Origin of the sequence: Pasteurella bettyae CCUG 2042 (assembly GCF_000262245.1) — a bacterium.
In the GTDB taxonomy this organism is placed as follows: Bacteria; Pseudomonadota; Gammaproteobacteria; order Enterobacterales; family Pasteurellaceae; genus Basfia; species Basfia bettyae.
In genome coordinates, this window is record NZ_AJSX01000034.1 from 1 (window position 1) to 57,671 (window position 57,671).

A 57,671-nucleotide genomic window follows, 5' to 3' on the forward strand; every position below is an offset into this window, starting at 1 on the left:
TGCGGTTAAATTTTTGGAAATTTAACCGCACTTTTGCGTTAACGTTTTGCTTTTTTAATAAATTTCATCAAACGTTTACGTTTACGTAGTTGATTTGGAGTAAGTTTATTTCGTTTACCCGCAAAAGGATTACTTCCTTCTTGGAATTGTAAACGAATCGGAGAGCCCACAATTTTCAGACTACGACGATAATAATTCGATAAATAACGTTTATAGCTATCAGGCAATTTATCAATTTTATTACCATGTACCACAATGATTGGTGGATTATAGCCACCAGGATGAGCAAATTTTAATTTAATACGACGACCATTAATCATTGGTGGTTGATGTTCATCTGTTGCCATTTGTAATAAACGAGTCAGCATTGATGTAGTCATTTTTTGTGTTGCACAGTTATATGCTTCTTGTATAGACTCAAATAAATTACCTACACCACTGCCATGCAATGCTGAAATAAAGTGTACACGTGCAAAATCAATAAAATCTAAACGGCGATCTAATTCTGATTTGACTTGATCTTTAGTGTATTGACTTAACCCATCCCATTTATTGACTACAATAACTAAAGAACGCCCTGCATTGAGAATAAAGCCGAGTAGCGATAAATCTTGGTCTGAAATGCCTTCACGGGCATCAATGGTTAGTAATACCACATTCGCATCTTGAATAGCTTGTAAGGTTTTAATCACAGAGAACTTTTCAACAGTTAAATGCACTTTACCACGTTTACGAACCCCCGCTGTATCAATGATCGTATATTGTTGATCATCACGTTCCATCGGAATATAAATGCTATCTCGAGTTGTACCTGGTAAGTCATAAACCACAACACGATCTTCGCCTAAAATTCGGTTGGTCAATGTTGATTTACCTACATTGGGACGACCAACGATGGCAATCTTAATATTTTTATTTTCAGGTTCTTGGTTTTCTTCTGCTAAGGCTTCATCTAATAATTTTGCATCTTCTTCTGAATTGAAATCAAAATCATGATCCCATTCATCTTGTTCTTCTTTTTCGATGTTATTTTCATTTTCTTCAGAGGCTAAGTCTGCCTGCATTTGTTCAGCTAAAGGTGCTAAGATTTCTTCCATTAACTGCGTTACCCCTCGACCTTGAGAGGCAGCAATTTGTGAAATTTCACCCATGCCAAGTTGATAGAATTCAGCAGTATGAGAGTCAGCATCAATGCCATCTGTTTTATTGGCTACAACAAATGTTTTTTTATTTTGACGTTGGCGTAAATATTGAGCAATACCTATATCAGCTGGTGTAAGTCCCGCACGTGCATCGACTAAGAAAAGCACCACATCGGCTTCTTCAATCGCAAGCAATGATTGTTCAGCCATTTTTTCCTCAACACCTTCTTCAGTACCATCAATACCACCAGTATCAATTACGATGAAGTCATAGCCTGAAATATTCGCATGACCATATTTACGGTCTCGTGTTAAACCAGGAAAGTCCGCTACTAAAGCATCACGTGTACGTGTTAAGCGGTTAAATAATGTTGATTTGCCTACATTAGGGCGACCAACAAGGGCAACTACAGGAGTTGTCATAGAAACCTCGAAATCAGTAATATAAAGTGCAATAAATTCATGCACGAAAAATAATCTATCATTATAGCTGATTTTAGCTAGAATGCGAACCAACAAGGGGAGAAATAGAGAAAAGTGCGGTCTGTTTTTATTAAAATTTTAAGAAAAAATAGGATTTATCCGAATTAGGGAAAATTTCAGACATAAAAAAAGCACCTCAGGGTGCTATAACTCTATTTCTAATTGGCGGAACGGACGGGACTCGAACCCGCGACCCCCTGCGTGACAGGCAGGTATTCTAACCAGCTGAACTACCGCTCCGTATTAGAATAAATTGGCGGAATGGACGGGACTCGAACCCGCGACCCCCTGCGTGACAGGCAGGTATTCTAACCAGCTGAACTACCACTCCGCACAGGTGGAGCAAATAATAATAGTGAACGGCAGTTCCGTCAACCTTTTTTTTGAACTTTTAGTTTACTTGTTTAATTCCTAAACGAATTAATGTAGAGACTCTTCTTCTGACGATGGATTTAATATTTTTTCCCACAAACAGTTATCTTTACTTTTTTTATTGATCAGTTTGATATATTCCAAATGTGCAGCTAGTTCTTGCTCACTAGGTTGTAGTGTAGATAATTTATGCTTTGTTTTTTCAAAGGTTTGCTGTATAGCTTGAGTACTGGCCATGATTGGCTCATCCGTTTCATGATCATCAAACAGGCTGGTTTGTCCGCCTGTCATAGCCAGATAAACATCACCAAGGATTTCCGCATCCAGTAATGCCCCATGTAGTACTCGTTTAGTGTTATCAATAGCTAAACGATCGCAAAGTGCATCTAAACTGTTGCGTTTGCCTGGATACATTTGTCGAGCGAGTTGCAGCGTATCAGTCACTGTACAAATATCACTGGTTTTTACATCAATTTGATGTTTACGGAATTCATAGTCCATGAAGCCCACATCAAAGGGAGCGTTGTGAATTAATAATTCAGCACCTTTGATGAAATCAATAAATTCTTGTGCAACTTCTGTAAAATCAGGTTTGTCAGAAAGCATTTCATCAGTAATGCCGTGAACTTTAATTGCTTCAGGATCTACTGGACGATCAGGCTTAATATAGAGATGTAATTTTTTACCCGTATAGCGACGATTAATCATTTCGACGGCACCAATTTCAATAATACAGTGGCCTTCATAATGTGCTCCAAATTGGTTCATCCCTGTGGTTTCGGTATCCAGAACAATCTGGCGATTTAAATCGATTTCAATTTTCATATTTTCAAACTGTCTATTTTTAACGTTTTAGGCTATTATTTTAAAATGAGTTGTTAGATTGTAGCAAATTATGCAGAAACAAATTGAAATATTTACAGATGGATCCTGTTTAGGAAATCCTGGGCCAGGTGGAATTGGCATTTTATTACGTTATCAACAATACGAAAAAACACTTTCAAAAGGCTATTTTAAAACGACGAATAATCGTATGGAATTATTAGCCGTAGTGGAAGCGCTAAATTGTTTGAAAGAACCTTGTACCGTTATGTTACATAGTGATAGCCAATATATGAAAAATGGCATTACTCAATGGATTTTTAATTGGAAAAAAAACAATTGGAAGGCGAGTACAGGTAAGCCAGTGAAAAATCAAGATCTTTGGATTTTACTGGATCAAGCAATTCGGAAACATAAAATTGATTGGCATTGGGTGAAAGGGCATTCTGGTCATAGAGAAAATGAGATTTGTGATGAATTAGCCAAACAAGGCGCTGAAAATCCTACTCTAGAAGATACAGGCTATCAGCCTGACTAATCCATGACAATAGATATAAAAAGTGCGGTTAAATTTTAGAAAATTTACCGCACTTTTTATTATGTATTGCTTGCTTACATCCAAGCATTATTGCGAATAATGCCTACGGCAATGCCTTCAATTTCAAAATTAGGTTGTTCTTTAAGATTGACCACAATTGGTTGATATTCTTCATTTTCTGGATGAAGATAAATCATATCGCCTTTGCGTTCTAAACGTTTTACCGTAACTTCATCTTCAATTCTTGCCACAATAACTTGTCCATTACGGACATCTTTGGTGCTGTGTACTGCTAACAAATCGCCATCTAAAATACCAATATTTTTCATTGATTGACCATAAACTTTTAATAAAAAATCTGCTTGAGGTTTGAACATATCAGCATCAACTTTATAAGATCCCTCTATATGTTGTTCTGCCAGAATTGGTTCACCAGCTGCAACACGACCAATTAGAGGTAAACCTTCATCCTCATCATTAGCAGGTTCTTCGGTATTGATAAGTAAACGGATGCCACGAGAAGTGCCTGATAAAATTTCAATTACACCTTTGCGAGCTAAGGCTTTCAAGTGCTCTTCTGCTGCATTTGGGGAGCGGAAACCTAGTTCTCTAGATATTTCAGCACGAGTTGGAGGCATTCCAGTTGATTCAATATGGTGTTTGAGAAAATCAAAAACTTCTTGTTGTCGAGCTGTTAGTGCTTTAATTGGTTTCATTTAAAAATCCCCTGTTTTTTTGTACAGAATACTGACATTATATACAGACTGTAAAAACTTGCAATATTTTTATTTAAGTAGATGAAAATGAATTTAAGAAAAATGTGACATCTATTCCAAAACTATCATCTGATGATAACCAAATGAAAAAATTATGTTAAAATGAAGAAAGTTGTTTTTGTATATGGAAATTTATTATGGCTAGTTTTTTAAATTTATATAGAGCATTACTGGAAATTCCTTTATCTTTTTTGGTAAAAAATAATCCTATCCCAAGTCACCCTATTGAAGAGTTGAAACTAGATATAACACAGCCAATAGTTTATGTATTACCTTATACTTCCCAAACTGACTTTGTGATTTTTCGTAAAAACTGTTTAAGTGTGGGATTGCCAGATCCGATAGAAACTAATGATATTCATGGTAAACAATTACCTCGTTATGTTTATTTAGATGATGGTCGTCAATTCTTTAAATCTAAAAAAGGCCCTAAAAAAGAAACAGAAAAAGTTTTTTATCATTATTTTGAGCTACATAATGCTTATGCGGATTTAGATGTTCAAGTTATTCCCGTTTCTGTACTATGGGGACGCTCACCAGGTAAGGAAGATAAAGGTAAATTACCTAAATTGCGTTTATTAAATGGTATCCAAAAAACCATTGCAGCAATCTGGTTTGGACGAGATACTTTTGTTCGTTTCTCTCAAGCAGTTTCTATGCGTTATATGGTAACTGAACATGGTGCAGATGTTTCTATTGCACAAAAATTAGCGCGAATTGCAAGAATGCATTTTTCAAAACAGCGTTTATCTGCTACGGGGCCTCGGTTGCCAAATCGTCAAGCGATGTTTAATAAATTGTTGCAGTCTCCAGTTATATTAGAAGCAATTGCCGATGAGGCAAAAAGTAAGAATATGAGCCAAGCGCGGGCTCGTCAAGAAGCAGAAAAAATTCTAAAAGAAATTGCTGCTGATGTGAGTTATGAAAATTTACGAGTGTTAGACCGTTTATTACGTTGGCTATGGAACAAGCTTTATCAAGGTATTTCGGTAGAAAATGCGGATCGTGTACGTCAATTAGCTTTAGAGGGACATGAAATTGTTTATGTTCCTTGTCATCGTAGTCATATTGATTATTTATTATTATCTTATGTGTTATATCACCAAGGTCTAGTGCCACCACATATTGCCGCTGGAATTAACTTAGATTTCTGGCCGGCGGGCCCTATTTTCCGTCGTAGTGGTGCTTTTTTTATCCGTCGTACTTTTAAGGGAAATCGTTTATATTCCACCATTTTTCGTGAATATTTAGGGGAATTATTTCATCGTGGTTATTCCGTAGAATATTTTATTGAAGGGGGGCGTTCTCGTACAGGGCGCTTATTAACGCCAAAAACAGGTATGATGTCAATGACATTACAGGCATTACAGCAACGCCAAACTCGCCCAATTACGGTTGTGCCAGTCTATATAGGTTATGAACATGTTTTAGAGGTTGATACTTATGCTAAAGAATTACGTGGTGCAGCAAAAGAAAAAGAAAATGCTGGTCTTGTCCTACGTGTGATTAAGAAACTACGTAATTTAGGCAAAGGTTATGTAAATTTTGCAGAGCCTATTACGTTAAGTAATTACTTAAATGAACATTATCCTGAATGGAAAAATACAGTAGAAGAAAAACCTGTGTGGTTTAATAAAGCTGTCGATAGTATTTCTACTCAGGTCATGGTGAATATTAATAATGCTGCGGCTATTAATGCAATGAATTTAACAGGGATGGCATTACTATCTTCACGTCAGCGTGCTTTATCACGAGAACAGCTATTAGAACAATTACAAAGTTATCAAGAGTTTTTACAAAATGTGCCTTATTCTTCAGATGTTATTGTGCCATCTGAGTCACCAGAAGATATGCTAAAACATGTATTAAGTCTAGAAAGAATGGGCGTACTAATTGAAAAAGATAACTTTGGTGAATTAGTTCATTTAGAAAGAAATTCTGCGGTATTAATGACTTATTATCGTAATAATATTCAGCATTTATTTGCTTTACCATCACTAGTTGCAAGTATTGTGTTGCATTATGAACAAGTGACTAAAACTGAATTATTACGTGCAGTAAAAGCCATTTATCCATTCTTAAAGAATGAGCTTTTTATTCATATTTTAGAAGAAAGTTTAGATGATGTTGTAGAAAAAATGATAGTAGAATTTCATCGTCAACAAATTATTGATATTGAAAATGATCTACTAAGCATTAATGATAAAGGTATTCGTACTTTACAACTTTGGGCATCTGCGGTAAGAGAAATCCTACAGCGTTATCGTATTACTATTTCAATTTTACAATATCAACCAGATATAGCGCGTGCTGCTTTAGAAAAACAAAGTCAATTTGTTGCACAACGTTTATCTGTATTGCATGGTATTAATGCACCAGAGTTTTTTGATAAAGCGGTGTTTGTTGGTTTTACAACTAGTTTGAAAGAGAAAGGTTATTTTGATGAGGCTGGTCATGCCGTGCTAGAAAAATTAAATGTGCTTTCAGATATATTGAACCATATCATTTCTGCAGAGGTAAATTTAACGATTAGAAGTGCTATCGAAAAATCAGAGGAAATCCCTACTGAAGAATAAATATGAAAGATTCCACATTAATTGAATTATTTTTAAATGAGCTATGGCTTGAGAAAGGCTTGTCTGATAATACGATTCAATCTTATCGTTTAGATCTTAGCGCATTAAGTCAGTGGTTACAAAAACAAAGTAAGAATTTAGAAGATCTGGATTCTATAGATTTGCAATCATTTCTTGGTGAGCGAGTAGATCAGGGATATAAAGCCACAAGTACCGCAAGAATGCTCAGCGCAATGAGGAAATTATTTCAGTATTTATATCGTGAAAAGTACCGCACTGATGATCCAAGTGCGGTACTCAGTTCACCAAAATTACCTAGCCGTTTGCCCAAATATCTCACTGAACAACAAGTGGGAGATTTATTAGAAGCACCTAGTACGGATATTCCATTAGAATTACGTGATAAAGCGATGTTGGAATTATTATATGCTACAGGTTTGCGAGTTACCGAATTAGTGACGTTGAGCACAGATAATATCAACCTTGAACAAGGCGTAGTTAGAGTGATTGGTAAAGGCAATAAAGAACGTATCGTACCTATGGGAGAAGAAGCTTCTTATTGGGTGGGGCAGTTCATTTTATATGGTCGTCCAATGTTGCTAAATGGGCAAAGTTCAGATGTAATTTTTCCAAGTAAACGGGCCGTGCAAATGACTCGTCAAACCTTTTGGCATCGTATTAAACATTATGCTGTATTAGCTGAAATTGATACTAATAGCTTATCGCCTCATGTGTTACGTCATGCTTTTGCTACCCATTTAGTGAATCACGGTGCCGATCTTCGGGTGATACAAATGTTGTTAGGTCATAGTGATTTATCCACCACACAAATTTATACGCATGTTGCAAAAGAACGATTGAAACGATTACATGAGAAATTCCATCCAAGAGGATAACTTCAATAGCAAAAGTGCGGTCAAAATTTTCAAAAAACTGACCGCACTTTTATTTTCAAATACGCAGGAGTTAAAACCTGTTATAATTTCGCAATTTTTATTTAATAGACAAAATAGAGCAATTCAATAATGAAACAACTTTTCGCTACAACCGCTCGCGGTTTCGAAGAATTACTAAAAGTAGAATTAACTTCGCTTGGTGCCAGTGAATGCCAGGTGGTTCAAGGCGGTGTACATTTTACTGCTGATGATGAAACCCAATATCGTACTTTGTTATGGTCACGTCTTAGTTCTCGTATTTTATTACCCATTGTGAAGACGAAAGTTTATAGTGATTTAGATTTGTATTCAGCGGTGGTTGGACAGAATTGGCTCTCATATTTTGACGAAAAAGTACGTTTTCTTGTAGATTTTAATGGTACCAACCGAGAAATTCGTCATACTCAATTTGGTGCAATGCGTGTCAAAGATGGGATCGTGGATTATTTTGAGCGAAATGGTAAAGACCGTCCAAATGTCGATAAAGATTATCCTGATATTCGTGTTCATGCTTATTTAAACCGTGATGATTTAGTGATTTCATTAGATCTTAGCGGTGAAGCATTGCATTTACGTGGTTATCGTGAAGATACGGGGACGGCACCTTTGCGTGAAACCTTAGCAGCGGCTATTGTATTACGTTCGGGATGGAAACCCGGCACGCCTTTAGTGGATCCAATGTGTGGTTCGGGAACATTATTAATCGAAGCCGCACAAATGGAAGCAAAAATTGCGCCTCAATTACATCGTATGCATTGGGGATTTGATTTTTGGAAAGGTCATAACCAAGAAGCTTGGGATAAAGTTAAAACTGAAGCAGTTGAATTAGCAGAAGCAGAATTTAACAAACATCACCCAGATTTTTATGGCTTTGATTTAGATCATCGTGTATTGAAAAAAGCACAAAAGAATGCACAAAATGCAGGTGTCGCCCATTTAATAAACTGGCGCCAAGGTGATGTCGCCTCATTAAAAAATCCATGTCCAGCCCAAACGGGTACCGTAATTTGTAATCCGCCTTATGGTGAGCGTTTAGGGACAATACCAGCATTAATTGCATTATATTCTGTATTTGGTCAACGTTTAAAAGAACAATTTTCAGGTTGGAATATATCTGTTTTCAGTTCTGAACAAGGATTATTAGATTGTTTGCGAATGCGCTCTCATCGTCAATTTAAAGCTAAAAACGGTCCATTAGATTGTATTCAAAAAAATTATCAAATTTCTGACCGCAGAATTAACCAAACAACAGAAAATAGCACAGAACAAACTACAGTAGAATTTAAACCCAATGCAAATGTGGCTACAGATTTTGCTAATCGCTTACAAAAAAATATTAAAAAAATTGAAAAATGGGCAAGTAAAGAAGGCTTAGAAGCTTATCGCCTCTATGATGCAGATTTACCTGAGTATAATTTAGCCGTAGATCGTTATGGCGATCATATTGTGGTACAAGAATATGCTGCACCTAAAAATATTGATGAAAATAAAGCTCGTCAACGTTTACTAGATGCAGTGACAGCAACTTTATCGGTAACTGGTGTTGAAACGAATAAGTTGATCTTGAAAGTTCGTCAAAAACAAAAAGGCACCAATCAATATGAGAAACTGGCTAATAAAGGGGAATATTTCTTTGTGCACGAATATGGTGCGAAGTTATGGGTGAACTTAACAGATTATTTAGATACAGGATTATTCTTAGATCATCGTTTAACTCGTCGTATGCTAGGGCAAATGGCACAAGATAAAGATTTTCTCAATTTATTCGCTTATACAGGCTCAGCAACTGTGCATGCTGCTTTAGGTGGCGCAAAATCGACGACTACCGTAGATATGTCAAATACCTATCTGAACTGGGCTGAACAGAATTTAATACTAAATGATGTAGATGGTAAGCAGCATAAATTGATTCAAGCAGACTGTTTACAATGGCTTGAAAATTGCGATCGTCAGTTTGATTTAATCTTTGTAGATCCACCAACATTCTCAAATTCAAAACGTATGGAAGATAATTGGGATGTACAACGTGATCACATTAAGTTAATGGCTAATTTAAAACGTATTTTACGCCCACATGGCACAATTATTTTCTCAAATAATAAACGTGCCTTTAAAATGGATTTCGATGGTTTAACTCAACTAGGTTTACATGCACAAGAAATTTCATCGAAAACCTTACCCCTAGATTTTGAACGTAATAAACAGATTCATAATTGTTGGATTATTGAGCTAAATCAATAATATTTTATTTATTTTGCTCATAATATAAACAGCTCATATTAAGTGAGCTTAACTTTATTAAGGAGTATTTTATGCAAAAAAACATTTTAGCCGTTTTATTTGCAACAGTAGCTAGTTTCGCATCAGCAGCAGATTTATCAGCGACGTGTAAACAATACTTTAGTGATATTGATGAATATGTGAAAGCGGTGCCAGCAGAGCAATCAAGTATGATGAAACAACAATTAGATGCGAGTAAACAACAAATTTCCGCAATGCCAGCGGATACTCAAGAACAAGCTTGTAAGCAAGGTATTGAATCATTAAAACAAATGAAAACGATGATGCCTAAATAGTTATAATATTGATATAAAGCCTTTCTATACAGAAGGGCTTTTCTTTTTCTACTTATTATCTTGATATCAATGATAAACACTTCCGATTAAGAACATAACCTGATAGAAATTTTCAAAAAACAATCCAAAGACACAATAAAATGTTTCTGATTAATTTCTCGTAGTTATCACTTCGAGGATATAAGATTAGCTATTTTAGGAATGTAATAATTTGAGTATAAAAAAAGCCGCCTAGTGCGACTGTCTTTACAATTTATATAAAGATGGTGCCCGGGGACGGACTTGAACCGTCACGCTTCGGAAAGCGAGGGATTTTAAATCCCTTGTGTCTACCGATTCCACCACCCGGGCGAAGATTTTATTTACTGATAACGGTTATTTAATGGAGGCGTGTACCGGAGTCGAACCGATCTACATGGATTTGCAATCCAGTGCATAACCGCTTTGCTAACACGCCTTAGCGTAAATTGGAGCGGGAAACGAGGCTCGAACTCGCGACCCCAACCTTGGCAAGGTTGTGCTCTACCAACTGAGCTATTCCCGCTTTTCGCTAACACATTCGCTGTCAGTGGCGTGCATTTTACGGGATTCTGGCAGACTGTCAACAGGCAAAAGCAAAAAAACTGAAAAAAAGTTTTCGCTTGCTGAAAAAAAATGCAAATTAATTAAAAAGCAAGCAAAATCATTCCTTAAAAAGAGCAGATAGTAGTAAAAATAAAGTAAAAAATCTGCTTTTAAGTTTCTATTGTTTATGACAGAATTGAAAATATCGTTCTTTTCTTTGAGTGAAAAGTGCGGTCATTTTTTTAATTATTTTTCGGACAATATGTATGACACACAACTATGCAATTGATACGGTTTTAGCTCAAGCTGGGAACCGTTCAGAACCAAGAACAGGGGCTGTTTCAACGCCTATTTATCTTTCAACCGCTTATGGTCACCATGGTATTGGTGAAAGTACAGGATTTGATTATTCACGGACTAAAAATCCAACACGCCAAGTATTAGAAGATACTATCGCACAATTAGAAGGTGGCGATCGTGGTTTTGCTTTTTCTTCTGGTATGGCGGCAATTCAAGTATTAATGAGCTTATTTACTGCGCCTGATGAATGGATTTTATCAAGTGATGTATATGGGGGTACTTATCGTTTATTGGATTTTATGTATAAAAATAATCATTCAGTGAAACCTGTCTATGTTAATACTGCTGATGTTAATTCAATTGAGGCTGCAATTACCAAAAATACTAAAGCGATCTTCATTGAAACACCATCAAATCCATTAATGCAAGAATGTGATGTAGATGCCATTGCGAAAATTGCGAAAAAACATGATTTATTATTAATTGTCGATAATACTTTTTTAACACCAGTATTATTCCGCCCAATGGAACATGGCGCAGATATTGTAATTCATAGCGGTACCAAATATATTGCAGGTCACAATGATGCATTAGTTGGGCTGGTAGTAGCTAAAGGTCAAACACTTTGCGATCGAATTTTCTATATGCAAAATGGTGCGGGGGCGGTGTTATCAGCCTTTGATGCATTCTTAACTGTACGGGGCATGAAAACTTTAGCTTTACGTGTGGAACGTCATCAAGCAAATGCAAAAACAATTGCTGAATTTTTAAAATTGCAACCGCAGGTTAAAGATGTTCTTTATCCAAATAAAGGTGGCATGTTGTCATTCCGTTTACAAAATAAAAATTGGGTTAACTCTTTCTTAAAAGCGATTAAATTAATTACTTTTGCGGAAAGTTTAGGGGGAACAGAAAGCTTTATTACTTATCCAACTACTCAAACTCATATGGATATTCCAGCCGCTGAACGTATTGCTCGTGGCGTAACCAATGATTTATTGCGTTTTTCTGTGGGCTTAGAAAATGTGGATGATATTAAAGCCGATTTGCTTCAAGCATTTGCTCAATTAAAATAATTTTCTAAAAAGTCACCGCACTTTTAGTGGGTAATCTTAGATTTAAGCGATTAAAACTATAGTTTTACTTAGTAAGGTGATATGTTATTATCTCCACACATAAAAAGTACGATGTACTTATATTTAACTTATTAACAAAAAAGGAACGATTATGTCAGAAGTATTACATACAACAGATGCAACATTTGATGCAGATGTTTTAAACTCAGATGTACCAGTATTATTAGATTTATGGGCACCTTGGTGTGGTCCTTGCCGTATGGTTGCTCCTATCTTAGATGAGTTAGCACCAGAATATGCGGGAAAAGTAAAAATCGTTAAAATTAATATTGATGAAAATAACGCAACACCAGCAAAATTTGGTGTGCGTAGTATTCCTACATTATTAATGTTTAAAGATGGACAATTAGTGGGTACTCAAGTGGGTGCATTACCTAAAAATCAATTAGCTGCTTTTATTGAAAGAAATCTTTAGTTGAATAAATAATTCTGAAACCCTGTTTATTAACAGGGTTTTTTATTTTTAATTTTGTTATATTAATTATTATTTATTTTATGAGTCAGCGTTATTATGAATAATCCTCAAACCCCTTCTAGAAAAAAGTCATTTCCTACCACATTAATCATTAGTGTGATTATTGCTATTTTTATGTTTGTTTATGGAATATATAGTTATTTTGATATTTTAGCTTGGGAGAAAACAGGACAATTTCCGCATATTGGGCCATTATCAAACCTTATGTATAGCGCTTTTGGGGCAATAGGTATTGTTATTGGTTATAGTTTTCTTGCATTAATTGTTATTTTCCAAGGATATCGTAGTTATAAAAATATCAAATAAATTTGATATGAGTTAAAGAAATAATTTTTATGTGTTTCATATAATGGAGAAAGATTGACAAATGGAGTGAATATTTCTAGGATATAGCGCTCTATATCATAAATAGGAATTTATCTTATTTCCATTTGAAACGTTTTAGTGTTGATTGAAAAACAAAATGTTTCAGCTGTCCCCTAGGAATCCATACATGAGAAGACATCTTATTGCACTTTTTATTGCACTTTTTATTGCAAACGTTTGCAGTATATCTGCTTATTCAGCAGAAGAAACCCAGCCAACTAAAAACGTTGAATCGACTATTGAACAATTAGATACGATTGTTGTTTCAGATACGCCATTTAGCCAACAAGTGGGTACTCAAAAAATTACCGAAGAACAAATTAAAAATAGACCTCTTAAAAATGGTAATATTACTGAACTTCTTAAAAGCAATCCTAATGTTCAGTTTTCTAGTTCATCTGATACATCAACTTCGGCAGGGGAAATTGCCCCAAATGAAGTTTCAATCAATGGTGAGACTTTTTATAATAATAATTATACGATAGATGGTATTTCAAATAACAACAATATAGATCCTGCAAATAATAATATTGATGCTAATGGTAATGTTAATGGTAATAGCCCAAAAGATTTACCTGCTGGTGGTACTCAAGAGTTTTGGATTGATACCAGTTTATTAAGAAGCGTTGAGGTTTTTGATAGTAATATTTCCGCAAAATATGGGCGTTTTACAGGTGGTGTAATTAATGCTGAATTAAAAGACCCCTCATTCGATCGATCTCATGGTCGAATTTTTTATCGTACAACGAGAGATAGTTGGGCTCATTTATATTTAGAAGATTCTGAATCATATAATCAGGCTAATACGTTAAGTAAACAGCCACAATTTAAAAAAGAACAATACGGTGTTTCAGTCTCTCAACCATTGAGTGACAAAGCTTCTTTGATGTTTTCTTATAATCGAACTGAGTCAAAAATACCTTTTCATCATGATATATTAAATCAATGGGATACTCAAAAACGTATCAACGAAACTTATTTATTGAGAGGTATTTACTTACCAGATAATGGTGATTTATGGAAAGCCACAGTAATGTATTCACCTCATAAATCAATATATGCTAAGAAAGATGTAAAAAATGGCTCATTTACTAATGAGGGTGGTGGCTTTTCGTTTAATCTACAATGGGATAAAAATTTTGATTGGGGAAAAATGAAATCCGTTTTTGCATATAAAAAATCAGGAAATGAAATTAAACATAATGAAAATAATCTCTATGCTTATAGTTATTCTGGTTCATCTTCTGTAAATAATCATGATTGGTGTACGTCTCGTAATTCTCGTTCTGGTAAATGTACTTCATCAAATCTAGGTGGGTTTGGTAAATATAGTACTGAAAAAGAAACATTGACTTATAAACAAGATTATAACATTAATGCTTTTGATATAGGCTCTACAGAACATAAAATCGGATTTGGATGGGAAATTAATGATTCCTCCGCTAAATACAAAAGAGATACTGATAGTTATGCTTATACATATAAAAACGATGTACTGAAGAGTTATATTTGGTACCCTGCTCGTAATGTGAAAGTCAATGATACGAACTATGCAATATATCTTGAAGATAGCATCCAATGGGGAAATTTAAATGCAACATTAGGTCTTCGTCTCGATCACGATGAGTTTTTAGGTAATACTAATTTGGCACCACGTTTTTCAACATCTTATGATGTTTTTGGAGATAACTCTACTCAGATTTTTGGTGGGATTAACCGTTATTATTCTGATACCGTATTATCTTATAAGTTGAAAAATAATATTAATAAACAAATTAACTATGTGGCTTCTACAGATAAATTTACAGTAGTCAATAATCAAAGCTATGATGTATCAGATTTGAAAACTCCTTATACTGATGAGTATGTATTGGGTTTTTCACAAAATTTTTATGATACTATTTTTACATTTAAATGGGTAAATAGACATAGTAAGGAGCAATTTACTAAAGCGAAGTCATATACTACAGATGCTGATGGCGTTAGAACCTATTACATGAGTAATGATGGTCGTTCTAAAAATAATACATTTAGCCTAAATATTGAGCCTAAAGAACCTTATAAATTTAAGCATGCCAATATACTTTGGAATTTAGGTGCTCAAATTAGTGAGACAGATACTAATATGAGTACATATGATGATGTTGAAAGATATAATGATTACGATGCTAAAGCTATTATTAATGGTAAGTTAAAAGATATCTCAGAATTACCTAAAGATGATTATAATGTTCCCTGGTCAGCTTTTTTTGAGCTAGAGACTCAATTCCCCGATCTAAGATTAACATGGAATCAAAGATTTAGTTATACTGCAGGGTATAAAGGATATACAACAGATGATGTATATTGTCCAGGTGGGGATGATGCTTGTGGTGATTATTCTTCAGTGAAAAAAGTATTGGTTTATGATGAATATAAACAAGGTAGCTATTTCATGCTAGACTGGCATTTTGCTTATAAACAGCCTACATTTAAAGAACAGTTTTTAGAAGTGACTTTAGATATTAATAATGTATTAAATCGTAAAGTGGTCGCTTCTTCATATAATAGTTCAACTACCTATAAAATGGGGCGTAACTATTGGTTAGGTATCAGTTATAACTGGTAGCTTCTATATACTTAATTATGAAAGCCTTGTGAGTTTTACAAGGCTTTTTCTTCTTTATATGATCAGCAAAACGTAGATAAAATTTTGGAAAAATAAACCGCACTTTTATGCTATGAATTGGGCTTTATTAGTCAAATAAATTAACTTTCTATGACAGGTTCTACAGTAATGTATCGTTTTATTCTTTTTACATTAGCATTTGCTTTAGCAACAATAAGTTATGCTGAAATTTCTACACCAATTCAAGGTATATTAGATAATGGCTTTCGTTATACTTTATTGCCATTACATGATGAAAAGGGGCACGTTGAAATTCGCTTAAAAGTGGATGCAGGTGCATTAGATGAGACAGATAAACAATCTGGTGTGGCACATATGGTGGAACATTCTGTTTTTCATACTTCAGCGAAATATCCAGATGTGATGAAACATTTTCATGAGTTTAATTGGGTACGTGGTCGTAACTATAATGCAGTGACGACACAAGAAACTACCACATATATGCTTACTCCTCCACCTAAGTTTACCTTAGATAAATCTTTAGATGCATTATCGCAAATGGTATTTCATGCACAATTAACGCAAGAAGACTTAGACAGCGAATATAAGATCATTATGGAAGAATGGCGTCAAGGGCAAGGTGTCGGTAATGCGATGAATCAACAACGTACTGCCGCAATTCGCATTGGTTCACGTTATACACGGGGCCCTGTGATTGGCACGCCTAAATCAATTAAAAATATGTCAGCAACGGAATTACAAGATTATTATCATCGTTGGTATACACCAAATAATATGCAATTATTAATTATTGGTGATATTGATCCAATTAAAGCTCCTGAATTAATTAAACAATTCTTTGGTGATGCTAAGGCAAAAGATATTCCAAAACGTGATTATTATGATCCTACCTTAGAAAATATTACTCGTTTAGTAAAAGTACAAGATCCTCGTAGTGGAGTGAGCCAAGTGGTATATGCGTTCCGTTTTGATGATAGTGATACTAAAGGTGATTCAGAACAAGCTAGATATAATCGTTTATTAGATCGTTTGGCTTTAGAAACCTTAACGCAACGTTTACGTAATCAATCGGATACTTATCCTAAAGGTGTAGAAAATGTGGTAGTGCGCAAGCAAGATATTGGTCGTAATACTAGTGCAGTTGCGATGTTTGCAAGCGTAAATCAACAATCACATTTACTTGGCTTAAAACAAGCTTTAATTGAAATCGAACGTGTTAAAAAATATCCAATTGAGCAAGAAGAGTTGGATAAAAAGAAAATAGCTATTCAACAACAGTTAGATTATGCCAAGAAAAATACGGATGATCGTGATTTTGCAGGTTGGATGCAAGTCATGCAAAATACAGTATTGATGGATAAACCTTATATTAGACAGGTTGAAATTGCAAAATTAACTGAACCAATGTTACATAAAATTACAGTTGATGAGATCAATCAGCGAATTCAGCGTTGGTTGAATGCAAAAGATATTATTGTGCAATATCAACCGCCTCGTGATATGCAACTTGAACTTACTTTAGATCAAGTAAATCAAGCCAGAATAGATGTACAAAAAGTCAAAATCAGCCCACCTGAAAAAGAAAAAGTAGTGGTACCAATGTCGTTAGATAGTGTACAAGGTAAAGGCACTATTATTAAAGAGAAAAATTTTGCAAAACAGAAAGTGAAGTATTGGACATTATCGAATGGTGATAAGGTCGTGTGGCTAAAATTACCATTAGCAAAAGATAAAGTATATTTTCGAGCACATAGTAGTGCTGGCTTCAAAGGCGAAGGTTTAATTGCTTGGCAAAGTCAATTAGCTACGCAGTTAGTATTACAAAATGCACCATTGGATTGGCAAGTTGAACAATTAGAAAGCTGGAAAAAACTCAGTAAAGTGAATCTTTCTGCCACTCAAACTGCAACTAAATTAAAATTTGATGGCTCTGCCGATAAAACTAAATTGGGCGATCTCTTACGTTTGTATTATGCTTATCAACTAGAAACTAAAGTGAAAGAAGGTCTGGATGAAACGAAAGAATCATTAGTGCGTAGTATCAATATTCAAAAAGAGAAAAGCGATGATACTGAGATTGTTAAAAAAATTTCTAAACTACGGTATGGTACAGAAAATACAGAATATATTCCTACTAAAGATGAGTTGAAATGGCTTTCTAATCAGGATTTAAATAAAACTTGGGCAAAAATGGTTTCAGCACCAGTGACATTTTATATTGAAGGGGATCTGTATGAAGCTGAAGTGAAGAGATTGGTAGCCCAATATTTAGCTGATATTCCTCGTGATAAAGTAATTAAATCTACAGATATTATTCCTATCACTGGTAATGATAAAGCCCTATTTGCCATGAATCTTGAGCCGAAAAGTGATATTCGTATATGGTTTTTTAATGATCATCAATGGCAAGGCAAAGATGCGGTTTTAGTTTCAATATTACGCAGTATTGCTGCAAATAAATTGAAATTAGTATTACGTGATAAAGAACTAGGTGTATATAGTTTACGTTTTGAAAGTATATTAAATCCAGAATTAAATCGTATTGAAAGTGAATTGCGTTTTGTGACGAGTCCTGAAAAAGCAGAGCATTTGATACAACTTTCAGAAGCTATTCTGAAAGACCTTCCAAACCGTATCAATGAAAATGATGTAAAAATGGCTAAGTCACAATTTATTTCTGCAGAAAAAAAACGCATTATTGAACCAAATGTTTGGATGAACCGATTAATTTTGAGTGATGAAAATTTAGGTAATCCAAGTTATTTGTCTTCAATGGAAGCTCTAGCAGATGATATTAATTTAGATCATATCAAGGCAATTGCTGCAATATTGTATAATCAGAACAATCAGAAAGTGTTTATTGTGACACCGAAAGCAAATATTAAAACAGTAAATTAAGAGTACGAAATATTGATTAGAATGACTGCACTTTAGTATTCAGCTAATGTATGGTAGATCAGAATAAGAAGAAAAAAGTGCGGTAATTTGACCGCACTTTTTATAAGTAGGCTAGGCAACAATATTGAAATTTTCTTTCATATAAGCTTCAAAATCTGTGCATCCGCCAATAGGCGTTTTGTCAATAAATACTTGAGGAACAGTTTGTACCGGTTTGCCCACTAATTTTGATAAATCATCTTTAGTCAAACCCGCTTCATTGATATCTACATAGTTAAAATCAAAATCGTTTAGTTTATTTTTTGAGATTTCTGCTAATGCTTTAGCACGTACACAGAATGGGCACCCTGCCCGACCATAGATTTCTACGAACATAATTTTATTCCTTACTGTTGATCAAATTAAACTCATTCTAGCCTATAAAATAAATAACAATAAAGTGTTTTTCAGCATTATTGTGATTGGTGTAATATATCAAATAATTATGTTCAAGGAGATATTATGGCAGAGCAATCTTTTATTGAAAAAATGCTTTCACATCGTTCTATTCGCCAATTTAAAAAACAGGCTGTAGATGAAAGTATTATTGAACAGCTAGTGAATGTGGCACGTTTTGCTTCAAGCTCAAATCATTTGCAATGTATTTCAATTATTCGTATCACCGATCCTAAAGTTCGCCATGAATTAAAAGAATGTTCAGGGCAATCTTATGTAGAAACAGCCCCTGAATTTTGGGTATTTTGTGCGGATTTCAATAAGCATAAACAAATCTGTTCTGAAGCGAATCTAGATTATACAGAAGTGATGCTTATTGGTGCGGTAGATGCTGGGATTATGGCACAGAATGTTTTGGCGGCTGCCGAATCATTAGGATTAGGCGGCGTTTATATTGGCTCTATCCGCAATAATATTGAGAAAGCAGGTAAAGAATTAGGTTTGCCTGAATATGTTGTGCCATTATTTGGAATGTGTTTGGGCTATCCTGATCAAGATCCTATGTTAAAACCTCGTTTACCAAAAACATTAATGTTTTTTGAAAATCAGTATCAGCCTTTGGATAAAGTTCAATTAGCCGCGTTTGACAGAGAAGTGGCAGAATACTATCAAGTGCGTAGTCAATTAGATATGGATTGGTCTGGTAATGTGATTAAAGCATTGAGTAAACCAGTGCGTCCACAAGTGTTACCCTATTTGCAAAAACAAGGTTTCGTGAAAAAGTAGGTGGCTATGAAGCTATTAATGTTATGTCGTGAACCACGTCTTTATAGCTGTCAGCGTTTGAAAGAGACCGCTGAACATAGTGGGCATCAAATTGATATTCTTGATCCTAACCGTTTTCTGATGAAAATTCAGGAAAATGAACCGCACTTTTTACTTTATTATCAACCTAATAGTGAAACAGAACCTTATTTATTACCAGAATATGATGCCGTGCTTCCTCGCTTTGGTACACAAAGCACTAAAACAGGATGTGCGTTGTTAGCGCATTTTGCTGCTAAACATATTCCTTGTTTAAATGAAGAAAACGCTTTTGCAATAGCTCGGGATAAATGGAAAAGTTTGCAAGTGTTAATGCAGGCTAAAGTGTCCGTGCCAGCTACGGTATTATCAGGTATTGAATATTCCGCTAACCAAACGATCAAGCAAGTTTCATCGCCAGCTATTCTAAAAACCTTGAATGGTTCGCAAGGTATTGGGGTGATTTTAGCGGATCGTCCTCAAAGTGCGGTAAGTATTTTAGAAACTTTGAAATTATCTAATGTACCTGTGTTGATGCAGGATTTCATTGAAGAAGCGAGTGCTTCAGATATTCGTTGTTTTGTGATTGGTAATAATGTGATAGCAAGTATGCAACGCCATGGGCAACATGGAGAATTTAGAGCTAATTGTCATCGCGGTGGTCTTACACAAAAAATTACCTTATCTGATGAGCAAAAGAATATTGCAGTACGTGCGAGCCAAGCTTTAAGATTAGATGTTGCAGGGGTTGATTTAATTCCTTCAAAACGTGGTTTATTAGTGTTAGAGGTGAATGCAAGCCCTGGGCTAGAAATGATCGAAAAAACCAGTGGAATTGATATTGCAGCACAAATGATAGCTTATTTAGAGAAAAAAGTAAGTTGTCATAAAAATTAAATCATCCATTATTTTTATTTTGTGACTGTTAGGGGTAAGATAAAACAAGTTGTGTAAAAGGAGCTCTGTATGATTATTTATTTACATGGTTTTTCATCTAGTCGTCCAGATGATCATGAAAATGTAATGCAGTTACAAATGATTGATCCTGACGTTCGTTGTGTGAATTACAGCACATTGCATCCTCGTCATGATATGCAATATATTTTAAATGAAGTGCATAAAATGGTTTCAGAAACTAATGATCCTTATCCTATGGTTTGTGGTGTGGGACTCGGTGGTTATTGGGCTGAAAGAGTTGGTTTCTTATGCGGTATTAAACAGGTCATTTTAAATCCTAATTTATTTCCAGAGGAAAATATGGAAGGACGTATTGATCGTCCAGAAGAATATCATGATATAGCAACCAAATGTATTGAAAATTTCAGAGAACGTAATCAAGGAAAATGTTTAGTTTTCTTATCTATCAATGATAAAGTTGTTGATCCTAGACGTTCAGAAATGTTGCTTTCTCCTTATTATGAGGTGACTTGGGATAACTCTGATGCGCATCAATTTAAACATATTGCACCTTATATTCAACGTTTAAAAGTATTTAAAAATACAGCTGTTTAGAAATAGTACAACATAATTTACTATTTTTATTTAATAAAAGAGGAGTCAATGATGTTAAAAAATATTGAAAAAGCTACCGTATTAAAATTGGCAGATCAAATTACCTTTCATGAAGGTCAAGTGAGTAGTAAAACATTGGCACAAAGTAAAGGTGTTGGATTAACCTTATTCAGTATTCCAAAAGGAGAAGGTATTAGTGCTCATAAAGCTCCAGGAGATGCGTTGGTAACAGTTTTGGAGGGAAAAGCCCGTATTACTATTGATAATACTGATTATCTTGTTGCTGCAGGGGAGAGTATTGTTATGCCAGCGAATATCCCTCATGCATTATATGCAGAAGAAAATTTCAAATTCTTTTTAACGGTAGTTTTTCCAGCACAATAATATGGCTATAAAAAAGAGTATTCATTGAAAGGCTGTTTATCATTCTGAGTAGAATCAGCCTTTTTCTTATTTTGATAATTTCTATAGATAGTGTTATGACTGTTCATCGACACCATAAAACACCGTACCAATTTCAATTTTATCTCGCCCATTTTCTACACGCCATTTATTAGCATCTCGAAGAGAATAAACGCAACCACAATATTCCTGTTTATAAAAATGCTCTTCTTTGCGTAATTTATCGGCTCGAGCCGAGCCACCATCTTTACGCCAATTAAAGTCCCAAAATATGACATCTTCATAACGAGCAGCAGCTCGTCGCCCAGCGCTATAGACTTGTTCTTGATTTTTCCAACGAGAAATTCCTAGACTTGTTGCAAAGACGGGAAAACCATTTTCATAAGCGAATAAGGCAGTACGTTCTAAACGCATATCAAAACAAACGGTACAACGTTCTCCTCTTTCTGGTTCATTTCCTAGCCCTTTGGTTCGCGCAAACCATTCTGTGCGATCATAATCTGCATCAATAAACGGAATTCCATTTTTGTCTGCAAAACGTTTATTTTCATCCTTACGAATTAAATATTCTTTATAAGGATGAATATTGGGATTGTAATAGAAAATGGTAAACTCCACATTTGAAGCTTTTACCGCAGCAATAATTTCTCCAGAACAAGGCGCACAACAGGTATGTAATAACAACTTGTTGTGTCCTTCAGGAAGCTCTAATTTAGGACGAATATAAGGAGCATTAGGATCTTTACGCGCCTTAGATTTCTTAGAATTTTTCTGAAAATCTACCGCACTTTTTACGATATCATGAATGGAATTTGTCATTATCTTTAGTGAGTTCTAATCGGCACTATAATAAAGTTTTCCGATTTCAATTTTTTGTCGACCTGTTTCTTCACGCCATTTATTACTATCTCGCAATGAATAAACACAGCCACAATATTCTTGTTGATAAAAGCGTTCACGCTTGCTGATTTCAATCATGCGAGCGGAACCGCCACCTTTACGCCAGTTATAATCCCAATAAATCACATCATCATATTTATCAGCTGCCCGATGACCACAACCGTTAATTTGTTCCATGTCTTTCCAACGAGAAATTCCTAAACAACTGGTAAATACTGGAAAACCATGCTGATGAGCATATTCTGCGGCTTTTTCAAAACGCATATCAAAACACATAGTACAACGAATTCCCCGCTCAGGTTCATTTTCCATACCTTTAGCTCGATCAAACCAATTTTGACGATCATAATCAGCATCAATAAACGGAATATTAAATTTTTGTGCAAAACGAATATTTTCTTCTTTACGAATCAAATATTCTTTCATTGGATGAATATTCGGATTGTAGAAGAAAATTGTAAATTCAATACCCGAGGCTAAAATCGCTTCCATTACTTCACCAGAACAAGGTGCACAACAAGAGTGAAGCAGCAGTTTATTATGACCATTAGGCAGCGTTAATTGTGGGCGAACAAAAGGTGCATTGGGATCCTTATGTTGCTTATGCTTTCGTTTTTTTTGCGGAAAAGCAACCGCACTTTTGCCTTCAGTTGAGAGAACATTAGGCTGAATTTCTGTGGTTTCTGTCATAAATCATCGTATTCAGACATAAGGTCTGAATTAAAATAGCTAAACATAAATTAGGACACAATAAATGCCCTATAAAAGAAAAATAAATTAGTAAGAACGATCTACCGAAAGATAAGCTAATGAAATCATTGCTTGTTTGTAAATACTATCAGGTAAGATCGCAATTGCATCTACTGCTTTTTGAGCTTCCTGTTTTGCTCTATCCATCGCATAATCTAAAGATTTTTGTTCGTGCATAATCGTGAGAACTTCATCTAAAGCTTCACGGCGACCACCCTCTAAAATGATATTGCGAATTAATGCTTTTTGTTCAGGATTGCCATGATGCATCGCATGTAGTAGAGGTAAAGTTGGCTTTCCTTCAGCTAAATCATCACCGATATTTTTACCTAAAGTGGTTGCATTAGCACTATAATCTAGAACATCATCTACTAATTGAAATGCCGTACCTAAATAGCGACCATAGTCTTGTAGCCCTTTCTCAATTTCAGGTGTTGCATTTGCTAAAATAGCAACCGTTTGAGTAGAGACTTCAAATAAACGTGCTGTTTTACTGTAGATTACTTTCATATAGTTTTCTTCAGTAGTATCAGGATCTCTCACATTCATAAGTTGTTGCACTTCGCCTTCGGCAATAACATTAGTCGCAGCAGACATGACTTGCAAAATTCGTAACGAGCCTAATTCTGTCATCATTTGGAATGAGCGAGTATGCATATAGTCACCCACTAATACACTTGCCGCGTTTCCAAATTCTGCATTAGCCGTCGGATTACCTCGACGCATATCTGATTCATCAACCACGTCATCATGTAAAAGTGTCGCGGTGTGTAAGAACTCAATAAAGGCAGCACAAGTAATATGCTTATCATCTTGATAATTAAGTGCTTTCGCCGATAAATTGGCAATCATCGGACGAATGCGTTTACCACCACTATGAATAATGTAGTAACCTAATTGATTAATTAAAGGGACATCTGAGTTTAGCTGTGCTAAAATTTCCTCGTTAACTTTTTGCATATCATTGCTAACGAGCTCTTGGATGGTTTTAATATCCATTAAATTGTTGGTTGTAGTCATTATGCAATTCTTTATTCATGAAATAGGACTAAAAGTGCGGTTGATTTTACCTGATTTTCTGCTATTTCTGAAAGAAAACTATGCAATTTTTCGTAAATAAAGATTTTTTTTACATAATTATGATTTAGCACTTGCTATCAGCAGAGTTTTTCCGTAGAATTTGCGACCTATTTAGATAATTTTTATGCGCAGAAATGCAAGAGACATTATAAGCGCAATATATAGCGGAGTATTTATGTACGCAGTTTTCCAAAGTGGCGGCAAACAACACCGAGTAAGCGAAGGTCAAGTAGTTCGTTTAGAAAAACTTGAAATTGCAGCTGGTGAGAAAGTTGAATTTGACTCAGTGTTAATGGTCGTTAACGGTGAAGATGTTAAAATTGGTGCACCAGTTGTAGCTGGCGCTAAAGTAGTGGCTGAAGTTGTAGCACAAGGTCGTGGCGATAAAGTTAAAATCGTTAAGTTCCGTCGTCGTAAACATAGCCGTAAACAACAAGGTCATCGTCAGTGGTTCACAGAAGTGAAAATCACTGGGATTCAAGCATAATTTCAGAGGAGATCAAGTAGATGGCAACTAAAAAAGCTGGTGGTTCAACTCGTAACGGTCGTGATTCTGAAGCTAAACGCCTTGGTGTTAAACGTTTCGGTGGTGAATCTGTATTAGCAGGTAGTATCATTGTTCGTCAACGTGGTACTAAATTCCACGCTGGTTCAAACGTTGGTATGGGACGTGACCACACTTTATTTGCAACCGCAGATGGTAAAGTGAAATTTGAAGTAAAAGGCGAGAAAAGCCGTAAATATGTAAGTATCGTTACTGAGTAATCGAAAAAGCATAAATTTCAAATTATACGAAATTTTAAATGCCCCGCAGCTTTGTGGGGCATTTTTATTGCATAGATATAGAATATGAAACAACAACCTATCTTAGGCTTTACATTTGCCTTAATTACTGCGATGGCATGGGGATCTTTACCCATTGCATTACAGAATGTTTTATCGGTAATGGGAGCTGAGAGTATCGTATGGTATCGATTTTTAGTCGCATCATTAGCCATGCTTTTACTATTATCATGGAAGAAAAAACTACCTACGCTATCGCAATTTAACGCACGTTATTGGAAATTATCAATTATTGGCATCTTAGGTTTAGCTGGAAATTTCTTTTTATTTAATAGTTCACTGAAATATATTGAGCCTGCTATTGCACAAATCTTTATTCATTTATCTTCATTTATGATGTTGATTTGTGGAGTATTTGTATTTAAAGAAAAATTAGGGTTACATCAAAAAATTGGTTTAGTAATTTTGATTATTGGATTAGGATTGTTTTTCAACGATCGTTTAGCAATTTTTACTAGCTTAAATGATTCTTCATTTGGTATTTTGATCAGCATTAGTGCTGCTGTGGTATGGGTTGCATATGGTATGGCTCAAAAACTGATGTCACGGCAATTTTCAGCTCAACAGATCTTATTAATTATGTATGTTAGCTGTGTGATGGTATTGATGCCGTTTGCACAGTTTTCGCAAATTGAAAGCTTAAGTGGTTTTACTCTAGGTTGTTTTATTTATTGTTGTCTAAATACATTAATTGGCTATGGTGCTTATGCTGAGGCTTTAAATCGTTGGGATATTTCAAAGGTCAGTGTAGTAGTCACTTTAGTTCCTTTATTTACGATCTTATTTTCTCATGTTTTGCATAGGATAAATCCTGAGCGTTTTGTTATGCCACATTTAAATACAATTAGTTATATTGGGGCATTTGTTGTAGTATTAGGGGCAATTATTTCTGCTGTTGGATTTAAATTATTCAAGTATAAAAAGGTATAAAAATGAAATTTATTGATGAAGCTTTGATTCGAATTGAGGCTGGTGATGGCGGTAATGGCTGTGTCAGTTTCCGTCGTGAAAAATACATACCTAAAGGTGGCCCTGATGGTGGCGATGGTGGTGATGGTGGTGATGTTTATTTAATTGCTGATGAAAACCTAAATACCTTGATTGATTACCGTTTTGAAAAACGTTTTGCTGCGGAGCGTGGTGAAAATGGTCGTAGTGCAAACTGTACAGGTCATCGTGGTAAAGATATTACCTTACGAGTGCCAGTAGGGACTCGTGCGATTGATAATGATACAAAAGAGATTATCGGTGATTTAACTAAAAATGGAGCCAAGTTACTTGTGGGAAAAGGTGGTTACCATGGTTTAGGGAACACACGTTTTAAATCCTCAGTAAATCGCGCACCACGTCAAAAAACGATGGGAACACCAGGTGAAAAACGTGATTTACAACTGGAGTTAATGTTATTAGCTGATGTCGGCATGTTAGGCTTACCTAATGCAGGTAAATCCACTTTTATCCGTTCTGTATCAGCAGCTAAACCGAAAGTGGCGGATTATCCATTCACAACCTTAGTTCCGAGTTTAGGTGTTGCTCGTGTAGATGCAAATCGTAGTTTTGTAATTGCTGATATCCCAGGATTAATTGAAGGTGCTTCAGAAGGGGCAGGATTGGGTATTCGATTCTTGAAACATTTAGAACGTTGTCGAGTCTTAATTCATCTTGTGGACATTGCTCCGATTGATGAAAGTGATCCTGCAGATAATGTTGCTATTATAGAATCCGAATTATTCCAATATAGTGAAAAATTAGCTGATAAACCTCGTTGGTTAGTATTCAATAAAATTGATACCATGAGTGATGAAGAAGCAGAAAAACGAGCAAAAGATATTGCCGAACGTTTAGGCTTGGAAGAAGACTATTATCTGATTTCTGCGGCTACAGGTAAAAATGTTTCTGCGTTAACCCGTGATATTATGGACTTCATTGATGCCAATCCTCGAGAAATTGAAGAGGAAGAAAAAGCACCTGAAGAAGTTAAATTCAAATGGGATGACTATCACAATGAACAATTATCTGGACAAGGTTTTGATGATGAAGATGATTGGGATGATGATTGGACAGAAGAAGATGATGAAGGGATTGAATTCATCTATAAACCTTAACTAAATATTTGGTAATATCAAACTGCGGTAAAATTTTAAAAATTTTTACCGCAGTTTTTGTTTTTTATGAAGATTTTTGTTCTATTAATTTGAAAATAATGGATTTATTAAGTTCGGAATATCCAAATCCTTCAAATCTATTATTTTTCTGTTGCATAGTAAAAAACTTACCTGATATCTCACCTTTTGCATTTTTAAAGACAAAATTATTATTTATGACATCCCAAAATGTTTCATTATGATGTGGAGTGCCTGCGAGAGTAGTTACTACACCATCAGTTTCAAGTAAAATTGTTCTAGGATAGCTATCATTATAGCGTGAGAAAATGAAAGTCTTACCAATTAATACAGTTTTAAGTGTATTTTTATCATCTTTGAATTCAGATATTTGTTCTTGATTATAATATTGATAAGCATCATCAATATTATCGAATTTATACATTAATCCTTGATCCAATACCATCGCATTATCACAATATTCTTTGATGGCGGAAGGACTATGAGATACAAGGATAATAGAACGATCTTTACGTTTTTCAAAAAGTTCATATTTACATTTTGCGGCAAAACGAGAATCCCCTACAGCGATAACCTCATCAATTAAATAACAATCAAACTCTACTGAAAGAGAGAGTGCAAAAGCTAAACGAGCTTTCATCCCTGATGAATATTTTTTTACAGGTTCATAGAGATATTCGCCTAGTTCAGAAAATTCTTCAGTAAACGCTTGAACATAATCAATATCCGCATTATAAATACGACAAATAAATCTTAAATTATCCATTCCCGTTAAGCTACCTTGAAATGCTCCACTGAAAGCTAATGGCCAGGAAATGCTCATATGTCGTTCAATGGTTCCTGCGGTAGGTGCTTCAACACCACTCATTAAGCGAATTAAAGTTGATTTACCGGCACCATTGCGACCTAAAATACCAATTTTCTCACCCTTATGAAGATCAAAATTGATATTTTGTAATACTGTTCTCCAACCGTTATTGGTATGATATCTTTTACTGACATTTTTAACACGGATCATTGTGGCTCAATTCCTTCACTAAAGTTTTTAACCATGACTAAGCCAATGAAAAGTAAAACAAGATTTGATACTATAATAAACTTAATACTCTCATATGTTATAACTGTATTGCCAAAATAACCATGTCGAAACATCTCAGTACCATGGATCATAGGGATATATAATGCAAATTCTTGCACTTGTGCAGGGAGATTATGAACAAAGAAAAATGCACCAGATAGTGGCAATAAAATGAAACTCAGTGTATTCCAAATTTTACCAAATGCATCAAAATGATAAGAAAGGGCACAGATTACTAGTCCTAATGCAAAAGCAAAGATAGACATTAGTCCCCAGGCAATTAGCATATAGAATATATCTTCTGGAGGCTCAATCCAGCCGATAAAAACGAGTAATCCTGTAAGTAATATTTGAGCAATGGTTGCTCCAGCAACTTCTAATAAGACACGGGTAAAAATGGTATCTAATACTCTCACATTACGATGATATAACAAGCTAATATTTGAAGAAATTGCACCAATGGCACGGTTAGATGCATTACGCCACATCATTGCCATAGGATAGCCTGTAATCGTAAATGCCATGATATTTAAAGTAGAATATCTATCTGCTCGTAAGAAACCCCACAATAAAACAATACCAAGCGTCATAATTAGTGGTTCAACAAATAACCATAAAAAGCCAATGTTTTGACGGCCATATCGAGTAATAATTTCACGCATTAATAAGGCATGAATGACTCGACATTGTATGACTAAAGATTGTCGAAGAGTGGTTTTATCGCCGTATTGCATTAGTTTTTATGCTCTCTCATACTTGCTAGTAATAGACTAAATACACCGTATAAAATGAGGCCAATAATAAACGTGGCAATAATATTATAGATACGATGTGGTTCGAATGCTAAATCTGGTTTGCTTGGTTGGTTGATTACCTCTAAATATAATTGCTGACGATCCGCTTCTCCGCGGGTATTTTGTAAGGATGCCATAGCCGCAGTTAATTGTTTTTGTGCCAATTCATTTTCAAGTACTAAACGTTGATATTCTGCAGATTGTGTTGCAATAGATATGCCACTACCAGATAAACTTTTCGATTGTTGGTCAATTTCTGCTTTTAAACTGCGTTGACGCATTTTTAAAGCTTGTACTTGCGGATTATCTGGAGTTATTGATTGCAATTGTGCCAGTTGAGTTTCCACACGAATTAATTCATTTTTTAAACTAGAAATCAATGTAAGTTGAACACTTGATTGTGCAGGTAAGTCAAAAATTTGGTGCTTAACACGGTAATTAGTGAGTAAATCAGCAGTAGTTGTGACATTATCTTGTGCTTCTTTTACTGCTTGTTCTGCGAAAGTAATAGTGTCTTTTCTTGCCCGCTCATTTAAACGGTTAATTAATGCTTCAGCTTGTGTTAATAAATTTTGGTTAATTTGTTGACCTTCATCAGAACTAAATGTTCTTACCCTTAAGGTTGCAATTCCAGATACAGAATCTAAATTAATATTCAGATGTTCACGGAAATATTGGTAAAAAGCTTCATCACTATCACCGAAACCAAAGGCATTAAATCGACTTAATAAATCACCTTTCTCTTCATAAAAACTACGAACAGGCAATACTTGTTGTAATTGTTCAAGTGCAGTACGTGAACGCATATATTCTTGAACGGTATAGGTGTCATCTTGTGAACGAATAAAACCAGTATTTTGTAATAAAGCCCCAACACCACTTAAGGAAGTTTGATTATGCGGTGAACGCACAACAAAACTGGATTCTGAAATATAAATATCAGAAGCAAATAGTGCGTAATAAATTAAGGAAAATACACTAGGAATAATGACACAAATCCAAAATAAAGGATTTAGTTTTCTCCATAAAGAAGTTTTTTTGTTCTTATTTTCGATAGAATTTGCCGTAATCGTTTCCATTATTAACCTCTAGAAGCTACGAACGCTATTTGTTGTACTAGTTACAGGAGTAACCAAAGAGAAGATCATTCTCAAGAATTTTTGGAATTCTGCTAATGGAGCATTTGATACATAAACAATATCTTTATCATTAATTGGGAAGCGTTGAGCTAAGAACATTGCTTTTGGATCAAGTAAATTGACCCGATAAACACTCGGCACATCCATACCAATATTATATCCGCGAGATTTCCATGTATCTTGTTGAGTTGTAGTTAGTTGTTCAAATGGGATATAGCGGAAGATAAATACACCGCGAGGATCTGAACGAGTATCAATTAACCCCCCCATTTTACCAATTGCTTCAGCTAAGGTGATTCCCTTTGTTGAAAAACGTAATTGTTGATTATTTCCTACTGCACCAAGAGCGGTAAAACTATAAGGATTATTACGTAAGGATACAACATCTCCTGAGCGTAAGGTAATGTTTTGACTTGGATCAGAAATCAGTGTTTCATATGCAAGTGTTCTAACTTGATTATCGCGAGTTAGTTGAATGGTAATATCATCAATATTTTCTTGAGTCCCTCCCACCGCAGCAACTGCATCAAGAACTCTTTCATTATTGGCGGTTAATGGCATTCTTACTGCATTACCTTGACGAACCACAGTGACATCGGTTGCGTTGTTATTGACTAAGCGAACCATGACTTGCGGTTGGTTAGCCTTACGGCGAAGTACGCTTATAATTTGTGATTGGATATTTTCAGGAGTCTTCCCCGCAACCGCAATATTTCCTACAAAAGGTACATTGATAGTACCATTTTTATTGACCATTTGTTCAGGGAGTTTTGTCAAATTAGCGCTACCTTGACCTTCATCACCAAAAGTTCCCCCGAAGAGAACCGCTGGAGGGGCCTCCCAAATAGAAATTTGTAAAACATCACCAACTTTTACAGTGCCATTTTGCTCACCGCCACCAAGTGTACCCGCTAAGCCCGAAAATTGTTGCGCTTTTTGCGTTTGATATAGCCGTTGAACAGTTTGATTATCAAGTTCAATGACATTAACTTCAGGAATTTGATTACTATCAGTTTGTTGCATATTCATAACGGCACTTTGGCTAGGACCTGATGTCGGAAGTGTTGAACAGGCTGAGATACTAATTGCTACAGTAAGAGTTAATGTTAAAGATAATTTTTTCATATAATTTTTACATGTAATTAAAGTGATAGAGTAACAATCTCTTTATATAAAAACCTTTAAGATTGCTTTATTTAAATTATTCTACCCTAAAATAGTATAAAAAACTTATATTTTTATCTAGTTAGGAATAAATAGCATATATAAAAATCACATTAGAAAGTAATTTTATACTAATATTTGTAATATTATGTAAATATTGATTCCTTATTATAGAAACTTTTTTTATTATATATCCTCTAATTACCGAAAATGAGCTACTTTAGTGTAGCTATATGATATTCAGTGTAATTTCGCACACAACTGTTTTTATAGGAAAAGTTAATGAGTAAAAATATAGGAATTATTCTTGCAGGCGGTGTTGGGAGTAGAATGGGATTAGGTTATCCAAAACAATTTTCAAAAATTGCAGGAAAAACAGCTCTTGAACATACTATAAGTATTTTCCAAGATCATCATGAAATTGATGAAATTATTATTGTTGCTGAAAGAAACCATTATCGACGTATTGAGGACATTGTTTCTAAAGCTGAGTTTAGTAAAGTAAATAAAATTATTTTTGGTGGTAAAGAACGTACTGACTCAACATTATCAGCAATTACTGCTTTAGAAGGTGAGCCAGAAGATACTAAACTTATTATTCATGATTCTGTTCGCCCTTTATTAGCGGCTGAAGTTATCAGTAAATGCATTCAGAAGCTAGAGCATTATGGTGCAGTGGATGTTGTTATTCCAGCAACCGATACGATTGTACATGTCAATGTTGACAACCAAGAAATTATTGAAATTCCAAAACGCAGTGAATATTATCAAGGGCAAACTCCACAAGCTTTTCGTCTAGGGTTATTGAAAAAAGCCTATGATATTTATGCAACCTCAAATATTCAAGGTACATGTGATTGTGGTATTGTATTAAAAACATTACCTGAAGAAAAAGTTGCTATTGTTGAAGGTTCAGAAACTAATATTAAATTAACTCGTCCAGTAGATTTATTTATTGCTGATAAATTATTTCAAAGTCGTAGTAATTTTTCTTTACGTAATATTACATCAACGGCACGTTTATATGATATGAAAAATAATGTGTTAGTTGTGGTTGGTGGAAGTTATGGTATCGGTGCAGATATCATTGAACTAGCGCAAAAATTAGGCATAAAAACCTATAGTTTAAGTCGCTCTAATGGGGTTGACGTTACAGATATTGATGCACTTGAAAATGCGTTTAAAACCATTTATGAAAAAGAACATAAAATTGATTATGTAGTTAATTCAGCCGCTATTTTAATGCATAAAACTCTAGCATCAATGAGCCGTGAAGAGATTGCACAAAGTATTAATGTTAATTATACCGGGATGGTGAATGTGATTTCAGTAGCTTATCCATATTTGAAAGAATCACATGGTGGCTTCTTAAGTTTTACATCAAGTTCTTATACTAGAGGTAGACCATTCTATAGTATTTATTCTTCCACAAAGTCTGCAATTGTGAATCTAACACAGGCACTTTCAGAAGAATGGTTGCCTGATAATATTAAGATTAACTGTATTAACCCAGAAAGAACAAAAACACCAATGCGCTCAAAAGCTTTTGGTATTGAACCTGAGGGCACCCTACTCGAACCGAGAACTGTTGCGTTAGCTTCATTAGCTGTTTTGGCAAGTCGAGAAACAGGTAATATTATTGATGTTGTATTAAAAGATGAAGAATATATTTCGGATCTTTTAGCACAGCTATTTAAATAAATTTAATACATTAGCGTTTCTTATGACAACTAATAATATTCCGTATTTTATTTATCTTGATAGTAAAATTGTGGGTGCCGCAAGACAAATTGTGACTTTTTTTAATAATGGTATTTTCCCTATAGAAAATACCGTTATTTTAATTAAAAAGTATAAGCATAAGTCTGCAAAAATAATTGAGCAAGTTTTTAAACAGGGAGGGATAAGCTATCGTTTTGTTAAAGCTGCGGATTTAGATGCATTAACGAGTGGAATTATTTTTTATCCCTTTAATGCTCAGTCAAATTGCAGAGCGGTTGCTAATCGTCGTCTTACTCATATATTTATTACTCATGGTGAGAGTAATAAAATAGCATCAGTTAAACCAATTATTCGTATTTATGATCATATTATTACCGCTGGTCAAGCCGGGATTGAGCGTTTTCTCGCTAATAAAATATTTAATTGTTATGATGTAAATTCTGGTCGATTAGTTAAAATGGGAGATACTTTTATTGGTCGAACTGGTTTAGCGTCAGTAGGGCAGGGAAAAAAAACAATTTTTTATGCTCCGACTTGGGAAGGCGGAATTGAGTTAGAAAATTACTCAAGCTTATCTTATACCAATGAGGTCGCTAATTGTATGAAGCATTTTAGCAAACAATATGATGTTAATACTGTGCTTATCAAGCCTCATCCAAATACAGGACATCGATGTCGAGAATATAATCAATATTTAATTTCTCTCGTGGAATTATTATTATCTGAAGGGTTAAAGATAGTTCTCTTTAAACCACATATCACAATTCCATTTCATATTGTTTGGAGATTGAAAAGAAAAGGAGTAGTGTTTGAATCTGAATTAAATAAATATTATGCGGTTCTTGGCTTTTGCGATATATCTGCTATAGAAACCCAATTTTTAAATGAGCAAATTTATTACTACATATTTTGCTCTAAAATACATAAAAGTTATTTATTAGGTCTAAAAGTTGCTAATTATTATAAAACTCATGCAATTGAATTTACCCAAAGTGAATTACCTAATCGTATTTCAGAAATTGATTTTAACGAATTAAAAGAATATTTAATTGATAATAGTTGTTTAAATATACCTATTTCAGAAAGAATTAATTATCTGTTAAATAATTTACATGATTATGCAGAATACATATAAAAATATCAGGAGATAAAATGAATTTAAAGAAAGTTTGGTTATTTGGTACATATACTTGGCAAGGAAATCCTAAGGCATTATTTTTATATATGACTCAGAATTGTGAAGAATCTCATGAGTGTTGGTGGATTGCAGATAAAGAAAATGATATGAAAGCAATTAAGAAAGCCACTGGTTTAGAAAAAGTGACTTTTATGAATAGTGCTAAAAGTAAAGAACTATTTGCCAAAGCTGATGTTTATGTGACAGAAAATTTCCGTGAAAGCTACCCAATAGAAATGAATGAAAATATTAAAATTTTCAATACTTGGCATGGCGTAGGCTTAAAACATATTGAACTTGCATTGGGTATGGATTCTGTACTTGTTGATAGTATTGTACGTAAATATATCCGAAATTATGACTTATATAAAAATAATGTACTTTTCTTAACTACCTCTCAAACTATGGAAGACCATTTCTTAGAAGATATGGCAATTAGTAAAGAGTTAGTTATTAGAGGCCAATATCCTAGAAATGAAGTTTATAAAACGGGTGGAATTCATACTTATGAATTAGATACATTATTACCTAAACCAACACAAGAATATACTAATATCATTTTATTTGCACCGACGTACCGAGTAGGAGCGATTGAAGGTGTTTTGAATTCACTTTTGCCCGATTTTAATCGCATAGAAGAGGTTTGTCGTAATAATAACCATCTATTTATTGTAAAAGTACATCCATTTATGAAAAATGATAATTATTTCATTGAAATGGAACAAAAATATAAGCATAGTCAACATATTTTATTTTGGAATGATGATTATGATATTTATGAAGCATTTAATAATATTGACGTTGCCATTATTGATTATTCAAGTATTTTCTATGATTTATTAGATTCAGGAGTAGAAAAATTTATTCGTTATATTCCTGACTTAGCACATTACCAACAAGATCTAGAATTGATTGGTGATTATCTTGATCTTACTGAAGGAACAATTATTGAAACATTCCCAAGTTTATTAGAACACTTGAATCATAAACAAATTGAATCTATTTCAAATGAATGTAAAGAATATTTAAATAAGTATTTCTTTGGTTTTGTTGAAAAAGATGATGCTATGCAAAAATTAATTACTGCTGTAGATAATCATTCAATCCAAACAAGTGAGCTCAAAGAATTACATTCATTTGATATTTTTGATACATTAATTCGTCGTTCAACCCTTAAACCATTAAGTATTTTCGATTATGTGCGAGATAAAGCCAAAAATTCTAATTTGGCATTCCCTATTTCGCTTATTGAAAATTGGGTTTCAATTCGAAATAAAGTTGAGCATGATGTGCGTGACATGATGCGAAAAACAACTTTTGAAAGAAAATCAAATAAAATTGAAATTACTTTAGATGATATTTATACAAGATTACAAAAAAATCTTCTCTTAACGGATGAACAAACTGATTTCTTAAAACAAACAGAAATTGAAGCAGAAATTGCTCATGTCGAGCCGATTAAAAAACGAATCGATTTCTTATTTTCACTGAAAGATGCTGGTCATGATGTGATCATGGCAAGTGATATGTATCTTCCTGAAAATGTTATTAGAGCTATGTTAGAACGGGCAGATCCCCGTTTAAGTACAATCCCACTCTATCTTTCAAGTAGCATTGGTTATCAAAAATCTACGGGTAAATTATATCAACATATTTTCTTTGATCTTGATTATCAATATAGCCGTTGGACGCATTATGGCGATAACAAGCATGCAGATGGTGTAGTTCCTCGTCGATACTGTATTCAAACTGCAGTGCATGATATGGATGATTTTATTCCATTTGAATCTTCATTAATAAACAGTATGGATAATTATAATCGTTATTCAGCATATTGTTTAGCAACTAAAATGCAACGTTATCGTAGTGAACTGATTAATATAATGGATAACCAATTGTTAGAAACAAAGTATTATAACTATGCTTATGTTGGTTCGGCATTAGTTACCTATATCAATTGGGCTATTCGTGACGCATTACAACGTGGTTATGAAACGCTCTATTTTATTTCCCGAGATGGTCATTTCTTAAAACAAATTGCTGATAAGATCATTGCTACTAGAGATTATAAATTAACCACAAAATATATTTATGGTTCACGTAAAGCATGGCGTTTACCTTCCTTTATCGATAAAGTTGATGATGAAACTTTCTGGCAATTTGGTAACTTTGTAGGAATGGATTGCTTTGATGACTTAGTTAGAGCAAGTTACTTAAGTGAGGAAGAATTATTGGGCTTATTCCCTGAATTTGAACGCTTAAAAAATGCTAAGCACTTGCGTGGTGCGGTAGCAGAAAATATTCGAAAAGTACTATCAGATTCTCAGCAATATCGCCAAAAAGTGTTAGATATTGCTAAAGAAAAACGCCAGATTGTACGTAAATATCTTCAACAAGAAATTGATCCTAATGAAAAATTTGCTTTTGTTGAGTTTTGGGGACGAGGATATACACAAGATACTTTTGGTCGTTTATTAAATGATGCATTTGGTAAAGAAATAAAAAATCCATTTTATTATGTACGTAGTTTTACTGATGATATGGGAACTTCTTTACGCCATAATTTTATTCTAGCTCCACAAAACTTTTCATTCTTTGAGCCTATTTTTGCTCAAACACCTTATGAAAGTATTCCGGGTTATGTTGAAATTGATAATAAAGTTGAGCCGATTATTCACCATCGTGATAGTACCGTGAGTGATTTAATTTCTGAAGGGCTACTAAAATTTACAGAGGATTATCTTGCATTAGAGCCTCAAGATGAAGATTATTTTAATCAGGCTTTAGCGCAATATTCTTATCAATATCAAATGACACGTAATGATGATCAATTTATTGCGAATGTCTTTAGTGAATTAAAAGATAACATCTCCAGCTTTGGAATGGAAAAAGCTTATGCACCTAAGTTAACTTTAGCGCAACTACAAGGGATTTCTTCAAAACAAGAATTAGATAAAATTACCTTATCAATCCCAATTTCTTTAGCGAAGAGCGATACAGCTGTTATTGATTACTATAAACGTATTCAAAGAAATTATAATTTGCCTGCATTTAACGGAAAAGCCATGAAGAAAGTTTATGCAGTCAATCCACTTGACAATTACGTTGTGAGTGATCAGCTGCCGTTCACTATAGAGGCTCTAAAAAATAATAGTTTTTATATGGATATTGATTTTAGTGAATCGTCAAAACGTACCGATATTTATCTAAAACAATCTAATATGATTGAAATTATCGCCGTTGATTGGTTAAAAGGTGGCGTACCAAGATTACTCACTGAATATGGCTATATCACTGCACATAAAGATTGGGTAGCTATTACAGATAAAGAATATTTGCCAAAACCGCCAAATAAGCTTATTTCAGTTGCTAAACAGGATAAGTCTGCATTAAAGAAAGAAACTAAGAAATCTAATAAAATGGCAATAGCAAAAGGTGAAAACCCTACGGATACAGCCAGAAAACAAACACAGGTTCATAATCGAAAATTAAGAAAATTAGCTCGAGATCCTTATACATTCTTTAGTGATGCTAAAAATCCATCAGTATCTAAACTAAGATGTTTGTTTGATGAAAAACATTTTTTAGGTCGTATAATGAGTCGATTAATAAGAAAAAAATTGAATCGTTGATATGATAGATTTTTATATCATGAATATATATTTGAGAGGAAAAAAATGAGTAATTGGTCTGTAGTGACAACCGTAAAAGCTTCAAAAGAATTAGTGGATTATTTTATTAATTATTACGAAAGGATAGGAGCTCATAAGATTTATATTTATTTAGATGATCCTAGCGATTCTTTTATTAAAGATGATTATAAAAATAATTCTAAGGTTTGTTTTCAAGTTTGTAATAAAGACTATTGGGGTATTGATTATAAATTTAAAAATTTAATATATGTTGGTAGACCTGATGCTGTAGAACGTAGACAAGAACATAATGTGATTCATGCAACAAAATTTTTTGCTGAAACAAAATGGATGTTGTGTGCTGATATTGATGAATTGATTTATGCTGAAAGAGATATAACTTCAATATTATCTGAGATTCCAGATAATATTTTCTCATTACGTTTAAAACCGTATGAAGCAATTTATTTAAATTCGGCACCTAAAACTATACCTGAAGTTTTTGCAACAACTTATTTTAAACATAGAGAGAAAAGACTTGATTCGGCATTTTGGAACCAAATTTATCCAAAAGAATTTATTCACAAAGATGGTTTATTTGGTCATATGACAGGGAAATCCTTTTTTAGAACAGATGAACCGCAAAAATGGCCAGCACTTCATAATTTCCACGCTGTAGATACTAGTTTACAATCAAGTTTTTTAGTTGATGAAATTAAATTATTACATTTTGAAGCTCTTACTATTGATAATTTTGTAGAGAAAACATTAAATAGAATTAATAAAGTATTTAATGTTGTAAATTTAGATAAACAGTCAGTAGAAAGAATTAAAAATTTAAAGAAACACTATGATGAAAAAGGTAAGCAGGGCTTATATGATGCATATAAGATTATGCATGTTCTAAATGAGCGGCAAATGGATCAAGCAATTTATCTTCATTTAGTAGATAAGATTGATATTAATAAATTTTATTCATTTAGTAGAGCTATTTGTTCTCACCATAGAACTATATTAGTTTTTGATGAGCAAGAAGATAAATGTAAATTGGTCAATAAAAATGATATGAATATTAGTATACATCATATAGTTCATTTAAATTTTGATTATGATAAAAAATTATGTTTTTTATCATTTAATAAAGATAGTTCTGTACATTATTTATATCTTAATAGATTTGGAAATTTAATGACTTATTCTACGAATAAAGCGATGTTATTCGATTTTCGTTGTCTAGATAAAATTAATTACCATTTCGCAATTTCATTTGAAAATAAGTTTTTCATTGCAAAACCAAATGGAGAATTTACTTTAGGTGGAGAAGAAAGAAAAGCTTGGGAAACTTTTACATTTTTAAATATAGCAATATAGTTTATTATTCCCATTTATAAATTATAGGCTAAGTGCAATATTTTTTTAATTCTATCGCACTTTATTATTTATTTAAATTTATTCAATTAATTTAATAAGTAAGCTTTAATTTTTAGCTAATTTTTATTGTATACCTAAAATAAACTGCGGTGAAAATTTTAAAAATTTTTACCGCAATTTTTGTTTTTTCTAAGTATAAAAAAACGCTAAACCGGGGTTTAGCGTTTTGCTTATCTGATGATTAAAGCTATTATTTAGCTGCTTTTAATTCTTGATAGTATTTTTCATAGATTTCTACTGCATCACCTACGTCATCTTGCCAATTAGCTGATTTTAATACTTCTGCTGTTGGATAGATGGCAGGATCTTCAGTAATTTCTTTTGGAAGTACTTTTTTAGCTTCAAGATTAGCCGTTGGGTAACCAATCGCTAATGTTAATTTTTCAGCTGCTTTTGCGCCTAGCATATAATTAATTAATTTATGTGCACCATCTGGATTTTTAGAGGTTTTTGGAATTGCTAGTGTATCAACCCAAAGCACAGGCCCTTCTTTAGGGAATACCATATTAATGGTGCCTGGTTGTTCTTTTTTGGCAATACGTACAGAACCATTCCATAATTGACCCACTTCAACTTCACCTGAGATAAATGAATTCGCAGGGTTGTCAGAGTTAAATGAAAGTACGTTTGGACGTAATTTTAATAACTCTTCATAAGCCGCTTTAATTTCTGCAGGATCAGTGGTATTTGGATTTTTACCTAATTTTAATAAAGCAATATTGAATACTTCACGAGCATCATCAAGTAATTGTACTTTATTGGCAAATTCTGGTTTCCATAGGTCGCCCCAAGAAGTGAAGTTTTCACCTTTGTAAGTGTGCATATTGAATGCGATACCTGGTGCACCCAACAATTGAGGCAATGAGTATTTGTTGCCTTTATCATAAGGTTTATTTAACCAATCAGGATCTAATTCTTTGATAACAGGAAGTTTGCTGTGATCTAATTCCTGTAACATTCCTTCTCGTGCCATTTTGGAAACGAAATAATTTGAAGGAGCAATTACATCATAACCACCATCAGCGCCTTGAGTTTTAATTTTGGCATACATGGTTTCATTTGATTCTAAGCTTGAAACAATGACTTTGATTCCAGTTTCTTTAGTGAAATCATCTAATAGACCATCAGGTACATATTCAGTCCATGTGTAAAGATAGACTGTACCATTATCTTTGGTTGCTTGAGGTGCTTTGCTATCTGTGGTTTTGCTATCTTTGTCATTACAGCCTGTAAGTGCAACAGCAACTAAGCTAGCTGCGAAAAGACCTGCTAATTTTTTCATTTAAGATCATCTCCTGTTGAGAAATAAATAAGAGTATCCGCCTTATATTTATGAATAATATAAGGCATAAAAAAACGCCTGACTTTGGGCTAATTCCTAGCTTGGGGTCAGGGCGTATTTTATTGATAAATAGGCACTTTGTGAAGCTTTTATTTAGCTTTTATTTTTTCGGTTAATAAGTTGACCTAAAATCACTAAAGCTAAAGATAGAACAATCATTATTGTTGCTAAGGCATTTACTTCTGGGGTGACACCTGTCTTAACCAATGAGAAGATTTTCAATGGTAAGATTTCATAGCTGACACCACTTACGAATGACGAAACGACCACATCATCCATAGAAATAGTGAAGCTTAATAACCAACCTGAGATAACTGCAGGCAAGGCAAGTGGTAGGATAATTTTACCTAAAATAGTAAATTCACTTGCGCCTAAATCTCTAGCAGCTTCTAGCATTCTTAAGTCAAACCCTTTTAGGCGAGAGAATACGCTGACAACAACATAAGGTAAACAGAAGGTAATATGAGCCAATAATAATGACCAAAAACCTAGTGATATACCTACGATCATAAATAAGGCTAGTAATGAAACCGCCATCACAATATCAGGGGACATCATCGTAATAAATAGCATGCCGCTAACAGCTTGTTTACCACGAAAACGATAGCGATATAATGCAATTGCAGTCATGGAACCAATGATGGTAGCAAAGGTTGCTGCAAAGAAGGCGATGGTCACAGAGTGAATTGCCGCTTGAATTAAGGTGTCGTTACCCATTAAGCGTTCATACCAATCTAAGCTAAAGCCTTTCCAACTGAGCCCGTAACGATCTGCATTGAAAGAATTACCCACTAAGATAATGATAGGGATGTACAAATAAGCGTACACCACTAACATAAATATATTACGTAGTACACGACTCATTATTCTAACTCCACTTTCTTATTCAATAGTTTGTTGGCTTTATAGTAAACGAAAATTAACATTGCCATTAAAATAGTTAATCCAATACTGATTGCGGAACCAAATGGCCAGTTACGTGAAATTAAGAACTCACTCTTAATTACGTTACCCACTAATAATACTTTTGCACCACCGAGTAAATCAGCTACATAGAACATCCCCATGGCTGGAAGTAACACTAATAAACAACCTGAGACGATACCTGGCATGGTGAGAGGAATAATGATTTTAATAAAACGTTGGAAACCATTTGCCCCTAAGTCTTTTGCCGCTTCCAGTAAACGTAAGTCTAATTTCTCAATAGCCGAATAGAGTGGAAGGATCATAAAAGGCAATAATAAATATACTAGCCCAATAATTACCGCCACTTCAGTATTAAGAATTCGCATTGGTTCACTAATTAGTCCAAGAGACAATAAAAATTCATTAAGAATGCCTTTCACACCTAGGAACACTTTCATTCCATAAATACGGATTAAAGAATTTGTCCAAAATGGTAATACTAAAAGAAAGAGTAAAATAGGTCTGTATTTAGGATTAATTTTTGCCATAAAAAAAGCAAAAGGATAACCAATGGCTAAGCAAATAACCGTAGCAATACCTGACATATACAATGAGTTCCATACTACCGTGCCATATAGTGGCTCAAATAGGCGAGTATAGTTTTCAAATGTAAAAGGCAAAGCATAGAAATTACTGCTGTCTTTACTTAGGAAACTCACAATTAATACCAAAAGATTTGGTACTAAAATAAAGAAAATTAGCCAAGCGAAGATAACAGCAACGGTTGAATTTTGAAATTTACGCGTTGTTATTTTCATCGTTCAATACCACTTCCCATTTTTCAATCCAAGTTACCGCAACACGTTGATTTAATGAGTGATCAATATTAGGATCATCTTCATTAAAGAATTCGCTAACCAGCACGAGTTGACCATTATATTCTAGCTCAACAGTTGACTCTAATGTCATACCCTTGTAGTTACGTTCACGGATGTGACCGATGATAGCACTTGAATGCTCATTATCGTCAAGTTCTTCCAATAGAATATCTTCTGGGCGTAGTAGCACTTTCAGTTTTTGACCTTCTTTTACTGGTAAATCAGTATATAGATAGCATACCCGACCTTGCACATTGGCACGCACACGGAGTTCATCCACACGATCTAATACTTCAGCATCAAAGATATTAATTTCACCGATAAATTTAGCTACGAACAAGTTGCTCGGTTCTTCATAAATTTCACGAGGAGAACCATCTTGTTCGATATTCCCTTTTCTTAACACAATAATGCGATCAGACATGGTTAATGCTTCTTCCTGATCGTGAGTTACAAAAATGAAGGTAATACCTAATTTACGTTGTAATGCTTTTAATTCATTCTGCATTTGCTTACGTAATTTGTAATCTAATGCAGAAAGAGATTCATCTAATAATAGTACTTTTGGTTTGTTTACTACTGCACGGGCAATTGCAATACGTTGTTGTTGACCGCCTGATAATTGAGTCGGTTTACGATCTGCCATCTCTTCTAATTGGACCATGCGTAATGCTTCTAATACACGAGGCTTAATTTCCTCATTAGGCACTTTTTGCATACGTAAGCCAAAAGCAACATTTTCAAAAATTGTCATGTGAGGAAATAGGGCATAGCTTTGGAATACCGTATTAACTGGACGTTGTTCCGCAGGCACATTAGTCACATCCTCACCATCAAGAATAATTTGGCCACCATTGGCTTCTTCAAAACCTGCAATTAAACGTAAAACTGTTGTTTTACCGCAGCCTGAAGGGCCTAAAATAGTTAAAAATTCACCATTGTTAATGGTTAAATTGAAATTATCGATAATTGTATTATCGCCATAGGATTTTTTTAGCGAACGGAGTTCAATGATAGGTTTGCTTTGAACAGTATTTTCCACTAGCTTTGGTTTTCCCTTAATGAACTAAAATGGCTTTAGTTTTGAGTAGAAATAACACATCTGCACCTGAATGCAGACACCTAAGATAAAATGAAGCCTAATGATAAAGCTAATAGCAGATAAATTAAAGTTTTTTATGTAAAAAATCATGATTTTTGTGTGAATTTTAGAAATTTTCTATTGTCTAGGATATATCAATTCCTATCATTTTTTTGATTTAACCAGTGATTGAATAAGTCATGGGGAATATTTGTAGAGTAAATGCTGACTAAAATTTGTTTTTTATCAAAAAATGGCTTATTTCTGATGAATAACAATCACTTTTTTGTTATATGTCAAAAAAAGCTTAAAAAAATTATATAGACTTATTGATGTTTTATTTTTTTCCACTTTTCTTATTTGTTAGCTACATTGAAGAAATAAGAAAGTTTTCCAATTATTATTCATTTTATTTAGAAGAATTATTATGCAATACACTGAACAACTATTAGAACGTTTTTTAAATTACGTTTCTTTTGATACCCAATCTAAGATTGGGGCGAAAACTTCCCCAAGTACAACGGGGCAAATGAAATTGGCAAAAGTTTTAGAACAAGAGCTGTATAGTCTAGGGTTAGAAAATATAGAAATTTCTAAGCATGGTATTGTCACTGCTTATTTACCTGGGACAGTAGCTGATGCGCCCACTATTGGTTTAATTTCTCATCTTGATACCTCACCACAATGTAGTGGTAAAAATGTGAATCCTGAAGTGATCGAAAATTATCGTGGTGGAGATATTGCATTAGGATTGGGCGATGAATTTATTAGCCCAGTAACCTTTCCTTTCTTACAGAAGTTAGTTGGAAAAACCTTGATTGTTACTGATGGAAAAACCCTTTTAGGCGCAGATAATAAAGCAGGAATTTCTGAAATAATGACCGCACTTTCTGTTTTAAAAGCCAGTAATCAACCTCGTTGCCATTTACGTGTTGCCTTTACACCAGATGAAGAAATTGGTTTAGGTATGAAATTTTTCCCTATGGATAAATTTCCTTGTGATTGGGCTTATACCATCGATGGCGGAGAAGTGGGTGAATTAGAGTATGAAAATTTTAATGCGGCTAGCGTTACCGTCACTGTCCCCGGTCGAGCTATCCACCCAGGATATGCTAAAGATAAAATGATTAATGCTTTAACATTGGCTTGTGAATTTCAACAAGGGTTTCCTGTGGATGAAGTCCCTGAGAAAACCGAGGATAAACAAGGATTTTTCCATTTAAATTCGTTCCATGGAGATATTGAAAAAGTCGAATTACATTATATTATTCGTGATTTTGATCGTGCTAACTTTGAACTGCGTAAGCAATTTGTTAAAAAATTAGTGGCTGATTTTAATCGAAAAAAAGGTTTAAAAAAACCACTGCACGTTGTGATTACTGATAGTTATTATAATATGTATGATGTGGTTAGGAAGATACCTCAAGCCATTGAATTGGCAGATCAAGCGATGAAAGATATCGGATTGACACCTATTCATCAAGCGATTCGTGGTGGTACAGATGGCGCTTGGTTGGCAGAAAAAGGGTTAGCTTGCCCGAATATTTTTACTGGAGGGTATAATTTCCATAGTAAGCATGAACTTATCACTCTAGAAGGTATGCGTGATGCAGTAAATGTTATCATAAAAATTGCTCAACTTGCCGTTAAATAGTCGCCGTTAAAAATCAGTAAAAATCGACCGCACTTTGTACACCTCAAAATTCGTCAGCACAAGACGATTTTGAGGTGTTTTCATATTAGCAATCTAGAATAGTTTATAGCTAGTAAATCATATCACGCTAAATTAGCTGATACGATCAAATTCACAAAATTTTAACATGTCAAATAATAATGATTACTATTTTCGTTTGGTTGTGTATGATATGCAGGTTCTTGTAGCAGATATGATGTTTGCTTACTTCTTATATTGTTATTAATAATTAAGGATAATATTATGATTTGCCATTCTTTACATAAAACTCCTCATAAAGCATTTTTTAAATTTACTTCATTAACTTCTGCATTATTTATGGTTGGTCTGTTGTCAGCTTGTCAGACGAGTCATCCTATTAATGTAGACAATAGTTCTGGAAAAATAAATCCAACACCGAATCCGCCTGACGAAAAAAATCTTGATACGATGAACTATCCGCGTGGCATGATTGATAGTAATGCAAAACAGGTAACGGGCACTTATGTTGAACGTGAACATGGTAAAAATCCGTCAAACCCTATTGAACAAACTCCGCAAGATGTTACTGGTAACCCTTCTATTGCCGCAACGGAAAAAGTTATTGCCGATGGTAAGGATATTAACGCTTATCCGAACGGCATAAATATTTCAGCACGTATTGCAAAAATACGTGAGAAAGATAAAGATTTTTTGCCTTTTGATGATAATGATCGTTCAGGATTAAATAAATGAGGTTATATCGGACGTGTTACAGCATTAGGTACGAACCTAAATACCGCTTCTTGGGGATTGAGCGTAGCGACTAAAGAAAGAGATTCAAGAGATAAAGCTTTTGCGCAGGGGTTTGCTACGAATGAGGCAAATTTACCTACAGGTTCTGCAAAATATAAAGGACGTGCCGCCCTTTCGGTAGGAGAAGGTGTGAAAGACGGAGTTAAAAATGTTCGTGTTGGTGATGCGTCATTTAATGTAGATTATTTCCAATAAATCTTTGACAGGGGAAATCACTGCGTCTAATGAGAAACCTTTCGCTACGGAAAATAATAACTTTAATCCTATTTCTTTGAAAGCCAAGATTAAAGGAAATAAATTCGAGGGTGAGAATGCGGGAATGAGCACTAAAGGGCAATTTTATGGCAAAGATGCCGGGGAATTAGCCGGTACATTTGCCAATAAAGACAAAAATATTATTGGTGCTTATGGCGCAAGAAAACAGGGGGAAGGGAAGAATGTTGAGCCCAATAAACCGAACGAGGAAGCACGCACAAATACTTATGGGCATATTGTGGATTTAAGCAGCACCAACTCGGAGAGCTCTTCGTCAAACCCTGATTATGAAGTAGAACATTATGATATTGAGAAACAAAAACAGACTATTTCAGCCTTAAAGACTGTCACAATCTTGATGAAAGGCGATGCTTATAAACATGATCGTTATGATGAAGATGGGGAAGAAGAATTATTAATTAGAAAATTAGTTGATGATTTAGCGAATCCTAAAGAAAGAGCAAGATTACATGAATATGCAGATAAAGGCTTTGTCTATGTTTGGCCGAATGTAGCTATTGTTGGGGAAAATTTATCCTATGGTCAATGGGGAGTTACTCGAATAGGTATACCGGATAGTATGCCAAAGGGCGCACATATTGTGGGTGATGTGACTGATGAAAGTCAAATCCCCGCCCAAGGTAATGCAGTTTATCAAGGGCTAGCAGGTTTCTATATGGTTAATAAGGATAAAGATATTAAATACACTTATCCGGGCACAGTGAAAGCGGATGTAAATTTTGCAGAGAAAAAATTAACTGCAGTTGTTACTCCTGATGGAAATGCCGATTTTATTGCTGAATATAAAAGAAAGGACATTTCTCCTATTGAACTGACTGCACAAATCAAAGGCGCTAATTTTGTCGGCACAAATCCGAATAATGGCATAACAACGAAAGGATTGTTCTTAGGACCAAATGCGGCAGAAATAGTGGGAATTTTTAATTCAAGTAAACCAACCGAAAAGGATCTGCTTTTGGGTGCATTTGGTGCCAAAAAACAGAATTAACAGAATTTTAGTGAAAGTATGAAGTTTTCATTAAATACTCAGGCAAATGTTGTGTATTTGCAAATTGTAACCTTAAAAAAGGAGTTTTCTTTATGAAACTAAATAAATTATTTTTAGTAACAAGCGTTGCATTCTGTTCAGTTTCTACTGTTGCTTCGGCAATAGGTGGAGATGTGGTTTCCATTACCGGCGGTCGTGACGGAACCCGTAAAGTGGAACAAACTCTACCGGTGTCATCTCCAAATAATGGCACATTAGTTGTTATTTCAAAAAACGGAAAAATTGAAGTTGCTCTTGATGGTTCTAATGTAGGCGTAGCATTACCGGCGTAATCAGATGAGTATTTTGATTACTATGGCGATAAGAAAACTAAAAAATTCCTTCGCGTAAGTAGTGACAATTTCTTAAAAGACGTGAAATTTGGTTCTTACATTAGCCGTATTCAAGGCAAATTCGACGGTTTCTTTGCTCAAGGTAATGAAACACCTGTTAGTGATGTTAATGTTCAAACTGGTTCTGTACAATACGTAGGTAAAGCGGTGATTGGTCAGGTTCGAGGAGCGGAGGGAACTCGTCCTGCACGTAATACAACAGATGCCAAATTCAATGTTAATTTTGATAAACATAGTGTTGAAGGTCTAATTAGTGCTGATAACCAAGTGTTGAATCAAGATCTCAATTTTAAAGCTCAAATCAACGGTAATCGTTTCACTGGTCAAAATGGTTCTTTCTTAACCCAAGGTGGATTCTACGGTAAAAATGCAGGTGAATTAGGCGGCGTATTCAGTGATAACAGCTACGGTTCTACAGGCGTTGCAGGTGCTTATGGTGCTAAACGTCAGTAATTTATAAAAATAATAACTTAAGAAGGCAACGAATTAAATCGGACGCGTTGTCTTTCTTTTCTCCTTTTTTAATATCTCTTATTTTGATTTATGCCTTCTTTGTGTTGAACAAGTAGGTAATTTATCGTTATTGTTTAAAGGAATATAAGATGAAAAAGGCAATATTTTGTTTATTAATTGTCTTCACAGGTTCTTACAGTGCATTTACCTCGGCAGTACCCGGTTCAGAACCCGTTCCCGAAATACAAGGTGCGGAAGCTTATAAAGCAGTAGATGACAATGCCGATTTGGAATTCATCCGCAAACAGCAAAAACGCCCACAAAGACAAATTACTGTGGATGTACCACAGGAACATCAAGGCATACAAATTACTGAGGCAGATTTATTAATGCAGCCCCAGTTATTACATCAATTAATGATGGCGTTAGTTCAGCGGCAAAATGTTACCGCTTTGCGTTTGTTACTGCCTATTTATAAAAAATCAGCAAATTATGATCACGAACTTGCCGAATATGTCGAAGCGCGTATTGCTCAAGATGACGGCAACATGAAATTCGCTATAAAAACTTACCGCACTTTATTGACTCGTGATCCCAGCCTGTTTTTAGTGCGCTTTAATTTAGCGTCTGCGCTTTATCTGGATAAACAATATGCACAAGTGCGGTCCGAATTAGCCGAAATTCGTAAAGAACAACAATTACCACAGGATTTTCTTGCTTTTGCTCATGAGTTGGAGTTAGCCACTGAACAGCAAAATACTTGGTCATGGGATTTTAATTTGGGGTATGTGCAGGATAAAAATGTCAATAATGCACCTGATCAGCAGGAAATAAAAACGACAAATGGCACTTGGACATTACCTAAACCCGAATCTGCACACGGTATAAGTTATTTTGCTACGGTAAATAAAGATTGGTTTTTGCTGAATAATTGGGGCTGGCGAGCGCAAGGTTATGGGTTTGGTAAATATTATTGGGACAATAAAAAATACAATGACATGCAATACCGCTTTAGTACTGGTCCTGTATGGCAGTCCGTGGATACTGAACTGACCTTCATGCCGTTTTACGGTATGCGTTATTATGGTGAACGTGCTTATGCGGAAACCATCGGATTACGTTCCGTACTGAATTATCACGTTAATGGAAAATGGCGAATTTCTACCGCACTTGAAGGTGGTAAACGTACTCACCCCAAACGAGAATATCTAAATGGGCGTTATGCACTTGGGAGCTTTTCACTGGGTTATGCTATTTCACCTCACCAATATCTTCATTTAAGTGTGGATACTGGGTATCGTGGTGCTCAAGATCCTAGCGATGCTTATCATCATCGTGGCGTACGTATGGGATATACCTTGTTATTACCAAAGAATATCGTGGTTAAAACAGATGTTAGCTATAGTTTGCGTCAATATCTGGGCCACAATCTATTTAATGTGGTGCAGCGGAATAAAGTTTTTGGTGCATCGTTTAGTTTATGGAAGACCGATTGGCAATGGAAAGGATTTATGCCGAAATTTAATATTGATTATGAGCGTACGTGCAGTAATTATGTTATAGCAACCTACCATAAAACCAATATTTACCTTGATATTTCTAAATCATTTTAGGAGATTGTAATGAAATTGAAAAAGAGCGTTTTAATGGTGTTGTGTGCTTTATCACCGATAACTTATGCTGAAACAGAGGATGCTTTGGAAGAAATTCGCATTACGGCAGAAAATCAGCTAAAACAAAGTTTAGGGGTATCCACCGTTCAACAACGAGATATTAAGGCTCAAGGGGTAGTTAATGATATTTCGGAAATTGTACGCAAACAGCCTGGGGTAAATTTGACGGGCAACTCTCCTTCTGGACAGCGCGGTAATAATCGCCAGATTGATATTCGAGGAATGGGGCCTGAAAATACCTTAATTTTAATTGATGGTCGTCCAGTACGCAGTCGTGCTTCCGTTCGTTATAGCAAACGAGGAGAGCGGGACACTAGAGGGGATTCAAATTGGGTTCCAGCGGAAATGATCGATCGTATTGAAGTGTTCCGAGGACCAGCCGCCGCACATTATGGTGATGGAGCAGCAGGCGGGGTTGTGAATATTATTACCAAGAAGCAATTTGATAAATTTTCTGGTAGTTTGGATACCCTTTATAACCGTTCTTATCATGATGAAGAAGGAGATTCCCGACGAATTAATCTTAGCGTAATGGGGCCTTTAACTGAACATTGGAGCTATCGTATCTATGGCAGTTATAACAAAACTGATCCTGACAAATGGTATATCAATATTATCCCTATTGTGCAGCAAGCAGGTCAATTGCCTGCTGGTTTTACTGCTGGACGAGAAGGAGTGAAAAATCGCGATTTTAACGGCTTGCTACGTTATGCTCCGAGTGAGGCACATGTTTTTGAGTTGGAATATGGTTATAGCCGACAGAATAATATTTATGCAGGAGATTCCCAATTGAGTAATTCAAGCCATTCTGAATTAGGCAGTTCTTCCGAAAATGGTGGTAATGTATCGGATTTGATTGGTCGCAGCACTAATATTATGCAACGTGAAAATGTAGCATTAACTTATGAAGGTAAATGGGGCAATATATCAAATAAAACCTATTTGCAACACGAATGGACGAGTAACCAAAGATTAGATGAAGGCATTAGCGGTGCGGGTGAGGGGGCTATTACGCAAGAACGTAGATGGATTGAATCGAAATTACGTAATTTCGATTTAAAAACAGAAACCTTTGTTGAACTGAATACTACAATGCCGCAAACTTTGACTCTTGGACTAGGTTATAATGAAGCTCATTTAAATGATCCCAATATCGGTAGAAGTTCGAGCTACGGTATTATCAGTAAAAATACTGGAACGGATTCTCGTTACAGCACCAAACGCTTTAGTGCTACGCTAGAAGATAACATAGCAATAACCTCTGACTTGGTTGTAGTACCTGGGATTTTCTTTGAATATCATAATGTTGTGGGAGGAAGTATCAATCCTACATTGAATTTATGGTATAATTTAACGGATAATTTAACCTTGAAGACTGGGATCGCACGAGCGTATAAATCACCGAGCATTCATCAATTGGCACCGAATTATCGACTTTATAGCCGCGGTGGTGGTTACGGCAATTATCGTCCTTGTTACGTGCAAGGCAATGAGGATTTGAATGCCGAAAGTAGTATCAATTCGGAAATCGGTTTGGAATATAACAATGACAAAGTTAATGTTAGCCTGACTTATTTCAATAACGACTATAAAAATAAAGTGGATGTAAATCACAAGGTATTCGGTAAGGTGACAAGTGGTACTTCAACTTCTTATGTATTTCAATATTACAATGTACCAAAAGCTTTAGTTCGTGGTTTGGAAGGATCGGTAAAGTGGAAAGTATTAGAACGGTTAAGTTGGAATAATAATTTTACTTATATGATGAAAAGTTTGAACAAGACTACAGGGGAAGCATTATCCACTATTCCTAAATATACAATTAATTCCACTTTAGATTGGCAGATTACCGATAAACTGCGTTCGCATCTGGCGGTAACCTTATATGGTCGACAGCACACTAAAGTTTTGCGTGGTGACGGTACTGATTTTGTTGGGGGAGAAGATCGTGCAGCTTATGCATTATGGTCATGGGGTGCACAATATGATATGACGAAAAATATACACTTGCGTACGGGGGTAAAGAATATTTTCGATAAACGTCTCTTCCGTTATAGTGGTAACACCAGTGGAGCAAACAGCTATAATGAGCCTGGACGTTCCATCTATATGGGAGTTGGCATCACCTTCTAAAAATCCATAAAAAATCACCGCACTTTTCAGCTAATTTTAGAGCAAAGTCAGCTTAATTGAATCCGATAGAAAAGTGCGGTATTTTTTTGCCAAAATTTTATTGGACCGTTTCGGTCGTCTGTTCTTGTGGTGGCAGTACAGCAGAATTCCAATTTTTTGCATCAACTGGTTTTTTTATTTGCAATAAGAAACGTTGATTTGCCACGGCTTGAGGTTGAATAATTTTGCTTGAAGGCGTAGAGAAAGAAATGCCGCCTTTCAACAATTGCTGTACTGATCCTGTGGTAATTTGCATACCAGACCAGCCTACCTCTGCACTGTAACCAGAGGACACCCAAAATTCAGAATTTTTACGTACCAAATGTTGATATTTAGGTGAAATTAATAAATGAATTAATACACGATCGCCTAGATCATTTAAATCCATATGACTAATCTTACCCACTTCAACACCACGATAATATACTGGTGAACCTAGCGTTAAATTGGCTGCATCAGAAGCTTCTACTATTATAGGGAAACCATTATTATATTTGTTAGTTTGTGAATTATTACTATCTTTGAGTACAAAACTCGTTTTAGACCCCCCTTTGCCGGCATCAATATCAATGTAAGGACGTAATAAACTATCTAAATTTTCAATACCACCTGCTGAAATCTGCGGTGAAATAATTCTAAATTGTGAGCCTTCTTTTGCTACAATGCCCATATAATTTGGATTCATTAATGCTTTAGCAACCACTTTTTGATTATTTTTATCTAGACTAATACTTTCAATTTCACCCACTTCTAAACCAAGATAACGTAATGACATGCCTTGCGTTAAGTTAGTTGCATTATCTGTGGTTAAGGTAATGACTTGGCCTGCAGATTTTGCTTTTAGTTCATTAACATAAAGTGTTTTATTATTTCCACTACCACTATTATCAAAACTAATTGCGCCTTTGAGAGAGCGTCCTAATGGGCTTGCTTGAATACTAATGCCTTTCGCTGTGATATCTACTTGAGCTGCACTTTCTACCCAAAAACGGCTTTTATCTGTGAGTAAATGACGATATTTAGGATAGATCGCAATATCAACATCAAAGCTATTTTTCACAGGGCGAACTTCTAGCACCTTACCCACTTCGAATTGACGATAAAGTACTAGTGAACCTTTACTAATATTTGGTAAATTTTGTGCATTTAAGGTGATGCTTGGAGATAAATCTCCACTACGAATACCTGCTTCCGCATAGCTAAGATCTTTATAAATAGGATAAGATTTTAATGGCTCACCTTGGTTTTTATGACTAATTAAACGAATCCCACCTTGTAACCATTTATCAGGATTTGCTGCTTCAAAACGTATGCCATCTAAACCAATTGAAACATCTAAATTAGAAGCTGCAACAAATTGGCTATCAGCATAGACTAAATGGCAATATTCAGGCTTAATTGCAACCTGATATTCTACTCCTTGGACATCAATATGTTGTTTGGCAATTTGACCTATAGCAATATTATTGTAATACACTTGTTGCCCTTCAGTAATACCATAGGTTTCGGGTGCTGTCAGGGTTAAAATTAAGGCATTGGGTTGCTGTAATAGAAATTCGTTTTCTGTGTAAACTACAAAATCACGTTTAGGTTCGCCTGAACCAGGGAGAATTTCAAAATATTCGCCACGTATCATGTCAGGTAATTTTTCTAATGCACCTAAATTAACCTTAGGTGTACGTAATATGATATTCGTTTGGCTTTTTAATTCATTGCTAATATTAGGATCAACTAATAATTTGCCTTTTACCAAAGAATCATTAATACCTTCCGTGTTTAGCTCGGAAAGTATCCCTACTTGTAAGCCTTTATACAATACTTCAGTTTTACCCGCTTTTAAGCCAGGTTGATTAGGAACATTAATGGCAATTTCAATACCTCGTTGCGCCGATTGTAAGTTAGCGTAGAGCTTATAATATTGTTTTTGTTCAGCTTTGGCACTTTCTGGTGGTGAATCAAAGGCAATAGCACCCTGTACAACCGCATTTAAGCTATCCATTTTGACATTAATACCAGAAGGGCTTACTTGGGCATTAATCCCACTGATATTCCAAAAGCGAGAATCCTTTTTCACAAGGTTGGCATAGGCTTTATCAATGATAACTTGAATTTCTACTTGTGATTGATCTTGCGTAAAATGATAATCGTAGATTTTACCTACAGGCATTTTTTTATAATAAACTGATGCACCTTCTGAAATAGAGCCCAAGTCGTCAGCTAATAGGTGAATTAATAAATCGCCATCATCAACTTGAGCAATTGGTCCATTTTCTTCTGCAATAAATTCATCTTGATAATCCCCATCACCAGGCTGAAGTGTAATATAGTTACCTGAGATCAGTGTATCTAAACCGGATATTCCCGCCAATGACGCACTCGGCTGAACAAGCCAGAATTTGGTATTTTGACGTAACACCGTTTTAGCTTCAGGATAAATATTGGCCTCGACTTCCACTTGTTTTAGGTTATCCGTGAAATTGACTTTTTTGACAACACCAATTTGTAAACCTTGATAGCGAATTTGCGTTTTATTTGCTACTAATCCATCGCCAGTGTTAAAAGTAATATGAATGGTTTCCCCTTGTTCTTTGATAATTTGAAAGAACAGTAATGCCCCAATACATAAGGCAATGATTGGAAGTAACCAGAAAGGTGAAATTCGTTTGTCTTGTTTAATATTAGCTACCTGGATTTCATCTTTTAATGGTTGTTCTGTTTGAGAATCATGGTTTTGCATGTTGTTTGTCATAAATATTCCAAAGTAAACGGCTATCAAAAAACGTTGTTGAAAGCATTGTTAGAAACACGGCTGAGCCAAAATAGAAGGCAGCAGGTCCTACTGAAAAATTAATAATTTGCCCTCGAGTTACCAATGACATCATCAAGGATAACACAAATAAGTCTAACATTGACCAACGACCAACGAAGTGAACAATATGAAATAATCGCATTTGCCATTTTATTGAATGTTTCCATTGGTAATGCACACATAACAATAAGTAGATCATAATAAATACTTTACTTATTGGCACAAAAATACTGGCAAAAAAGACCACAAAGGCAACAAAATAACTACCCATTCCAAGGAAGCTAATCACGCCAGACATTAGCGTATCACCTGTGGCCACATTATTCATTGAGGTATAAGAAATTGGCAAAATATTAGCGGGAAATAGCATGATAATACCTGCAATCAACGTTGCCCAAGTTTTTTGCAAATTAAGATGTTCAGGTATATCCATAGGGCTGTGACAGCGTGGGCATATAGGATGGTTTTTTCTGTCTATCATATAATGCTCAAAAGTATATTCACAGCTACCACATAAGTGCGGTGGATTTTTCTCAGAAATTTTTGTTAGCGGTAGGAGAGATGGATAAAACTCATGCCATAGCGCTTTCACATTGATTTTAACAAATAATAATGTGGTCATTAATGAGGTGAGCAAAAAGCCAATAAGGTAAATATTAATTTCAATACTCGCATAGTCACGAACTTTGAATGCAGTTACTCCCAAAGCGATTAAATATACATCAAACATGACCCAAGGTTTAATGTAACCTAAGACTAATAATAAAATTCGTGGCTTTTTATGAGCGAGTTTAGCCACTTGTAACGTAATAACGAGCAAGGTGAAAGCTATGGGCATAAATACCGCGCAAATAAAGACTAAAAAAGCGGTGTAAGGATAGCCTTCAATGGCCATTTTCCAGACGCCTCCCCAAATTGAAGCATCGACTTTTGTTCCTAACAAATCAACACTTAATAAAGGGTAGGTGAGTGCAAAAGGCATAAGAATCAGAATTGAAATAGCAATAATAGAGCAGCGACGTAAACTCCAACGATCAGTGGTGCCTAACAGGTTATGACAGCGAGGACATTCTGCATTTTGATATTTATCCAAATCAGACACAGACACTAACGCATTGCAATCTCTGCAACGTACGATCTTTTCATCTTGGCTTGGTTGAACAAATGCTGTCATAAAGATTCCGCTTAGAAAAAGCTTCATTTTAGCTATTTGATGATTATTTGTGAAGTTATTTGGGATAGTTGGGAAAAAGTGCGGTTGATTTTATAAAAATTTTACGCTCTAATGTGCGCTTTGTTTATGCTATTTAAGGACTTTTATGAGTAATCAAGCAAAAAATATTGATGAACAATTTTATACAAGAGCAAATAATTTTATTAATCTAGCCAATGAGTTATTAGAAACCACAGATAAAGATCGTGTGAGCGCTTCAATGATGTTTGGTTGTGCAAGGTTTAATGCTTTTATTGCTACTATGAAAGCAGAATATAAAGGGCAACTTATTGATTCTAAAGAAGATATAATTAGCTATTTTGTGGAAGAATATAAAAATATGCTTACCGCAAATTTAGAAGAATATATTGAAAATTTTGATAATTATGTGAAAAATAAGAATTAACATAGAGGATATGGTTAATCTTTTGTTTGAATCATAAAGCCTTGAGATTGAATGATCGCTTGTGCTTGTGATGAAGCAAGATAATGATAAAATCTCATGGCATTTTGATTTAGCAAACCACAGCTATAGTTTGCCATAATAGAAAACTCAGCTGGCAATGATTTAATTATAAATGCGCTATTATGTTTTAATTGTTTACGGTAATGTGCATAGCCAATAAACATATCAATCGGATAATGTTGTAATAAATAACAGCTTGCCAATTCGCCTTGTGGAATTTTTACGCTATTTCTTCCACCCACTAACTGATATGCATGATTTTTTAAGCGATTTCCATGAGTTGGGTAGGCCTGTTCAATTTTTTCAAATAATTGCCAACTATAATCACCACTAGGATCACAAATTGGAGTTGAGGTGCCTACTCGTAGGTTAGGATTGAGTAATAAATCTAAGGCAGAACATTCTTTATATTCAGCTTTATTAAGTAAAGTGAGACATAGCTGATTTTGAGCAATAATTTGTGAATGTGAAATTTTATGTTGTGCTTCTAACTGTTCTATTTGTTTGGTATCTGCACTAATAAAAAGATCACAATTTTCACCTTGCTCAATCCTTTCACGTAATAACCCAGCAGGGCCAAATATGGTTCTGAGTTTAATTATAGGCATATTCCAGTGCTTGATTAATTCAAGTAGTGCAGGATGGAAACTGCCTGCACTCAAGATGGTAATTTGATTATTTTGCATTGGTGTCTTGGTAATTTGTGCGGTAGAATTTTTGATAATAATCTTGCACCATTTTATCTAAATCAAGATCTGCAAAAACTTCAGGATAAAGCTTCTTTGCTACCCATAACTCACCTAAAGCAATAGCCTCTGGCATTGGATAACCCCAAGCTTTAGCATATTCTGGCATTAAATAGACTTTGCCATTTTTAACAGCAGAAATAGTTTTCCATTCTGCGGCTTGAGTAATTTCTGAGACGACTTCTGGATAACGATCTTGTACAAAAATCACATCAGGATTCCAATTTAAAACAGT

The 57,671-nt window shown here is 34.8% G+C and carries 49 protein-coding genes, 5 tRNA genes and 1 pseudogene (1 of these 55 running past the window's edge); 31 read left to right on the plus strand and 24 right to left on the minus strand.

Going from position 1 to position 57,671, the window contains the following annotated elements; all coding sequences use genetic code 11:
* Positions 1 to 38: 38 nt before the first annotated feature.
* From der to dnaQ, 4 genes are all read right to left on the minus strand, one after another.
* A complete protein-coding gene (gene der / locus HMPREF1052_RS07060) occupies positions 39 to 1,565 on the minus strand; it encodes a ribosome biogenesis GTPase Der (protein ID WP_005761005.1) in 1,527 nt (508 codons plus the stop codon).
* A gap of 223 nt (positions 1,566 to 1,788) precedes the next feature.
* A tRNA-Asp gene (locus tag HMPREF1052_RS07065) sits at positions 1,789 to 1,865 on the minus strand.
* Between the two features lie 14 nt (positions 1,866 to 1,879).
* Positions 1,880 to 1,956, minus strand: a tRNA-Asp gene (locus tag HMPREF1052_RS07070).
* An 89-nt stretch (positions 1,957 to 2,045) separates the two neighbouring features.
* On the minus strand, positions 2,046 to 2,822 hold the full coding sequence (gene dnaQ, locus HMPREF1052_RS07075; protein ID WP_005761003.1) for a DNA polymerase III subunit epsilon: 777 nt from the start codon (positions 2,820 to 2,822) through the stop codon (positions 2,046 to 2,048).
* Between the two features lie 70 nt (positions 2,823 to 2,892).
* Between dnaQ and rnhA the strand changes: the two genes are divergently transcribed.
* Positions 2,893 to 3,357: a ribonuclease HI gene (rnhA, locus tag HMPREF1052_RS07080; RefSeq protein ID WP_005761072.1), complete on the plus strand. Its 465-nt coding sequence runs from the start codon at positions 2,893 to 2,895 to the stop codon at positions 3,355 to 3,357.
* A 74-nt stretch (positions 3,358 to 3,431) separates the two neighbouring features.
* Here the strand turns inward: rnhA and lexA are convergent, their stop codons facing one another.
* Complete coding sequence (gene lexA, locus HMPREF1052_RS07085; protein WP_005761085.1) at positions 3,432 to 4,073, minus strand: transcriptional repressor LexA; 642 nt, start codon at positions 4,071 to 4,073, stop codon at positions 3,432 to 3,434.
* 197 nt (positions 4,074 to 4,270) lie between these two features.
* On the opposite strand from lexA, the gene plsB reads away from it, so the two are divergent.
* The 4 genes from plsB (at position 4,271) to HMPREF1052_RS07105 (ending at position 10,220) form a co-directional block, all read left to right on the plus strand.
* Positions 4,271 to 6,709 (plus strand): glycerol-3-phosphate 1-O-acyltransferase PlsB, encoded by a 2,439-nt coding sequence (gene plsB / locus HMPREF1052_RS07090; protein WP_005760969.1) that lies wholly within the window; start codon positions 4,271 to 4,273, stop codon positions 6,707 to 6,709.
* Between the two features lie 2 nt (positions 6,710 to 6,711).
* Entirely contained in the window at positions 6,712 to 7,605 is an 894-nt protein-coding gene (gene xerD / locus HMPREF1052_RS07095; RefSeq protein WP_005760958.1) for a site-specific tyrosine recombinase XerD, read from the plus strand.
* A 129-nt stretch (positions 7,606 to 7,734) separates the two neighbouring features.
* Positions 7,735 to 9,885, plus strand: coding sequence for a bifunctional 23S rRNA (guanine(2069)-N(7))-methyltransferase RlmK/23S rRNA (guanine(2445)-N(2))-methyltransferase RlmL (gene rlmKL, locus HMPREF1052_RS07100; protein ID WP_005761019.1), 2,151 nt, complete (start codon positions 7,735 to 7,737; stop codon positions 9,883 to 9,885).
* A gap of 71 nt (positions 9,886 to 9,956) precedes the next feature.
* Positions 9,957 to 10,220, plus strand: a complete 264-nt coding sequence (locus HMPREF1052_RS07105; protein WP_005761049.1) for a DUF5339 domain-containing protein — start codon at positions 9,957 to 9,959, stop codon at positions 10,218 to 10,220.
* 264 nt (positions 10,221 to 10,484) lie between these two features.
* On the opposite strand, the gene HMPREF1052_RS07110 is transcribed toward HMPREF1052_RS07105, so the two are convergent.
* From HMPREF1052_RS07110 to HMPREF1052_RS07120, 3 genes are all read right to left on the minus strand, one after another.
* Positions 10,485 to 10,571: transfer RNA gene (locus tag HMPREF1052_RS07110), tRNA-Leu, on the minus strand.
* 32 nt (positions 10,572 to 10,603) lie between these two features.
* Positions 10,604 to 10,677 (minus strand) — tRNA-Cys (locus tag HMPREF1052_RS07115).
* An 11-nt stretch (positions 10,678 to 10,688) separates the two neighbouring features.
* Positions 10,689 to 10,764 (minus strand) — tRNA-Gly (locus HMPREF1052_RS07120).
* 286 nt (positions 10,765 to 11,050) lie between these two features.
* Here HMPREF1052_RS07120 and HMPREF1052_RS07125 point away from each other — a divergent pair.
* The 5 genes from HMPREF1052_RS07125 to HMPREF1052_RS07145 all read left to right on the plus strand — a co-directional run bounded on the left by HMPREF1052_RS07125 (position 11,051) and on the right by HMPREF1052_RS07145 (position 18,588).
* Positions 11,051 to 12,160, plus strand: coding sequence for a methionine biosynthesis PLP-dependent protein (locus HMPREF1052_RS07125; protein WP_005761021.1), 1,110 nt, complete (start codon positions 11,051 to 11,053; stop codon positions 12,158 to 12,160).
* A gap of 151 nt (positions 12,161 to 12,311) precedes the next feature.
* Positions 12,312 to 12,635, plus strand: a complete 324-nt coding sequence (trxA, locus tag HMPREF1052_RS07130; RefSeq protein ID WP_005760965.1) for a thioredoxin — start codon at positions 12,312 to 12,314, stop codon at positions 12,633 to 12,635.
* A gap of 96 nt (positions 12,636 to 12,731) precedes the next feature.
* Entirely contained in the window at positions 12,732 to 13,001 is a 270-nt protein-coding gene (locus tag HMPREF1052_RS07135; RefSeq protein ID WP_005761012.1) for a hypothetical protein, read from the plus strand.
* Positions 13,002 to 13,188: 187 nt separating this feature from the next.
* Positions 13,189 to 15,669 (plus strand): TonB-dependent receptor plug domain-containing protein, encoded by a 2,481-nt coding sequence (locus HMPREF1052_RS07140; protein WP_005760960.1) that lies wholly within the window; start codon positions 13,189 to 13,191, stop codon positions 15,667 to 15,669.
* A 150-nt stretch (positions 15,670 to 15,819) separates the two neighbouring features.
* A complete protein-coding gene (locus HMPREF1052_RS07145; RefSeq protein WP_005761010.1) occupies positions 15,820 to 18,588 on the plus strand; it encodes a M16 family metallopeptidase in 2,769 nt (922 codons plus the stop codon).
* Positions 18,589 to 18,699: 111 nt separating this feature from the next.
* Here HMPREF1052_RS07145 and HMPREF1052_RS07150 read toward each other — a convergent pair whose 3' ends face one another.
* Positions 18,700 to 18,963, minus strand: a complete 264-nt coding sequence (locus HMPREF1052_RS07150; protein WP_005760997.1) for a GrxA family glutaredoxin — start codon at positions 18,961 to 18,963, stop codon at positions 18,700 to 18,702.
* Between the two features lie 126 nt (positions 18,964 to 19,089).
* On the opposite strand from HMPREF1052_RS07150, the gene nfsA reads away from it, so the two are divergent.
* The 4 genes from nfsA to HMPREF1052_RS07170 all read left to right on the plus strand — a co-directional run bounded on the left by nfsA (position 19,090) and on the right by HMPREF1052_RS07170 (position 21,723).
* On the plus strand, positions 19,090 to 19,809 hold the full coding sequence (gene nfsA, locus HMPREF1052_RS07155; RefSeq protein WP_005761002.1) for an oxygen-insensitive NADPH nitroreductase: 720 nt from the start codon (positions 19,090 to 19,092) through the stop codon (positions 19,807 to 19,809).
* A 6-nt stretch (positions 19,810 to 19,815) separates the two neighbouring features.
* Positions 19,816 to 20,724, plus strand: a complete 909-nt coding sequence (locus HMPREF1052_RS07160) for an ATP-grasp domain-containing protein (RefSeq protein WP_005761037.1) — start codon at positions 19,816 to 19,818, stop codon at positions 20,722 to 20,724.
* A gap of 69 nt (positions 20,725 to 20,793) precedes the next feature.
* Positions 20,794 to 21,339, plus strand: coding sequence for an alpha/beta hydrolase YcfP (gene ycfP / locus HMPREF1052_RS07165; protein WP_005760996.1), 546 nt, complete (start codon positions 20,794 to 20,796; stop codon positions 21,337 to 21,339).
* A gap of 51 nt (positions 21,340 to 21,390) precedes the next feature.
* The gene (locus tag HMPREF1052_RS07170) at positions 21,391 to 21,723 is read left to right on the plus strand and encodes a cupin domain-containing protein (protein ID WP_005761017.1); all 333 of its coding nucleotides are present in this window, start codon (positions 21,391 to 21,393) and stop codon (positions 21,721 to 21,723) included.
* A gap of 93 nt (positions 21,724 to 21,816) precedes the next feature.
* On the opposite strand, the gene HMPREF1052_RS07175 is transcribed toward HMPREF1052_RS07170, so the two are convergent.
* The 3 genes from HMPREF1052_RS07175 to ispB form a co-directional block, all read right to left on the minus strand.
* On the minus strand, positions 21,817 to 22,560 hold the full coding sequence (locus HMPREF1052_RS07175) for an epoxyqueuosine reductase QueH (RefSeq protein WP_005761000.1): 744 nt from the start codon (positions 22,558 to 22,560) through the stop codon (positions 21,817 to 21,819).
* A 15-nt stretch (positions 22,561 to 22,575) separates the two neighbouring features.
* Positions 22,576 to 23,331 (minus strand): epoxyqueuosine reductase QueH, encoded by a 756-nt coding sequence (locus tag HMPREF1052_RS07180; protein WP_005761048.1) that lies wholly within the window; start codon positions 23,329 to 23,331, stop codon positions 22,576 to 22,578.
* Between the two features lie 87 nt (positions 23,332 to 23,418).
* Positions 23,419 to 24,390, minus strand: coding sequence for an octaprenyl diphosphate synthase (gene ispB, locus HMPREF1052_RS07185; protein WP_040596428.1), 972 nt, complete (start codon positions 24,388 to 24,390; stop codon positions 23,419 to 23,421).
* A 256-nt stretch (positions 24,391 to 24,646) separates the two neighbouring features.
* On the opposite strand from ispB, the gene rplU reads away from it, so the two are divergent.
* The 4 genes from rplU to cgtA all read left to right on the plus strand — a co-directional run bounded on the left by rplU (position 24,647) and on the right by cgtA (position 27,419).
* Complete coding sequence (gene rplU / locus HMPREF1052_RS07190) at positions 24,647 to 24,958, plus strand: 50S ribosomal protein L21 (protein ID WP_005760989.1); 312 nt, start codon at positions 24,647 to 24,649, stop codon at positions 24,956 to 24,958.
* 20 nt (positions 24,959 to 24,978) lie between these two features.
* Positions 24,979 to 25,236 carry a 50S ribosomal protein L27 gene (rpmA, locus tag HMPREF1052_RS07195; RefSeq protein ID WP_005760959.1) on the plus strand — a complete coding sequence of 86 codons (258 nt, stop codon included), beginning with the start codon at positions 24,979 to 24,981 and terminating at the stop codon, positions 25,234 to 25,236.
* Between the two features lie 84 nt (positions 25,237 to 25,320).
* Positions 25,321 to 26,244, plus strand: coding sequence for a DMT family transporter (locus HMPREF1052_RS07200; RefSeq protein ID WP_005761038.1), 924 nt, complete (start codon positions 25,321 to 25,323; stop codon positions 26,242 to 26,244).
* A gap of 2 nt (positions 26,245 to 26,246) precedes the next feature.
* Positions 26,247 to 27,419 carry an Obg family GTPase CgtA gene (cgtA, locus tag HMPREF1052_RS07205; protein ID WP_005761034.1) on the plus strand — a complete coding sequence of 391 codons (1,173 nt, stop codon included), beginning with the start codon at positions 26,247 to 26,249 and terminating at the stop codon, positions 27,417 to 27,419.
* A 397-nt stretch (positions 27,420 to 27,816) separates the two neighbouring features.
* Here cgtA and HMPREF1052_RS07210 read toward each other — a convergent pair.
* The 4 genes and pseudogenes from HMPREF1052_RS07210 to HMPREF1052_RS07225 all read right to left on the minus strand — a co-directional run.
* Positions 27,817 to 28,455, minus strand: a pseudogene (locus HMPREF1052_RS07210) (ABC transporter ATP-binding protein); the annotation flags it as partial.
* Positions 28,452 to 29,249, minus strand: a complete 798-nt coding sequence (locus HMPREF1052_RS07215) for an ABC transporter permease (protein WP_005761011.1) — start codon at positions 29,247 to 29,249, stop codon at positions 28,452 to 28,454. The pseudogene HMPREF1052_RS07210 and the gene HMPREF1052_RS07215, both read right to left, overlap by 4 nt.
* Positions 29,249 to 30,388, minus strand: a complete 1,140-nt coding sequence (locus HMPREF1052_RS07220; RefSeq protein ID WP_005760984.1) for a capsule polysaccharide transporter — start codon at positions 30,386 to 30,388, stop codon at positions 29,249 to 29,251. Before HMPREF1052_RS07220 ends, HMPREF1052_RS07215 begins: the two co-directional genes overlap by 1 nt.
* A gap of 9 nt (positions 30,389 to 30,397) precedes the next feature.
* Entirely contained in the window at positions 30,398 to 31,573 is a 1,176-nt protein-coding gene (locus HMPREF1052_RS07225) for a polysaccharide biosynthesis/export family protein (protein WP_005761053.1), read from the minus strand.
* A 321-nt stretch (positions 31,574 to 31,894) separates the two neighbouring features.
* On the opposite strand from HMPREF1052_RS07225, the gene HMPREF1052_RS07230 reads away from it, so the two are divergent.
* From HMPREF1052_RS07230 to HMPREF1052_RS07245, 4 genes are read left to right on the plus strand one after another with little or no spacing between them, the layout of a single operon-like run.
* Positions 31,895 to 33,313 (plus strand): bifunctional cytidylyltransferase/SDR family oxidoreductase, encoded by a 1,419-nt coding sequence (locus HMPREF1052_RS07230; RefSeq protein WP_005761023.1) that lies wholly within the window; start codon positions 31,895 to 31,897, stop codon positions 33,311 to 33,313.
* Between the two features lie 22 nt (positions 33,314 to 33,335).
* The gene (locus tag HMPREF1052_RS07235; protein ID WP_005760991.1) at positions 33,336 to 34,469 is read left to right on the plus strand and encodes a hypothetical protein; all 1,134 of its coding nucleotides are present in this window, start codon (positions 33,336 to 33,338) and stop codon (positions 34,467 to 34,469) included.
* 17 nt (positions 34,470 to 34,486) lie between these two features.
* Positions 34,487 to 38,143: a CDP-glycerol glycerophosphotransferase family protein gene (locus HMPREF1052_RS07240; RefSeq protein ID WP_005760985.1), complete on the plus strand. Its 3,657-nt coding sequence runs from the start codon at positions 34,487 to 34,489 to the stop codon at positions 38,141 to 38,143.
* Between the two features lie 45 nt (positions 38,144 to 38,188).
* Positions 38,189 to 39,514 carry a glycosyltransferase family 2 protein gene (locus HMPREF1052_RS07245; RefSeq protein WP_005761025.1) on the plus strand — a complete coding sequence of 442 codons (1,326 nt, stop codon included), beginning with the start codon at positions 38,189 to 38,191 and terminating at the stop codon, positions 39,512 to 39,514.
* 250 nt (positions 39,515 to 39,764) lie between these two features.
* On the opposite strand, the gene HMPREF1052_RS07250 is transcribed toward HMPREF1052_RS07245, so the two are convergent.
* The 4 genes from HMPREF1052_RS07250 to potA form a co-directional block, all read right to left on the minus strand.
* Positions 39,765 to 40,856 carry an extracellular solute-binding protein gene (locus HMPREF1052_RS07250; protein ID WP_005760998.1) on the minus strand — a complete coding sequence of 364 codons (1,092 nt, stop codon included), beginning with the start codon at positions 40,854 to 40,856 and terminating at the stop codon, positions 39,765 to 39,767.
* A gap of 153 nt (positions 40,857 to 41,009) precedes the next feature.
* Positions 41,010 to 41,780 carry a spermidine/putrescine ABC transporter permease PotC gene (gene potC, locus HMPREF1052_RS07255; protein ID WP_005760976.1) on the minus strand — a complete coding sequence of 257 codons (771 nt, stop codon included), beginning with the start codon at positions 41,778 to 41,780 and terminating at the stop codon, positions 41,010 to 41,012.
* The gene (potB, locus tag HMPREF1052_RS07260) at positions 41,780 to 42,640 is read right to left on the minus strand and encodes a spermidine/putrescine ABC transporter permease PotB (protein WP_040596421.1); all 861 of its coding nucleotides are present in this window, start codon (positions 42,638 to 42,640) and stop codon (positions 41,780 to 41,782) included. The genes potC and potB overlap by 1 nt, the downstream gene beginning before the upstream one ends.
* The gene (gene potA / locus HMPREF1052_RS07265; protein ID WP_005760966.1) at positions 42,621 to 43,742 is read right to left on the minus strand and encodes a spermidine/putrescine ABC transporter ATP-binding protein PotA; all 1,122 of its coding nucleotides are present in this window, start codon (positions 43,740 to 43,742) and stop codon (positions 42,621 to 42,623) included. Before potA ends, potB begins: the two co-directional genes overlap by 20 nt.
* 466 nt (positions 43,743 to 44,208) lie before the next feature.
* Between potA and pepT the strand changes: the two genes are divergently transcribed.
* From pepT to HMPREF1052_RS07305, 8 genes are all read left to right on the plus strand, one after another.
* The gene (gene pepT / locus HMPREF1052_RS07270) at positions 44,209 to 45,435 is read left to right on the plus strand and encodes a peptidase T (RefSeq protein WP_005761045.1); all 1,227 of its coding nucleotides are present in this window, start codon (positions 44,209 to 44,211) and stop codon (positions 45,433 to 45,435) included.
* Between the two features lie 282 nt (positions 45,436 to 45,717).
* On the plus strand, positions 45,718 to 46,188 hold the full coding sequence (locus tag HMPREF1052_RS07275; protein WP_005760982.1) for a hypothetical protein: 471 nt from the start codon (positions 45,718 to 45,720) through the stop codon (positions 46,186 to 46,188).
* Positions 46,189 to 46,245: 57 nt separating this feature from the next.
* Positions 46,246 to 46,443 carry a hypothetical protein gene (locus HMPREF1052_RS07280; RefSeq protein WP_005761064.1) on the plus strand — a complete coding sequence of 66 codons (198 nt, stop codon included), beginning with the start codon at positions 46,246 to 46,248 and terminating at the stop codon, positions 46,441 to 46,443.
* 4 nt (positions 46,444 to 46,447) lie between these two features.
* Positions 46,448 to 47,512 (plus strand): transferrin-binding protein-like solute binding protein, encoded by a 1,065-nt coding sequence (locus HMPREF1052_RS07285; RefSeq protein ID WP_005760968.1) that lies wholly within the window; start codon positions 46,448 to 46,450, stop codon positions 47,510 to 47,512.
* A 92-nt stretch (positions 47,513 to 47,604) separates the two neighbouring features.
* Positions 47,605 to 47,844: a hypothetical protein gene (locus tag HMPREF1052_RS07290; protein WP_005761039.1), complete on the plus strand. Its 240-nt coding sequence runs from the start codon at positions 47,605 to 47,607 to the stop codon at positions 47,842 to 47,844.
* An 81-nt stretch (positions 47,845 to 47,925) separates the two neighbouring features.
* Positions 47,926 to 48,357, plus strand: coding sequence for a transferrin-binding protein-like solute binding protein (locus tag HMPREF1052_RS07295; RefSeq protein WP_005760956.1), 432 nt, complete (start codon positions 47,926 to 47,928; stop codon positions 48,355 to 48,357).
* 149 nt (positions 48,358 to 48,506) lie between these two features.
* Positions 48,507 to 49,970: a surface lipoprotein assembly modifier gene (locus HMPREF1052_RS07300; RefSeq protein WP_005761082.1), complete on the plus strand. Its 1,464-nt coding sequence runs from the start codon at positions 48,507 to 48,509 to the stop codon at positions 49,968 to 49,970.
* A gap of 9 nt (positions 49,971 to 49,979) precedes the next feature.
* The gene (locus HMPREF1052_RS07305; protein WP_005761028.1) at positions 49,980 to 52,163 is read left to right on the plus strand and encodes a FepA family TonB-dependent siderophore receptor; all 2,184 of its coding nucleotides are present in this window, start codon (positions 49,980 to 49,982) and stop codon (positions 52,161 to 52,163) included.
* 97 nt (positions 52,164 to 52,260) lie between these two features.
* On the opposite strand, the gene HMPREF1052_RS07310 is transcribed toward HMPREF1052_RS07305, so the two are convergent.
* Both HMPREF1052_RS07310 and HMPREF1052_RS07315 read right to left on the minus strand, forming a co-directional pair.
* Positions 52,261 to 54,951: a PqiB family protein gene (locus tag HMPREF1052_RS07310; RefSeq protein ID WP_040596423.1), complete on the minus strand. Its 2,691-nt coding sequence runs from the start codon at positions 54,949 to 54,951 to the stop codon at positions 52,261 to 52,263.
* Positions 54,926 to 56,185, minus strand: coding sequence for a paraquat-inducible protein A (locus tag HMPREF1052_RS07315; protein ID WP_005761006.1), 1,260 nt, complete (start codon positions 56,183 to 56,185; stop codon positions 54,926 to 54,928). Before HMPREF1052_RS07315 ends, HMPREF1052_RS07310 begins: the two co-directional genes overlap by 26 nt.
* A 145-nt stretch (positions 56,186 to 56,330) precedes the next feature.
* Here HMPREF1052_RS07315 and HMPREF1052_RS07320 point away from each other — a divergent pair, with 145 nt between their 5' ends.
* Complete coding sequence (locus tag HMPREF1052_RS07320; RefSeq protein ID WP_005761036.1) at positions 56,331 to 56,630, plus strand: DUF3144 domain-containing protein; 300 nt, start codon at positions 56,331 to 56,333, stop codon at positions 56,628 to 56,630.
* Between the two features lie 14 nt (positions 56,631 to 56,644).
* Here the strand turns inward: HMPREF1052_RS07320 and HMPREF1052_RS07325 are convergent, their stop codons facing one another.
* Both HMPREF1052_RS07325 and HMPREF1052_RS07330 read right to left on the minus strand, forming a co-directional pair.
* Positions 56,645 to 57,376, minus strand: coding sequence for a substrate-binding domain-containing protein (locus HMPREF1052_RS07325; RefSeq protein ID WP_005760980.1), 732 nt, complete (start codon positions 57,374 to 57,376; stop codon positions 56,645 to 56,647).
* Positions 57,366 to 57,671, minus strand: the end of a protein-coding gene (locus tag HMPREF1052_RS07330; RefSeq protein WP_005761086.1) for an ABC transporter substrate-binding protein. Its footprint extends 747 nt past the window's final position; the window shows 306 of its 1,053 coding nt (coding positions 748–1,053); its start codon lies beyond the right edge, outside the window; its stop codon occupies positions 57,366 to 57,368. Before HMPREF1052_RS07330 ends, HMPREF1052_RS07325 begins: the two co-directional genes overlap by 11 nt.

Excerpts from the sequence above, each read along its gene's own strand:
- trxA (WP_005760965.1), top strand. The coding sequence starts at position 12,312 with ATGTCAGAAGTATTACATACAACAGATGCAACATTTGATGCAGATGTT.
- potC (WP_005760976.1), bottom strand. The coding sequence starts at position 41,780 with ATGAGTCGTGTACTACGTAATATATTTATGTTAGTGGTGTACGCTTAT.
- HMPREF1052_RS07135 (WP_005761012.1), top strand. The coding sequence starts at position 12,732 with ATGAATAATCCTCAAACCCCTTCTAGAAAAAAGTCATTTCCTACCACA.
- HMPREF1052_RS07315 (WP_005761006.1), bottom strand. The coding sequence starts at position 56,185 with ATGACAGCATTTGTTCAACCAAGCCAAGATGAAAAGATCGTACGTTGC.
- lexA (WP_005761085.1), bottom strand. The coding sequence starts at position 4,073 with ATGAAACCAATTAAAGCACTAACAGCTCGACAACAAGAAGTTTTTGAT.
- rpmA (WP_005760959.1), top strand. The coding sequence starts at position 24,979 with ATGGCAACTAAAAAAGCTGGTGGTTCAACTCGTAACGGTCGTGATTCT.
- HMPREF1052_RS07305 (WP_005761028.1), top strand. The coding sequence starts at position 49,980 with ATGAAATTGAAAAAGAGCGTTTTAATGGTGTTGTGTGCTTTATCACCG.
- HMPREF1052_RS07145 (WP_005761010.1), top strand. The coding sequence starts at position 15,820 with ATGACAGGTTCTACAGTAATGTATCGTTTTATTCTTTTTACATTAGCA.
- HMPREF1052_RS07215 (WP_005761011.1), bottom strand. The coding sequence starts at position 29,249 with ATGCAATACGGCGATAAAACCACTCTTCGACAATCTTTAGTCATACAA.
- rnhA (WP_005761072.1), top strand. The coding sequence starts at position 2,893 with ATGCAGAAACAAATTGAAATATTTACAGATGGATCCTGTTTAGGAAAT.
- HMPREF1052_RS07235 (WP_005760991.1), top strand. The coding sequence starts at position 33,336 with ATGACAACTAATAATATTCCGTATTTTATTTATCTTGATAGTAAAATT.
- rlmKL (WP_005761019.1), top strand. The coding sequence starts at position 7,735 with ATGAAACAACTTTTCGCTACAACCGCTCGCGGTTTCGAAGAATTACTA.
- HMPREF1052_RS07220 (WP_005760984.1), bottom strand. The coding sequence starts at position 30,388 with ATGGAAACGATTACGGCAAATTCTATCGAAAATAAGAACAAAAAAACT.
- HMPREF1052_RS07245 (WP_005761025.1), top strand. The coding sequence starts at position 38,189 with ATGAGTAATTGGTCTGTAGTGACAACCGTAAAAGCTTCAAAAGAATTA.
- dnaQ (WP_005761003.1), bottom strand. The coding sequence starts at position 2,822 with ATGAAAATTGAAATCGATTTAAATCGCCAGATTGTTCTGGATACCGAA.
- rplU (WP_005760989.1), top strand. The coding sequence starts at position 24,647 with ATGTACGCAGTTTTCCAAAGTGGCGGCAAACAACACCGAGTAAGCGAA.
- potB (WP_040596421.1), bottom strand. The coding sequence starts at position 42,640 with ATGAAAATAACAACGCGTAAATTTCAAAATTCAACCGTTGCTGTTATC.
- HMPREF1052_RS07160 (WP_005761037.1), top strand. The coding sequence starts at position 19,816 with ATGAAGCTATTAATGTTATGTCGTGAACCACGTCTTTATAGCTGTCAG.
- HMPREF1052_RS07170 (WP_005761017.1), top strand. The coding sequence starts at position 21,391 with ATGTTAAAAAATATTGAAAAAGCTACCGTATTAAAATTGGCAGATCAA.
- HMPREF1052_RS07275 (WP_005760982.1), top strand. The coding sequence starts at position 45,718 with ATGATTTGCCATTCTTTACATAAAACTCCTCATAAAGCATTTTTTAAA.
- nfsA (WP_005761002.1), top strand. The coding sequence starts at position 19,090 with ATGGCAGAGCAATCTTTTATTGAAAAAATGCTTTCACATCGTTCTATT.
- plsB (WP_005760969.1), top strand. The coding sequence starts at position 4,271 with ATGGCTAGTTTTTTAAATTTATATAGAGCATTACTGGAAATTCCTTTA.
- HMPREF1052_RS07240 (WP_005760985.1), top strand. The coding sequence starts at position 34,487 with ATGAATTTAAAGAAAGTTTGGTTATTTGGTACATATACTTGGCAAGGA.
- HMPREF1052_RS07140 (WP_005760960.1), top strand. The coding sequence starts at position 13,189 with ATGAGAAGACATCTTATTGCACTTTTTATTGCACTTTTTATTGCAAAC.
- HMPREF1052_RS07125 (WP_005761021.1), top strand. The coding sequence starts at position 11,051 with ATGACACACAACTATGCAATTGATACGGTTTTAGCTCAAGCTGGGAAC.
- HMPREF1052_RS07230 (WP_005761023.1), top strand. The coding sequence starts at position 31,895 with ATGAGTAAAAATATAGGAATTATTCTTGCAGGCGGTGTTGGGAGTAGA.
- der (WP_005761005.1), bottom strand. The coding sequence starts at position 1,565 with ATGACAACTCCTGTAGTTGCCCTTGTTGGTCGCCCTAATGTAGGCAAA.
- HMPREF1052_RS07105 (WP_005761049.1), top strand. The coding sequence starts at position 9,957 with ATGCAAAAAAACATTTTAGCCGTTTTATTTGCAACAGTAGCTAGTTTC.
- HMPREF1052_RS07250 (WP_005760998.1), bottom strand. The coding sequence starts at position 40,856 with ATGAAAAAATTAGCAGGTCTTTTCGCAGCTAGCTTAGTTGCTGTTGCA.
- ispB (WP_040596428.1), bottom strand. The coding sequence starts at position 24,390 with ATGGATATTAAAACCATCCAAGAGCTCGTTAGCAATGATATGCAAAAA.
- cgtA (WP_005761034.1), top strand. The coding sequence starts at position 26,247 with ATGAAATTTATTGATGAAGCTTTGATTCGAATTGAGGCTGGTGATGGC.
- ycfP (WP_005760996.1), top strand. The coding sequence starts at position 20,794 with ATGATTATTTATTTACATGGTTTTTCATCTAGTCGTCCAGATGATCAT.
- HMPREF1052_RS07320 (WP_005761036.1), top strand. The coding sequence starts at position 56,331 with ATGAGTAATCAAGCAAAAAATATTGATGAACAATTTTATACAAGAGCA.
- HMPREF1052_RS07325 (WP_005760980.1), bottom strand. The coding sequence starts at position 57,376 with ATGCAAAATAATCAAATTACCATCTTGAGTGCAGGCAGTTTCCATCCT.
- HMPREF1052_RS07200 (WP_005761038.1), top strand. The coding sequence starts at position 25,321 with ATGAAACAACAACCTATCTTAGGCTTTACATTTGCCTTAATTACTGCG.
- HMPREF1052_RS07290 (WP_005761039.1), top strand. The coding sequence starts at position 47,605 with ATGAAACTAAATAAATTATTTTTAGTAACAAGCGTTGCATTCTGTTCA.
- HMPREF1052_RS07150 (WP_005760997.1), bottom strand. The coding sequence starts at position 18,963 with ATGTTCGTAGAAATCTATGGTCGGGCAGGGTGCCCATTCTGTGTACGT.
- HMPREF1052_RS07300 (WP_005761082.1), top strand. The coding sequence starts at position 48,507 with ATGAAAAAGGCAATATTTTGTTTATTAATTGTCTTCACAGGTTCTTAC.
- HMPREF1052_RS07225 (WP_005761053.1), bottom strand. The coding sequence starts at position 31,573 with ATGAAAAAATTATCTTTAACATTAACTCTTACTGTAGCAATTAGTATC.
- HMPREF1052_RS07180 (WP_005761048.1), bottom strand. The coding sequence starts at position 23,331 with ATGACAGAAACCACAGAAATTCAGCCTAATGTTCTCTCAACTGAAGGC.
- xerD (WP_005760958.1), top strand. The coding sequence starts at position 6,712 with ATGAAAGATTCCACATTAATTGAATTATTTTTAAATGAGCTATGGCTT.
- pepT (WP_005761045.1), top strand. The coding sequence starts at position 44,209 with ATGCAATACACTGAACAACTATTAGAACGTTTTTTAAATTACGTTTCT.
- HMPREF1052_RS07310 (WP_040596423.1), bottom strand. The coding sequence starts at position 54,951 with ATGACAAACAACATGCAAAACCATGATTCTCAAACAGAACAACCATTA.
- HMPREF1052_RS07175 (WP_005761000.1), bottom strand. The coding sequence starts at position 22,560 with ATGACAAATTCCATTCATGATATCGTAAAAAGTGCGGTAGATTTTCAG.